The organism is Flavobacterium endoglycinae (assembly GCF_017352115.1).
Lineage (GTDB): Bacteria > Bacteroidota > Bacteroidia > Flavobacteriales > Flavobacteriaceae > Flavobacterium > Flavobacterium endoglycinae.
In genome coordinates, this window is record NZ_CP071448.1 from 403,700 (window position 1) to 461,370 (window position 57,671).

A 57,671-nucleotide genomic window follows, 5' to 3' on the forward strand; every position below is an offset into this window, starting at 1 on the left:
TTTTAGATTTTAGATTTTAGATTTTGAAATCGCTATATAAAAAAAGCGTTCGCTGTGCGAACGCTTTTTTTATTGATACTACAACTCAGTTTTAATTTTTAATTTTTAATTTTTAATTAAATAAATCAATTAATAAACGACGACAATAACGGACAATCGTATTTTTTGAAAATTGACGTTTTACTATAAACTGAATAAAAATCACGAAGTTCTTTTCCAGCTTTAAAAGCAGGTCTATTGTCATCGATAAAATCGGCGTAATATCCATAATAATTACATTCGAAAATCATTAAACTTGCCATTGCCTTTTCGTTGTTGTTTTTGGACATTTTTAAGGCTTTTTTATAATACAATTTCGCCATTTTCAAATTGTAATAATTTTCGTTTTGGTATTTCTTTTCATTGGCGGAGTTGTCACCGTAAATGTAATCTACATAAGAACTTCCAGAAGTCCAGTCGTATGCGCTCATCATCCAAGAGTTTCCTAAATACGAAACATTAAAGTAAGCATGCGCTAATTGCAGGTTACTAGATGCTGTATTTTGTTTTTTCAGCTGAATCAATTTGGCAATAAAATCTGTTTTATTGAAGTGATAATCGAATTTTCGCTCTTCCTGTTTTTGAAGAATTTTTGGCGTAAAAGGATTTTCATTCAAATAATTTTTATACTCATAATTCTTATCCCAAAAATCCTTCGGCATGCTGGCAAATGTTTCGTAAGCCAATTCCAGATTATTATTTCTGAAAGCAATGGTTCCTTTTAAATCTTTATAATAATTTACATCAGAAGCAATGGTTCCCGTACAAAGATATTTTTCAAAAGGTGTTTTATCATCTTTCTTCTGCAAAGCAATTAATCGATCTATATCTTCTGTAGTAGCATGACGATCAAAATAACCAATATAACTATAAAAATAAGGACTGTCGTAAACAGAATATCCACCTTCATTTTTAATATCAGATTTCATGTTTAAGAGACCTGCTAAAACAGTATCCCCTTTTTTGTAGAATTCGTCACTTGCAATTCGATATAAACTGTATAAGTTTTTAAACAATCCATTATCTTTTTCTGCCAAATTTTCAATTGAATTGAAATACGTATAAAGCTGATTTTGTACTTTTTCGTTCTTCAAATCATCTTGTTTTAAAGAAACTAAAGCCAATAACATGTTCTTCTGCATTTGTATTGATGAATTAGCATTTGAAGAAATCATAGCAGTATATTTCTTTCCTAAATCTATTTCATCATTCAAAAATAAAATTTGTGCAATTGCTGCACTCAAATAGTCTCTTTGCTCGCCAGAAGTTTTATCATGAATACTAATTAGAAAATCCCTTACTTGTCTTAAATAAAAAATGTCTTTGGTGTAATTTTCAGCTTTAGCTTTGGCATAATTATCATACCAACTCATACTATCAAATACAACAGAAGGCGTTCCATTATTTGTATATTGCGGTGTTAAAAGCCAGTCTTCTAACTTATTAATTTCTCTACCAATCAAAAAACTCAAATACAAACTATTTGGATTGAGTTCGTGTATTTTTTTTAGTGTTTCTAAATCTGGTGCTGGATTTCTAAGACTTTCGATCGTTAGAATAGCGCTTCTTTCTGCATCGTTTTGAGCCAACGCTAAAGTTTCATTTTTCAGTTTCCAGTTATAATGCTGTAAAACAGCAAATGATTTTTCTTCGCATGAAACGAATACTTTGCTTAAAAGATAGTTCTGCATTGGAAAATCAGTAATACACAAAGCTCTGTAATACAATGCCCAAGGTTTCAAAATGGTGTTTGATTCTTTAGTAAAATAAGTATCATACAATTTGATTACCTGGTTTTTATCTCCGGCATAAAAACTAAATCTTAAATATAAAAACGCATATCGCTGTTTCAAAAAATCATCTTTGGCAGAATTTATTTTTTTATCAAAACTTCCTAAATCAGGTAATGCATGGTTTTGATTTCCATATCCAATATTTCCCCATGATTCCCATTGTACTTCTTGGCTGCTGCTGTATTCTATTTTCTTAGCAAATACAATATAATTGAGATAAGCTTTGTTTTTTGACTTTAATAATGCCTGTATAAAAGTATTTTTAGGAAATGCTGTTTGTAATGTTTTATTTTCAAAAGCACTTTCAATCAGCTCAGAATTTGTTTCGTATAAAATAGTATAAACATCTTCAGGTTTAACAGTTTCTCCTAATTTTTTCTGCCATTCTTTACAATTTACATCCCAATCGATTGTAGAAATAGTATTGGTAGAATAATACAAGTCTGCCGAATAATAAAACGGCGTGAGTTTAAAAAAACCTGCTCTTTCTGCTTTAAACAATGCTAAACGAGAAGTTTCGGGTTCTACACTCCATCCGCATGCAGACGAAAGCTGAAAAACCAATAACAAAAACAAACTGCTAAAAACTTTCATAGTATTTGGATATATTTTCGGTTCCATAATCTTTAATGTATTTTTTATCAAAAGAGAAAAACGTTATTTTCGTCTGATCGTCAATTGAAATTTTATTTTTTATAATCGAAATCATTTTTTGCAATTCAGCATCAGAAATTTTCTCTATTCTGATTTCGTCTCCGTTTCGCAAATAGGTTCCGCCAACCAAAATATCATCTTGTAAAAGGTATTTATCATTGTCAATCTTCTTAAACTTATTCCTATTGTTGATTATATCTTCATAATCAGATAAAATTCCTTTAAACTCATTTCCCCTAAAGACAACTGCCCAGCTGTATAATGGCAAAGCAACATCCAGTTTTAGTTTATAATCACTATGGGTTAAATATTGTTCTAATTCTGTACTCGTTCCTATTGAATTTTTAGTCTGAAAATCATCTGGTTTTGTGATATTATAGCACATCAGCAATCCTTTATCAACTGGCGGAATTCCTGCTTTTGTGGCATATTTATACTGCCATAAACGAATCGTTGCCGCAATTTTAGCATTAGGAAACTGATTTTTGACTTTATCCAATAAATAAAAATAGTTCTTCTTTGATTTTTCTGTCCAGTCGCAGTCTATAAGGATCTCTTTAAAATCTAATTTTAATTTAGCCAATTCAGCAGATCGCACTGAATCATAATTTAATGATTTATAGTTTTCCTGATTATAATCACTTCTTGTATAAACAATATTTGATGCTTTTCTTTGAGCCTTACTCTCGAGCATTTTTTTACCAATATCCTGCACGCGTTTCGCAATTCTAATAGCAAGACTATCCAGTTGTTTTTTATTGGTATTCAAAACAACATCATTTGCGATAAAAATACTAGGTGTAACTTCCGGATTGCTTTCGTTTAGTTCTATATTTCTGATTGTGGCCACTGGAAGTGCTTCTTTGGAATATGGATTCCAGTTTACATCAAAAAAACGGAGATATAAATGTTTTACACCCATTTTATGAATCAAAGAATCATCTTCCTGCTGAAAGTACAAATCTGTTTTCCAGTAACAAAAAGACCGAACAATATCATGTTCTTTCACACAACCCATTCCGTTTAAGATAAGAAAGAGTAAAATAATAAGCATATTCTTCATAACGTGAAAATTCCTATAAAAGAAGATCAAAGTTAGCATTAATAATTTCCAGTTTCTGATTTATTTATGAACAACTTTTGCATTTGATTCATACCTTTGCAAAAATTTTTTTTATGTCAAATATATATTTAGGATATCACTTTACGATAGAGCCAAAAGAATTTGGATCAGAAATTTTAGTTGCTGAATTGGGCGAAAAAGCGTTTGAAAGTTTTACAGAGACTGAAAACGGAATTTCGGCTTTTGTGAAGAAAGATTTATGGGACGAAAATATTCTCGATGATATTTATATTTTGCAGTCTGAAGAGTTTAAAATTGAATATACAATTGAAGAAATCGATCAGGTGAACTGGAATGAAGAATGGGAAAAAAACTTTGAACCTATTGATGTAGATGGAAAATGCCATGTTCGCGCTCCTTTTCATGAAAAAACAGATGCTGAATTTGATATTGTAATCGAACCTAAAATGAGTTTTGGAACTGGTCATCACGAAACCACTCATATGATGATCCAGCATTTATTGGAAATGGACGTTAAAGGTTTAAAAACTCTTGATATGGGATGCGGAACTGCCATTTTAGCCATTTTAGCCGAAATGAAAGGCGCAGAACCTATTGATGCTATCGATATTGACAATTGGTGTTACCTCAACTCTATCGAAAATGCAGAACGCAATAATTGTAAACACATCAGCGTTTATGAAGGCGATGCAGCATTATTGGCAGGAAAAAAATACGATTTGATTATTGCCAACATCAACAGAAACATTTTGTTAAACGATATGCAGGCTTATGTAGATAGTTTAAACCCAAAAGGAATTATTCTATTCAGCGGTTTTTATGAAGAAGATATTCCTTTTATCGATGCTTCATGTACTGAAAAAGGCTTAACGTATGTTAAAAAGCTTCAGCGAAACAACTGGGTTTCATTAAAATACGTAAATTAGTATAAAGGAATTACAACAAACAAGTACAAAAACTTATAAAAAATGAGTACTAAAGAAAAAGTAAAAGAAAGAGTTCGCGAAAAGCAGGCTACAGTCTTCAATAACGAAATTGTTCTTTACAACGACGATGTAAATACTTTTGATCACGTTATTGACACACTTATGCGTGTTTGTGACCATACTCCTGAACAAGCAGAACAATGTTCCTTAATTGTACATTACAACGGAAAATGCACTGTAAAAACAGGTCCTATCGACAAATTAAAACCGCAATGTACACTTCTTTTAGAAGCTGGGCTTAGTGCCGAGATTGTTTAGTTTTTGAAAATATTGTAAAAAGCATTCTATTTTATTCTATATTTGACATAAATAGAATGCTTTTTTTATGGAAGAATACGGAAAGATATTAATTATCGCAATGCCGGTTTTTTTAGCCCTAATTATTATTGAAAAAATATACGGCATTTATAAAAAAAACGACACTGCTCCTTTAATCGACAGTGTATCGAGCATTAGTTCTGGAATAACCAATTCTGTTAAAGACGTTTTAGGTTTAAGCGTTACTTTTCTTTCCTATGAATGGATGGTTTCCAAAATTGCCATTTTTCATCAAGAGCCTAGCGTTATATCTTACATCATTGCTTTTTTTGTAATTGATTTTTACGGTTACTGGAGCCATAGATTTGCTCATCAAATTAACTTTTTCTGGAACAAACACGCGATACATCATAGCAGCGAAGAATTTAATCTGGCCTGCGCACTCCGCCAGCCTATTGCTAGTTTAGCCAATTTATTTACTTTTTTACTGATTCCGGCTGCTCTTCTAGGCGTTCCTGCTTCTGTTATTGCTATCACTCTTCCACTGCATTTGTTTTTACAATTTTGGTATCATACAAAACATATCAAAAAATTGGGATTTCTAGAACACATTATTGTTACGCCTTCTCATCATAGGGTTCATCATGCTATAAATCCCGAATATTTAGATAAGAACCATTCACAAATATTTATTTTTTGGGATAAATGGTTTGGTACTTTTCAAGAAGAATTAGACGATGTTCCTCCTGTGTTTGGAATCACTAGACCTGCTCATACATGGAATCCTGTAAAAATTAATTTTCAGCATTTGACTTTATTGATTAAAGATGCCTGGCGCGCCGAAAACTGGAAAGACAAACTCACAATCTGGTTTAAACCAACAGGATGGCGTCCAGCAGATTTCGATGAAAAATATCCAGTATACAAAATCGAAAATGTATTTGATTTTGAAAAATATGGTACCAATAATTCTAAAAAACTTATTTACTGGTCGGTTATTCAGATTTTGATAACGCTTTTATTTGTGAGTTATCTGTTTGATAATATTGCCACAATTGGTCTTCCAAATATATTTATCTATGGATTTTTTATTTTGATAACCATCTACAGCAATTCTGAACTTATGGATAAAAGCCGATATGCCATATTTTGGGAAGGTTTTAGATTAGTATCTGCAATTGGTATTATCACCTATTATGGTGACTGGTTTGGTTTAAACTCAATTTTTCATTTAAGTAATTATATCGTTTTAAGCTATTTAGTCTTGTCGTTTTTGATAAGCATTTACTTTGTAACAATTGATTTCAAAACCAATCAAAACCAAACCAATCAAAACCAAACCAATCAAAACCAAACCAATCAAAACCAAACCAACAATGAAAAAAAATCTTTTCTTTAAAATCTTTACAGCCTTTAGTTTTCTCTATCTGCTTCTTTTATTCTTAGGACACGAAAATTTTGATTATTATTTAAAACCCATATTAATACCTTTATTGACAATTGGTGTTTATTTTAATAAAAAATTTGCAACTCGAAAAATTCTTTTAGCCGCCCTATTTTTCTCTTGGATTGGCGATGTTATTTTACTCTTTGCTGATATTTCAGAAATCTATTTCATTATTGGGTTAGTTTCTTTTCTAATTGCTCATATCTTGTATTGTGTTCTTTTTAATCGTCAGATAAAAGAAAGAGTTCGAAAAAACATCTCTTTTTTTGTTGTAGGAAGCATTATCATTGCAGGCTATTTAATTGCAATGCTTTCTATTTTACTGCCTTCTTTAGGTGATTTAAAAATTCCAGTAATCGTCTACGCTTCGGTTATTTCAATAATGCTTTTGTTTGCTTACAACGGACTTTTGATCTGGCCGAAACCAGCAAATCAACTCGTATTTTTGGGTGCTTTGTTTTTTGTAATTTCAGACAGCATATTGGCTGTCAATAAATTTTACAATCCTCTCTGGAAAAGTTCATTTTTTATTATGCTGACTTATCTTGTGGCACAATATCTGATTGTAACAGGAATAATCAAACTAAACCGAAAAGAGAAAGACTAAATCAATTTTTACAAGTTTTAAACTGTAATAAAAATTACTTTAACTCTTGCTGTTTGCGATAAAAAAACCTTTTACATTTGTAAGACCAAAATAACCTTTCTACCATGAAAAAAATAATCGTATTCCTTGTTTTATTAGTTACGGTAACTTCTTGTATCAGCACAAAATCTACTTTAAAAAATGTTGATGATAATGCGCCTGATTTAATTTTAAGCAGAAATAACACGTTTGTAATTTCACAATTCAGCAAAGACAAAAAATACGGATACGATCCTGATTATCCCGTAAATATATTCTTCAGAAATACTAGAAATGAAGCCGAAAACGAAGTACGTTTTTTAAATGCATTAGCGGGTCCAAATGGTGAAAAAATTACTTTTAAACGCTTAGAAACCTGCTGCCCTTTTCCAACAAAAAGAAGCGACATGGGAGCTGGATTTTTAAATGTTTACGAATTAACTTGGGAAGGACAAAAAAAGCCAATAACGCTTTATTTAAATGTATATGAAAAAGGAATTTTAATGGTTCCGATGGGATTGAGTCTGAAAAAGGAATAAGAAAATATTTAAATATGTTGGAAATTACGCCATTTATATTAATTCTTGTACCGCTTGTATTGCAGTTAATAGTGGGGACTAAGTCTATTCAGCATAAAAATTCATTAAAGTTTGGCAGAATCTCTATTATTACTATAATTTCTCATATAATACTTTCTTATATCGCTTTCAAAATTTCCGATTATAATTTTACAAAGCAATACGAACAATATCCAAATCCAGCCAGATGCGGCATGCCTCTTTTAGGAATTACCATGGCCTGTTTCTTTTTACTATGTGTCCTTCTTATGGTTATTTTAATTCAATTTTTAATTAAAAAATGGAGGAAAGAAAAATTATAGTTAGAGAATCGTAAAACAATCCTTATTAAAAAAGAAAGAAAATAACTACATAATTAACTTTATGAAGTCATAAAATAATCTTAAATCTTCATCTGAAACTCATAAATCATAACTACCTTTGCATTGCAAAAAAATAATTTTATGAACTTACAACATATTCCACAAATCAAGCATACTGAAAGCGGGAATTTCTTTTTACTGGCGGGACCTTGCGCTATTGAAGGAGAAGAAATGGCGCTTCGAATTGCTGAGAAATTAGTTGGTATTACCGACAATCTTCAGATTCCTTATGTGTTCAAAGGATCTTTCAAAAAAGCTAACCGATCTAGAATTGATAGCTTTTCTGGAATTGGAGACGAAAAAGCCTTAAAAATTTTAAGAAAAGTTTCAGAAACCTTTCACATTCCAACCGTTACTGATATTCATACAAACGAAGATGCTGATATGGCTGCACAATACGTTGACGTACTGCAGATTCCTGCATTTTTAGTTCGTCAAACAGATTTAGTTGTTGCAGCAGCCAATACTGGAAAAACAGTTAATCTAAAAAAAGGACAATTCATGAGTCCAGAAAGCATGAAACACGCTGTTCAAAAAGTACTGGACTGTAACAATGAAAACGTTATGGTAACAGACCGCGGAACCATGTTTGGCTACCAGGATATGATCGTTGATTTTAGAGGAATTCCTACTATGCAGCAATATGCATCTACCGTTTTAGACGTTACACACTCATTACAGCAACCAAATCAAACCGCTGGTGTTACAGGCGGAAGACCTGATATGATTGAAACAGTGGCAAAAGCAGGTATTGCAGTTGGTGTAGATGGTATTTTTATCGAAACACACTTTGACCCTGCAAATGCAAAAAGTGATGGTGCTAATATGCTTCATTTAGATTATTTCGAAGGCTTAATGAATAAATTAGTTGCTATTAGAAAAACCGTTAACTCATTCTAATAATTATAATACTTAAGTTCTTTGAAAACAAAATTTTTATTTTTCTTACTGGCTTGTGTTTCTTTAAACACATTTGCTCAGGAAGAAATACCTGTACAAAAATATACTGCTCACAATAAAGGAAAATTCTTTATTATGTGGGGCGGTAACAGAGATAGCTACTCAAAATCTGATGTAAACTTCAGAGGTAAAGATTACAATTTCACGGTTGAAGATATGAAAGCTCATGACAAACCAAAAGGATGGCATGTGGATTATATTAATCCGGCGAATATGACTATTCCGCAAACCAATTTGAGATTGGGATATTTCTTTAGTGATCATTACAGCGTAACAATTGGTGTGGACCACATGAAATATGTAATGACACAAAACCAAATTGCAAACGTTACTGGAAACATCAATCTACCTGCAGACGATCCTGCTCATATTTACAATGGAAATTACAACCATACGCCTGTAGATATGTCTCAAGGTGGAGCTCAAGAAGGTGGTTATGACAATGGTGTTACACCTCCAAACGGTCCTGCTTTTTTAATGTACGAACATACAGATGGTTTAAACTATATTAATACTGAGGTTTCAAGATTCGATGATATTTCAAAAATATTTCGTCTTCCTAATATTGATAAAGTTCAGATTAACTTAACTGAAGGTCTTGGAGCTGGAATTTTATATCCTAAAACCAATACTACACTTTTAGGTAAGGAGCGCCATGACGATTTTCATACTTCTGGTTACGGAGTTTCTGCGAAAGCAGGTTTAAATGTTACTTTCTTTAAGCACTTCTATATTCAAGGTGAATTAAAAGGCGGTTATATCGACATGAAAGACATTAGAACAACGGTAAGCAACGAAGATAAAGCTTCTCAGCACTTTTATTTCTTTCAGAAAATTGTGGCTGTAGGCGGTATTTTTAGAATCTAAAAGTCTCAAAAATATATTCAAAAAAAATAGTTATCATTTATTTGGTAACTATTTTTTTTATTATTTACTTTGTAACTCAAAGTACTTTAAAAAACGCTTTATGAAAAAGAATAAATATCTATTTCCACTCATAACCTTTATACTAAGTTTTGGATGTGCCTGGTTTGTGGCCATAAAAGTTTTTCCTAACAATCCATTTACAGGAACAAAACCTGAAAAAACAGTTGCCAGCAAGTTTAAAGACGGTGATCTTATTTTTCAAACTTCTGAATCTAAGCAATGCGAAGCCGTTCGTATTGCAACCAATTCGAAGTTCTCACATTGTGGAATTATTTATAACCTCAACGGAAAGTGGTTTGTTTTTGAAGCTGTTCAACCCGTAAAACTAACTCCAGTGGAAGAATGGATTCAGCATGGGAAAGGAAATAAATATGTGGTTAAAAGATTAAAAGATGCTTCAGTTTTGACTCCCGTTGTTTTACAAAAAATGAAAGACTATAGTCAGCAGTTTGATGGTAAAGAATATGATGCCTATTTTGAATGGACAGATAACCGAATGTACTGTTCTGAATTAATTTGGAAAATCTATAAAAATGCTGGAATTGAGTTGTCTAAACTGCGTGAAATGAAAGAATTTAATTTGGAAGATCCTAGAGTACAAAAGATATTAAAGGAGCGTTATGGAAATGATATTCCACTGGAAGAAAAAGTGGTTACTCCTTCTGATATTTCGGATTCTAATTTATTAAAAACAGTAATCGATACCTACTAATATCCAGAGGATAAAAAAGCTTATTTTATCATAATTATGCCTTTTATGTCTCATTAAGCTTTTTAAATCAAAATACTTTTGCAGATAATTTAAAAAAATTTAATCATGGGACTTTTAGAAAAAAGAGCAGTAAAAGAATATCAAGATAACAAGTATAATGCATTGGTATCAGAAATAAATCAAATTGCAGGTTACGAAATTGAATTTGATGTAAAGTGGGACACACTTGCCGTAAATGATCATTCTCATTTATTTGAAGAAGGATTTACTAAGGTTTATTTCATGCCCGTAATAAATGCATTGAAAGAAATTACTAAGGACGATCTTGGAAAGGAAGCACTTAAAGAAACATTAAAGAAAATTATTGTGAAAAATGAAGAAGGTGTTTCTTATTATGAAAGTGCCTATTCATATTCAGAAAAGGTATTAACTATAGATCATGAACCTTTTACCAACATGGATAATGTTTCTGATCGATCTAATTTTTTAGTTGAATTTTTATCTTCTAAAATGTAAGATGGATTACAATAGAATGCAGCAATTTTCAGCCGCGGATAAATTTAATCTTCTTGAATATATATTAGAGAAATCGCCGGATACATTTTTACAAATTGTTACCGTTTCGGGAAGGAGTTATAATGTTAAAATTCTAAATATAAGTATCACAAAATACAACAAAGAGAATATTGCTTTATTTGGGTTATATACAGAGAAATGGATTTTCGATGATAATATTTTATATATTCCAATACACGCACTAGAATCAATTGTAATTTCAGGTGCACATGATATTGTAGATATTTTTTCACTAGGAACAGTTGTATCAAATGTATATGAGACTTCTGGCAAACTGGAAGTATTGAGAACATTTAAGGATTTTGGAGATCAAATACTCGAAAAATACAACATGCCAATGAGCATTACTGCTATGGATCTTCCTGAAGACGGCAAAATATTAAACAGGCTTATTAAACTTACGCATACTATACTGCATGCCGTTATGAATGTTCTAGGAGATAATGATGCTTTGGCTATTTGGAAAGAAAAAGTTAATGTTACAGGTGTTTCATTCAAAAATGATACTACTTTTAATATTGATATGAAAAACAATACATTGCTAACACTGCATTATCCATTTTTCGATATTAATTATAAAGAAATTAATCAAAATGAATTGACGAGTTCTATAAAAGAATATTTAGAACTTATATAACATAAATATTAAACAATAATTTATATAAAGCTGGTCTTTTACAATTCTGGCTTTTTATTCAGTTTTTAACTTTGAAATTCAAAGAACTTTTTAAAAATTATTTTATGAGAGATTTTCTAATTGAGAAATTGTATGAATGTTCTAAAAAACCCTATCAAAAATATTTCAAGAAAAATGAACCTTGGGATATCGACCAAGCTTCTTTATTACATTATCCGGAAGGAAGCCTGGGTTTTGGTCTTGGAAATTTTCTAAATAGAAATCATTTTGATATTCAGGAAAAACTGGAGGATCACGATATTATCCATGTTTTAACGAATACCGGAATTTCGGTTTATGAAGAAATCGGAATGCAATATTATCTCTTAGGAAATGGAAAGAAAAGCTTGTATTTGTTTTTGGTGATTGCCTCTGGAACTATTTTTTATCCGAAGAGGATGCATTATTTCATTCAGCAGTATAAAAGAGGAAAAAAGGCGCTTCCGTTTCATTATCTCGATTTTTCAAAAATGCTTTTTATACCTGTTCAAACTATTCAGCAAACTTTTAAAATTTAAAAATCATGAAAACAATTCATAAACCATTTCAAGAAAAACAATCTCTTGAATTAGCTTTAGGAACATTCGTAATCAGTACGATTCTGTTTATGCTTTATAGTATTTCAAACGAAAAATCGATTGTTTTAATTATTGCTTGGCCGTTTGCATTGTCGGCTATTATTGTTAATTCGATTATGCTTTTCCATTTAACCGAAAGATTTATACATCTTCCAAATTATCGAAAAGATATTGGTTTCAAGATTTTGATGGTTCTTTCGAATATACCTATCACCTTTTTGTATTATTTGGTTGTAATGAAATTTTAAATAAAAAAAACCGCGAATAAACTTCGCGGTTTTAAATATCTTTTATTCAGGATTTTAGTTTGCTGCTGGAAGCGTAATCCCGTTTTGATCTAACAAATACATCAAGGTTGTCATGGTTGCTGCTCCTAATTCCAGCTCTCTTTTATTGATAGCATCAAATTTATCATTTGCTGCATGGTGATAATCGAAATAACGTTGAGAATCTGGTTTTAAGCCCGCTTTTACAATCGCTTGAGACGTTAAATGACTAATATCTGAACCTGCGTGTCCAATTGTAAAACTGTGTACTAAATAAGGCTCAAAAAGATCTTTATATCCTTGGATTTTTTTCAAATTAACATCATCAGCTTCAATTGAAAATCCTCTTGGAGAAAATCCACCAGAATCGCTTTCTAAAGCAAAAATGTGGTTTTCTTTATTTTGTTTTGAGATTTCTTCATACTTCGCACCACCTTTTCCTCCGTTTTCTTCATTCATAAATAATACTACACGAATTGTATTTTTAGGCTTGTAATTTAAGTTTTTCAAAATACGGATTACTTCCATGCTCTGCACCACTCCTGCTCCATCATCGTGAGAACCATCAGCTAAATCCCAAGAATCCAAGTGACCACCCACTACCATAATGTTTTGTGGTGTTACAGTTCCTGTTAACTCTCCTACTACGTTATATGACAATGCATCAGGAAGCGTTTCGCAAGATTGTTTAAAATAAAATTTCAAAGCAGGATTTACTTTTAAAGATTTACTTAATAATTCAGCTCCGTTGGTACTGATTGCTGCTGTTGGGATATATTGCTCTTTTGGAAGATCGCCATAGCTTTGCGCTCCTGTATGAGGAAAATCATCTAAACGTAAATTCATTGAACGAACAATTGTTCCTACAGCTCCTAATTTAGCTGCTTCTTTTGCACCAGCATATCTTTGATCAACACACGCTCCGTAAGATGTAAAAGTTTCGATATTTTCAGGGTTCATTGGTCTGTTATAAAACACAATTTTTCCTTTTACTTTATCTGCTCCAAGCTCATTTAATTCTTTTATTCCCTGAACTTCGATTATTTCTGCTGTAAGTCCTGTTTTTGGTGTTGCAACAGAACCTCCTAATGCGCAAATAGGCACTGTAGTTTTTACTTTTCCGTCAAGAATGTAGGCTGTTTCTTTTTCCCCGCGAACCCAGTGAGGGACCATTACTTCTTGTAAATATACTTTATCTAAACCTAGGCTTTCTAATTGTCTCTTAGTGTACTCAACTGCTTCTACAGCACCTTTTGATCCAGATAAACGGCTTCCAATATCATTTGACAAATATTCAAGCCAAGAATAACATTTAGCTTCGGTTAAAGCTTTCTTATAAAATAATTTGATGTTTTTTTCATCATTTGACTGCGCAAACAATGTCAATCCGTTTAAAACTAAAGCAGTTAAAAGAATCGTTTTTTTCATAGTTTTTATAACATTTTGGGTTATGTTCCGTTTTACCGGCTTATTTCACAAAGAAACAAAAAATATAAAGAACTGTCAGAGTTTTTCCACAGGCTTTTCATAAAAAAAGCCCTTATTACAAATCCTTCAATTTGCAATAAGGGCTTTTAAAAATTCAATAAATAAAATTTACTTTATTTCTATAATCTTATTTTTTGTACCGATTCCGTTTTCATTAAAAGGCTCAATAGTAAAGTAATATTTCGTTCCTTTATCAAGACCTCTAAAATCATAACTACTGTCTCCGTAAACCATAATGCTATTGTATAATTTATCTGGTGAAATTCCGTAGTAAATATTATATCCAACAGCATCATTTTGCTTTTTCCAAGAAATCATGGCGTTGCGTGAATCTGCTTTATTTCGGTCAACTTTAAATGCTGCAACGGCTTTTGGTTTCGCGGCCAATCCATTACCAAAAACTCTAAAATCAGATACTGCAAATAATCCAGATGCGTTATGAAGATTTACCATTTTAATGTAACGTGCTTTTATTGATTTTGAAAGCTCTACATAATCATGTGGCGCATCTTTATCATTTTTAGATTTATCAACCACCAAAGTCCAGTTTTGGGCATCATCAGACATGAAAATTTGATATTGATAATAAATGTCCATTGCTTTATTATACTGTGCAGCTTTATGATCGGCATAGTTGATTTGAAGCGCATTGATTTCCATCTGTCTTCCTAAATCCATTTGAAGCCATTCACCAGGATTGCTAGTTTTTGCCGACCAATACGTTTGAATGTTCTCATCTGTTAGATTTTCTGGCCCGTAACAGAATTTCTCATACACTTTTTTTCCTCCGTGATCCATTCTGTGGGTTTCCACTTCCATACATTCTTCCGAAGAAGAAACGGTTACTGGTTTTTTATACGAAAGCAGCATCCATCCAGAAGAAGCCCCTTTTGTCTGGTCGCGCTGAGATGTTGGCAATACAATTGGAAAATCTCCATAAGCTGTAATAGAATACATTACATCATCTTTGTCGAATCCAGCAGGAAACATATCTATACGACGTTCAAAACGGTCTTTTATAGAAATTTTACATGTTCCTGTATTCCAATAGTTTCCATAATTATCTGCAAAAGTATTTCCATGCCCAGCTCCAATTACAAATCCACCCGGTTTATACGACATCGGATTGTGTTTTTGATAGGTAAATGGCCCTAATGGATTATCGCCAACATGAACTCCATTTGCATAGCCTTTAAATTCGGTTGCTGGCGCTCCGTATTGCATGTAATATTTCCCGTTATGTTTTGTCATCCAAGCTCCTTCAATGAAATTTCCCCACGGTGCAGGTTCCATATCGTTATTTGGTCCAAAACGTTCCCATCCGTGAGCTGAAGGATCTAAAATAGCCACTTCTTTAATTTGTCCGTAAGGTTTTTGAATATCTTCTACTTCTGTTGCTTTGTACAAAGTCGCATAATCGGCTTGATTTCCTTTTGGAAGCCAAGTTTTGTAATCAACTTCTACTCCAACAAGCGGTAATTTTCCACTTGAACCGTAGTACATATAGACTTTTTTGTCATCATCTTGAAAGATTGCTGGATCCCAAGTTGGCAGCATTGCTTTGTCTACGTGGCGAGTCCATCTTCCTGATTTTGGATCGGCTGTTTTCCAGATTGGGTGATCTCTTTTCCAAGTGGAACCCACATAAAATAAAGTATCATTTACTACCCAAGCCGCTGGAGCACATTGATCGTCATCGCCCGGTTCTCTCTGAAAACTTCCGTAAACGAAATTCCAATCTGACATATCTTTACTCCAAAAGAAACCAGCCTGATTCGTTGCAAACAGATAGTATTCCCCTTTATAAGTAATAATTACAGGATCGGCGCTAGAACGACGGGATTCAGGAATTCTGTTATGATTAAATGTAGTGTAATTGTACCCAATATTAATTGGATTACAATACGTTGTGGCTGGTCTGCTAGGATCAAACCATTCTGTTTTACTAGAACTTTGTGCTAAAATACTGCTTCCGAAAAGCATCGAAAACAATAGCATAGGTGTAAATTGCTTATATATTTTTTTCATGGTAAGAATGTTTGTAAAGTCTGAAAGTTTATTTTTTTGCTTTTAATCTTTCACTTAAAAGTTCAGGTTCGTTTGTGGTAATGTAATTGAATTTCTGATCGATAAGCCAATCCATAACTGCAGCATCATTAACTGTCCAAGCGTTCAAAAGAATTTTATTATCCTTTGCCTCTTTTATCCATTCTGGATGCTTTTGAAAAACGGAATAATGAAAATCTACGCCATTAATTTTATCTGCCTTTACTTCTTTTGGAGATTTATTTCCTTCTAAATATTGTAAAGATGTTTTGGGGTCAATCTCTCTAATTTTCTTTAGAATATCATAATCAAAACTGATGTAGCAGGTATTTTTATTGGCTTTTAATTTTGTAATGGTTTCGACTGCTGCTACACCGGTTTTTTGTCCTCTTTCTTTACTGATTTCTGAAGGTTTAATTTCGCAGACTAAAAGTGTGTGTTTGTTATTTCGCATTCCTTCTGAAATATACTCATACAGTGTTGGAAGTTTTTCTCCATTAGAAAGTTTAAACTTTATTAAATCTGCATAATTCGTTTCTTCAATTAGCAATTTGTTATAATGTGCATCGTGATTAATGACAAGCGAATCATCTGCCGTTCTCCAAACATCAAATTCTGAACCTGGTAGTTTTAAATCAATCGCATGTCGTAATGATGCAATTGAATTTTCAGGAAGATTATTCTTTTTCCATGCGCCGCGATGTGCTACAATTGCATTCTTTTGTGCCTTACAAGATGAAAAAGCAATAAGGCATACAGCACCTAATATTTTAAAAGTATTCATAATAATCTGTAGTTAAAAAATTACAAAAAAGGTTCATCTGTTTAAAAAAAAGCCCTCCATATGAAGGGCCTTTAACTAATCAATAAACCAACTATTTAGTTAACTCAAAACTAACTTTCTTATCGGCGTTTGAATTTCCTCCTACGAAGATATCGAACTGCCCAGGCTCTGCTACGAATTGTAAATCAGAGTTATAAAATTTTAAATCTTCAACAGTAATATCAAAACTTACCGTTTGTTTTTCACCTTTTTTAAGTGTTATTTTTTGGAAACCTTTTAGTTCTCTAACTGGTCTTGTTACAGAACCTACAACATCTCTAATATATAATTGAACTGTTTCTTTTCCGTCAAAATTTCCAGTATTTGTTACATCAACTGTTACTTTCAATTTTCCAGAAGCATTCATTTTATCAGAAGAAATTTTGAGGTTTGAATAATCAAAAGTGGTGTAACTTAAACCAAATCCGAATGGAAATAAAGGCTCGTTTCTTTCGTCAATATAGTTTGATCTGAATTTTTCGAATTTCCCTTCTGTGTTAGAAAGCGGTCTTCCGGTATTTTTGTGTGCGTAGTAAATTGGCAATTGACCAACACTTCTAGGGAAAGTTGAAGTTAATTTTCCTGAAGGATTTACATCTCCAAATAAAACATCAGCAATAGCATAACCTGCTTCTGTACCAGCAAACCAAACGTTTAAAATTGCAGGAACTGTTTTTTCTTCATCCGTAATTACCAATGGACGTCCGTCAAATAAAACTAAAACAACTGGTTTTCCTGTTTTTAATAAAGCGTTTAATAAATCTTTTTGTGCTTGAGGAATACTTAAGTTTGTACGGCTGCTTGATTCTCCACTCATTTCTGCAGATTCTCCTAAAGCAGCAACAATAACATCTGACTGCTCTGCTACTTTTAACGCTTCTGCTAATAAATCTTCTTTTGAACGAGCATCACGATGTAATGTTTTTCCAAACATTGTTGCATTCGTTTCAAAAGTTTCATCGTAATCTAAATTGCTTCCTTTAGCATACAAAACTTTAGTTCCTGCTCCTGCAACTTCTTTAATACCTCTTAATAATGAAACAGCATTTTCCATTCTGGTAGCTACACTCCAGGTTCCTGGCATGTTTTCTTTAGCATCAGCCAATGGTCCGATTAGACCAATTGTTCCTGATTTTTTAAGTGGTAAAAGCTGATTTTGGTTTTTTAATAATACTAAAGACTGTGCGGCAATTTCACGTGCCTCTTTACGGCTATCAATTGTGAAAATTTCAGTTTTAGCTCTTTTTTCGTCACAATATTTGTATGGATCTTGGAATAATCCTAAATCGTATTTTGCTTCTAAAATCAATCTAACAGCATTGTCGATTGTTTCGATTTTCACTTTTCCTTCATCTAAAGATTTTTTCAAAGTTCCTAAGAAACCTTCTCCAACCATATCCATTTCAACTCCTGCATTCATCGCTAGAGCAGAAACTTGCTGCAAGTCTCCCATTCCATGCTCGATCATTTCAGGAATACCAGTAAAGTCTGTTACCACAAATCCTTTGAAACCCCATTGTTTTCTTAAAACATCTGTCATTAGCCATTTGTTTCCAGTTGCAGGAATTCCATCAACTTCGTTAAAAGAAGCCATTACAGATCCTACACCAGCATCAACAGCCGCTTTGTAAGGAGGAAAATAATCGTTAAACATTCTTATGTGACTCATATCTACTGTGTTGTAATCACGTCCCGCTTCTGGAGCTCCATATAATGCGAAGTGCTTTACACAGGCTAAAATTGAGTTATTTTTAGAAAGATCGTGCTGCTGGTAACCATTTACCATTGCTTTTGCAATCTGGCTTCCTAAGTATGGATCTTCTCCTGAACCTTCAGAAACTCTTCCCCATCGTGGATCACGAGAAATATCAACCATTGGAGAGAATGTCCAGTTGATTCCGTCTGCACTTGCTTCTTTAGCAGCAATCTGCGCACTTCTTTCGATTAAGCCCATGTCCCAAGTACAAGACAATCCTAGTGGAATTGGGAATGTTGTTTCGTAACCGTGAATTACGTCCATTCCAAAAAGTAACGGAATTTTTAAACGGCTTTTTTCAACCGCAATTTTCTGTACTTCTTTGATTTTCTGAACTGATTTAATGTTGAACAAACCGCCCACTTTACCTTCAGCAATATTTTTTGCCACATTTGAGCTATTCGCCTGCCCTGTGGTAATATCACCAGATGTTGGCAGGTTTAATTGACCCAATTTCTCGTCTAAAGTCATTTTTGACATTAACTCCGCCACAAATTCAGACCTTGGTTTAATTTTCACTGTATTTTTAGAAGGCTTTTTTTGAGCGTAACCCAAAACAGCACATCCTAAAAAAAGTAAGACTAATTTGTTTTTCATTCTATTTTATTTATTTGTTTGTATTTGTTTTCTTCTGCTGAAACATCCAGTTGTAAATCTCTGGATTGTCATAGACTCTTGTCCAGCTGTCATGATCTGCATCATCAAAAATAGTCAGCTTCACATCTTTTGCATTGCATTTTTTCAATTCGTTATAAATTGTAATTGCGTAATTCACATTGACTACATTATCTTGTAATCCGTGAAAAATTCTGGTTGGAATATTGGCTATTTCACAAGCTTTTTCTAACTGAATTAAATCTACAAAACCAGCGACAGGTACGTTTGCGGCAAATAGATCAGGATGTGCAAAAGCCAAATTCCATGAAGCCCAGCCTCCTGAGCTCAAACCAGTAACATATATTCTTTCTGAATCAATTTTATTTTCTTTCTGAATTTTTACTATCAGCTGATAAATAGATTCTATATCCCAATTTTCATCTTCTTTGCACTGTGGAGCCAAAACATAAGCATCTAATTGATGCGTTTTTAAATATTTTAAAGGACCGTGAATTTTGATCTTTTCAATATCAGTTCCTTTTTCTCCATCCCCAGAAATAAAAACAATCATTGGTTTTTTCTCGTTTGTATTTGCAGGACGATGCAATGCATAACCCAACTCATATTTAGACATTATGACTGTATTAATTTTTCCTGTCGTTTCGGTTTGTGCCGATACAATCATAGAAAATAATAGAAATACAAATGCCATTTTATTTTTCATAGAAACTTAAATCCCGTATTTACCAGACTTAAATCCAAGTTTTGTTAAACCTTGTTTTACTTCTGGTGCGTTCATAAATAATTTCCACAACAAACCTGTTCTGTAGTTTTCAATCATTACCACTTCTGGGCCTTGATCGATTGCTAAGTATCGTTTTGCCACCCATTTATTTCCTAAACTTAAAGCATCATAAAAACCTGCATCTCCCCAAGTTTCCTGCTTATGATTGTCATATAAATTGCGAATTAAAGCCATTGATTCTTTTGGCGTATACACAATTGAACTGATTGCTGCTGTTGGCGAAATCACACCTTGATCATTGCTTGGCATGTGCGCATTGTATCCGATAGAGCCATCAGGGTTTCTAGAATAAGATGCTGTTAATCCCCAATAATCTGGTCCGTAACCTGCATTTTTATTCGGATTTTCAACACAAAACTGATAATTGATTTTGGTTTGATTTACGTTTAAATCCCAGTAGTTTGCATACTGATCACTCAATTGATTTGGATCTAAACCTACATAAGAATAATGTGCCCAGAATAACGGACCTCCAAATTCTTCTGCACCATTGTGCTTTAAAATAAGAGGGATATTATATTTTGTTTTTGAAGAAACTATGCCTCCGCTTCTCGCCCATCCTTCATGATACGCTTTTGCCTCAATACTGTGAGTTGGCGAAGACGCTGCCATTACATATGTGATAAGGCATTCGTTATATCCTTGTAGTGGAAAGTTCATCTCCCAAGCATAACTCGGAGACCAGTGCCAATATAAAACATTTTTTTGATTGGTATACCATTGCCATTCGACTCCTTTCCAAAGTGCATCAAATTTTTGAGCGACCGCTTTTTCTTTTTCAGAACCATCTTTAAGATATTCACGAACGGTAATCATTCCTGCAACCAAAAACGAGGTTTCAACTAAGTCTCCTCCATTATCTTTGGTTCCAAAAGGTTTTACTTTTCCTGTATTTCCATCAATCCAGTGTGACCATGCTCCATGAAAACGGTCTGCTTTACCTAAAAAGTCTGCAATTTTGTTAAGCCTTTCTACTCCTTGTTCTTTTGTAATATACCCTTGCGACATTCCTGAAACAAGTGCCATTAATCCAAATCCTGAGCCACCAGTTGTTACGATATTAGAATCGTTTTCAGGATAAATTCCATCTGGATGATAACGTTCTCTAGCTAAACCCGAATTTGGTTCTGCATAATCCCAGAAATATTTAAATGTTTGTTTTTGAACGGCATCTAAAAGCTGCTCATCGGTTAATGCAACAACGCCAGAAGTATTTTCTTCTTCATTTCCTTTCGACTTATCTACATTTGATCCACAACTAAAAAAAGTAAAAGCTAAAAATAAAACTGAAATTCTAATCATTATAAAAATTTAATATTGAATAAATAATCACTTCCTTCAAACTATCGAAGGAAGTGATTTTAAAGATTTAATTAGTAACCAGGGTTTTGAACTGTTACTCCTCCTGATTGCTGAACAACTGTAGCAGGAATTGGATACAACTCGTGTTTACCAACTATAAATGTTTTTCCATTAGGGAAAGCTGGGCTTACATCTGCTTTCATCGCAGCTTCCGCTTGTCCAGTTCTTACAAGATCGAACCATCTATCATGCTCAAAAGCAAATTCTAATCTTCTTTCTTTGTAAATTGCTTTTCTAACATCTGACTGACCTGTAGCTGGAGTGTCACCTAGACCAGCTCTGTGTCTAATCTGATTAATTAAAGGAATTGCTTCTGAAGTTTGTCCTAATTCATTTAGAGCCTCAGCTTTCATTAAAATTACCTCAGCATATCTTAAATATCTAAGATTTACATCTGTAAATTCTTGGTTATAAAATGCTGATGAATACGCTTTATAATTATACATTGGGTTAGAAACTGTAGATGCTACTTCTCTACCATCGTATAAAACTGATCCTCTAAAAATAATCGTTGCTGCTCTTCTTACATCTCCTGCTTCATAAGCATTAGCAAGCCCTTGAGATGGTGTATTGAAACCCCATCCCCATCCTCCAGCACCTCTAGGCGCTTGAGATACAGTATAGTTTCCGATTCCGTATCCTGGAGAAGAAGTTCCTCCAATTCCATTAATTTCAAAAATTGATTCTGCACCAAATTCTCCTTCTTTTTTATATTGTAAAGAATAGTCCGAAACTAAAGAATAACCTGTTACTTTATCACAATTGTCAATTACTTTTTGCCAATTTTTTTGATATAAATTAACCTTAGCCAATAAAGCATAAGCTGCTCCTTTAGATGCACGTGCAACGTCTGTTCCACTATATGATGATTTTAATGGTAATGCTTGTATAGCATCATTTAAATCTTGCTCGATAAAAGCATAGACCTCAGCTGGAGTTTTACGAGTTAACTGCATGATTCTATCGTCATCATTTCCTGGAACTGGTAAATGGTCTACAATTGGAACTCCACCATATCCTTTAACTAAAGTAAAGTACATAAATGCTCTTAAAAATTTCGCCTCTCCTTCTAATCTGGTTTTTAAAGCAGGAGTTACTTGTGTAAGCTTTGGAAACATCGCTAATGCTTGATTTGCTCTGTTGATACCTGCATAATTATAATTCCAAATACTACTGAAAGATGGTGTTGAAGAATTAAAAGTTAACGCATCTAAAACATCTTTATCAGTACCAGTATCTCCGGGATCTGAACCTTTATCGGCATCATCAGTCATAATACTGGTAACCCCGTTCCAAGCAAAAGAAGACATGTCCCAAGATAAAAATATATTATAAACTGCATCAACCATTGAGGTTGCACCTGCATCACTATCTACTAAAGCAGGATCGGCAGGAATATTTTGTGTTTGATCTACATCTAAAAATTCATCTGAACATCCAGATACAAACAAACCAGAAAGTATAAAAAGTGATATATATAATCGTTTCATGATATTAAAATTTTAAGTTTGCACCAACTACAAATGTCTTTAACGCTGGATAAGCATCTAACTCAACTCCTTGAGTACCTGTTACTAACTGACCATCTCCTAAAACTTCAGGTGAGAATCCTGAATATTTTTGAGTAATGAAAGGGTTCATAGCATTTACATAAATTCTACAGTAATTAATGAAACCTTCTTCTTTTAGAGGAAGCTTATATCCTAAAGTAATGTTATTGATTCTGAAGAAATCTCCAGATTCTAAATAATAGGTTGATGCAACTGGAACCTGATTAAATGGTGCTGGATTAGTACCTGTAGTGTTGGTTGGAGTCCACATATTGTTTAATAAAGAGGCTTCAACATTTTCTCCATAAAAACGCTGTGCTTTTTTTCCGTTATAAACTTTTGATCCACCTACTCCATATCCGTCAACAGAAAAGTCAATGTTTTTATAATTTAATCCCACAGTAACTCCATAATTAGAAGTCGGTAAAACTGAACCTACATATTTTCTGTCTTTAGTTTGGTCTAAAGCTCCTTGAGGCACTTTACTTCCGTTTGCTGTATAGTATAACATTTGTCCGTTTGCTGGATCAACGCCGGCATACTCATACATATAGAAACTTCCTAAAGGCTGTCCAACTGATGTATTATCAAGTATTTTTGTAACCTGACCATTTCCTAATGAACCACCATTTACTGTTGCAATTTGAACATTTTTTAAACTAGCTAGTTCATTTTTATTGTGAGAAAAATTTCCTCCTATCCAGTAACTTAAGTTATCTGTAATTTTGTCATCCCAACGTAAAGCGATTTCAAAACCTTTATTAGTTACTTCACCAACATGTGTTGGAGATTCTAATGTAATTCCTGATGTAGAATAAGGCTTAACATTCAAAATAGCATTGTTAGTATTTTTACTATAAATATCAAATGATCCTTTTAATCTACTATTAAACAATTCAACATCTAAACCTGCAGAAGCTTCTTCTACAATTTCCCATGATAAACTTGGGTCAATCTGAGAATTGATAGTTGTTCCTGAACCACCATTATAATCTACTCCAGATGTAAATGACTGGATATTTAATGGCACTTTTTGGTTTCCTAATTTACCCCAAGAACCTCTCAGTTTTAATAAATCTAAACCTTTGATATCAGATAAGAAACTTTCTTTTGTTACAATCCATCCAATACCCATTGATGGGAATGTACCCCAACGGTAATCACTTGAATAATTTGAAGAACCATCACGTCTTACAGTACCTGTTAATAAGTATCTGTCCATTAATTTGTATTGAAAACGAGCAAAATAAGATGCTAATCTAGATTGATTTTCGTTTACAGCTTTATAGGTAGTAACGCCTCCATTTTGTGCATAGGCAACACCATCAAGTCCCCAATAATTACTATTAGGATTTACATTCTTAATATCAGCAGTCGTTTTAGATCTTGTACCTAAAACGTTAGCTTCGATACCAGCAGTAACTTCTACATCGTGAATTTCTCCAAAAACCTTATTATATGTAAAATAATTAGATAAATTCCAATTGAAATAATCGTCTGTATTTCTTGTTAATGTGTTTGTATTCAAACTTTTTTTGTCGTAAGCAGATTCTACTCTACTTGGATCAGCTGCTAACCAAAGACCTAAATTGTCTACAAAATTATATTGCTTATACGTGTAATATTCTCCATTAAATTGAGATGTGAATTTCAATGACTTGATTATATCCCAATCTAATCGTAATCCACCTTGAAGCATAACCGTTTTTTGCTGCTCATTATTATAATCTAAAGCAACAACAGGATTACCAACTGAGTTAAAAGAATCACCTGTTTCACCAACAACACCATTCAAAATAAATGGTACTCCATATTTTCCGTCAGGGTAACGTACAGGAACTAAAGGTGATTGTCTGTAAGCTGATGTAAATGCAGACATCGGTTTTGGTGTGTTTTTTATAGAACTAACACTAAAATTTTGGCTAATTTTAAGTTTCTCAGAAATTTTGTACTCATTATTACTTCTAAAAGTAGTACGTCCATATTCAGTTCCTTTCAAAATTCCTTCTTCTTCGTAGTTTCCTACACTAAAAAAGTATTTAATATTTTCTCCCGATCCAGAAAGAGATACATTATTTTGAGTATACACTCCTGTTTTTGTTATCTCATCAAACCAATTTGTGTTATAAAGCTGATTTTGAGAAAATCTACCAGCAGGAAACTGGCTGATAAACGCTGCATTATTATACTGAATGTATTGGTCAGCATTGGCCATTTTTACCTTTTTTAGAGGTGATCTAAAACCAGCATAACTGTCAATATCTACTACAAGTTTTCCTTTCCCTGTTTTAGTAGTAATCATGATAACCCCATTAGCACCTCTCGTACCATAAATAGCAAGCGCAGAAGCATCTTTTAAAACTTCATATGAAGTAATATCATTTGCGTTGATATTATTAATATTATCAGTAGGCATACCATCAACAACGTATAATGGACTTCTTCCTCCTAATGCAGTACCAACCCCTCTAATAACAATTGAAGGTGTACTACCAGGGGCATCAGAAGTAGCTACTTGAACCCCAGCGGCTTTACCTTGAATAGCTTGAGAAGCGTTAATTACTTTCATTTTGGTAATTTCTTCAGATTTAATAGAACTTACAGCTGAAGTATTATCCACTTTTTTTCTTGTACCGTACCCAATAACTACAACTTCTTTTAATTCAGTATCACCTGATTCTTTTAAAGTAATGGTCATTGGTGCGGCAGTTGCCGGTACAGAAACTGGATCAAAACCTAACATAGAGACTTTTAATATGTCTCCAGGTTTTGCATTGATTGTAAAGTTTCCGTCGAAATCTGCGTCTGCAGTGGCTCTAGCATCAGATGAAGCGATTATCGCTCCTGGAATTCCCATTCCGCTACTGTCCACTACTTTTCCTTTAATTGCTTGTGCCTGTCCGGACACATATGCCGGAAGCATTATTAGCACAAATAAGCTAAAAATAAAATTTTTCATACAGTTTGTAATCGTTTAAGTTAGTAGAGCCAAATTAAGCAATTACAACGTTGTAGTACATCATTTACCACTACAGCATAGCTACATCATTATGTTAAAATATAATTACAAAAATTTGATAATCAAACAATTAAATGTTAAGAAAATTTCATTAACATAACGTTATGATGTAGTAATGATGTATTGGAATTATATAAAAAATGGTATCGAAAAATATAAGATCATCAAAAAACAAAATCAAATCTTACAGACTTAATAAAAACTTTGACAGGTTTTCTTCTTGATTAAGTCCTAATTTCTTTCTGAGACGATATCTGTGTAATTCTACACCTCGAAAAGAGATATTCATCATAGGGGCAATTTCCTTTGAAGAAAGATTCATTTTTAGATAAATACATAGTTTTATATCCTTTGGAGTTAGGTTTGGATATTTTTTAGAAAGGTTTACAATAAATTCGTTGTGAATTTGATTCAGATTCGTTTCAAATATTTCCCACTCATGTTTATTTACTTCATTTATCTTAATAGCTTTTTTGATTTCACTCTTCAGCTTACCAAAGTCTTTTTCAGAATCTAAAATATTTTGAATCTTATCAATCATCTCAGTTTGTTTGGCAATTGATAACGATTTACCCGCTACTTCTGATGATTTTGTTTGAAGTTCTAATTCTAAAATATGTTTTTCGTATTCCTGACTATTTAATTCATTTTCTTTTTTCAATTCCATTTCCAGAATCTCACGCTGATGCTTCAATTCTTCAGCTTGTAATTTCAATTTTTGAGTATAACGAAGTTTATTCCATTTATAATAGAAGAATAATACCGCTGCAATTACTAGAAGATAAAGCAGAATCATCCAAAATGAAAAATACCAAGGTTGTGCCACTTTAAAATCAAAACTTGACACTTTATCATAGTTTGCGCCATCATGTTTGTAAATCACAACAGAATGAGAACCGCTGCCTAAATTGTTTAGTACAATTGAACCATTTGTTATAGGAATGTAATTTTTATCTTTATTGATCTGATAAAATAAATTAGGTTTACTTGCTCCGTAAATTCCTGATATTACGTTTATTTTTAATTCGGTGTTGTGCTTAATTTTTCCTTCATCAGGCAGTAATTCATGGTTATTATAAGCTTCTACTTTTACCCCTCTATTTTGTCTGTTGATGTACCCAAGCTGAAGTGAAATAAAACCATCGTCAAGGTTCATTAAATAATGATTGTTGCTTCTAAAAATTCGCAGATTTTCATTAATTAATTTTCCTTTGTAATATTTCTCTTGAATAATATTCCAGATAAATTTTCCATCATGAGCATAGATATGATATAAAATTCCCTCTTGAAGAACTAAAAAATGATCTTTGTCGATAGCAATGACATCTGAAATGTTTTTGAAATTAGAATTGAACAATTCATTTTCTTCCAATTTATTTGAAAGCGAATTAAATGTGTACCAAACGTTATTTATGAGAAAAAGGATTTCGTCTCGAAACTCGAAAATTTTAACGCCAAAATCATTTTTAATTTTGCTTTGCTGCGTAATGTTTTCTATTTTCTTTGTCTTGTAATTATCATCAAGTAATACTCTGTACAATCCGCGATAATTATCGGCCGCCCAAATTTCGTTTTTCTTATTTTGAGCTACGTATTTAATGGGTTTTGTAAAATCATTAATTACTTTACTTTTTTTAAAATCTGAAGAATCGTCATAAACCAAAATACCGCTGTAAGTTGATTGAAAATAAGTATCATTAATAATGCTTTTTGAGAAATTCCATCCTCCGCTTACATTATTAATTTTGGTTAAGGCTCCGTTTTCATAGCAGAAAGTTCCGTCATTATGACCAATAATATATTTGTCATTTATTTTGGTAATATTCCAGCCTTGTCCCTGCGTATTGGGCATCATTTTAAAATTACCCGAATCGAATTCGAAAATTCCGTGATTTGATGCAATTAGATATCCTTTCTTCGTCGTTGCAACAGAATATACAGAACCTAAAATCCCAGAATTATCATAGAAAAACGAAATTGGTGAATTTACCTCGACATGGGCAATTCCGTTATCGAGTCCAAGCCATAAATCTTCTTCTTTATCAAAACCAATACTTAAAACCGAATTGTTCATTAAAACATTATTCCTATCAATATTTTTATAGGAATTTGTTTTAAAATCATAAATAAAAACGCCTTTATTTCCAGTTCCCACAACGAGTTTATTGTTTCTGATAAATTTGGCAACATTGATTCCGTTTGATTTTAAGGTTTCATTTAACGGATTATTCCATGCTTTTAAACCATTTTTTCCGACAATAAAAATCCCTCGTTTTTGTGTAAAAATGTACGTCTGTCCATCGTGCTTTTCGACAGCATGCACAACTGTATTTTTTAAATTATCCCACCCTTTCGGATTTGAAATTTTAGAACCGTTCATTTTAAACAATCCTTTATTTACAGAAGCTACATACAAATCCTGATCTACTACAAAACAGTACGAAATTAGAAATGGAAATTTTATTTTTTTTATATTTTTTCCATTATAAATGAAAACGTCGTTAAAGGATTGAAAGTAAAGTGATTCTTTGTATCGGAAAATCTTCCAGATTTCTTCGTTGTCTTTTTCGTCAAATAAGCGGAGGTTTTTAGTAATGGAAACATAGTTCATTTTACCATTTTCGCGTTTCCAATAGCCAAATTCTTTATACGAACCTGAATAAATGCGGTCGTCTTCAATTAATATGGATCGAATAATGGTTTTATTAGGAAGTGCGTATTTTTCCCAAACCACACCATCATACCGAAGCAGATAGTGGTTATTGGCAAAATACATAGCTTTATCTTTTCCCTGCGCGACATTCCAAATCTGGTTGTCACCTTGGTAATCTGATTTGTTGTAATTTTCAACGAAAGGAAGTAATTCTTGTGCTTGAATGTGAAAAGCAATGAAAAAGAAGAAAACTGATTTTAAAAGTATCGATTTCAAGATATTCGGATTTAAATCCAAAGATACTCACAAATATTGAATTTTCGGCTTTAAAAACATGATTGGATTTAGCTGAAAGAGATCATCAGTAATGTTAGAACACCAATTAAAAAGCATAAAGGAGCAAAATAACGAGTATCGTTTTGTCCGAATTTAGTATTTTTTATTTTTTTGAAAAAGCCAAGATATTTAAAATCGCCAATTGCTCGTACCATAAATATAGTGGCTAAAATCCAAAGTCCATATTTCTCAAGCCATAAAGGTAATTCGATAAAAATGATATTGACTTTTATTAAATAAAAAATACTGAAACCAAACAAACCAAAAGCAACAATCAGAGTAGATCGTATTCCAGGATTTCGAGGCGGAGTTTGAGCATCTGGAGTTGGATACACACCTTCAGTTCCCCACTTTCCTCCAAAAGCCCAGTAAAAATGGAGTAATGAAAGAAAAAGAAATACTAAAAACAAAAGTACTGCAATGATCGTTGCCATTGTTTGAGATGTTTTTAAAGCTTATCGGCTAATAAATGATATACTTGATTGGCAATTTCGTATTCTTCATCTGTTGGCACAACCAATACTTTTACAATAGAGTTTTCAGAATTGATTTCTCGTAATTCTTTAGAACGAATTTGATTTTTTGATGCATCTATTTCAATTCCAAAATAATCCATATCAGTACAAATCAAATTACGCATAAAAGAAGAATTTTCACCAATTCCTGCAGTAAAAACAATAGCATCTAAACCGTTTAAAGCTGCTGCATAAGCACCAATCGTTTTTCTGATTCTATACGCATTCATTTGCAAAGCCAGCTTACAATCTTTATTTCCCTTTTCTGCTTCTGCTTCAATATCACGTAAATCGCTGTAGCCCGTAAGTCCAAGCATACCACTTTGTTTTAGTAAAACAGCATTAACCTCATCTGGAGTATAGCCTAAATTTTTAATCATGTAAAAAACAACAGACTGATCGATATCTCCAGCACGAGTTCCCATAATCAAACCATTTGAAGGCGAAAATCCCATTGAGGTATCAATACATTTTCCGTCTTGAATAGCTGCCATACTACAGCCGTTTCCTAAGTGAATGGTAATTATTTTAGAATTGTTTTTTAAGTAACTAATCGCCTTTTCAGAAACATATTTATGACTCGTTCCGTGAAAACCGTAAACACGTACTTTATTTTCGGTTAAAAGATAATTTGGAATAGCATATTTATAAGCTACTTCAGGCATTGTTTGATGAAAAGCAGTATCAAAAACCGCAATTTGTTCTGCCGAGCTGAAGATTTCTTCTGCTACATTAATTCCTTCTAAATTGGCAGGATTATGCAAAGGTGCCAATTCAAAAAGCTGCTTAATTTTTTCTTTTACTTTATCATTAATTTTTACGGTATCACTAAAATCGCTTCCTCCATGTACGACACGATGTCCAACAGCTGCTATTTCTGAAGTTGATTTAATTACGCCTTTTTCAGCGTCTAAAAGCATATTGGCTACTTTCTGTAAACCTACTTTATGGTTCGGAATCGCAAGTGTTTCTTCGTGAGAAGCTGCTGTTGTTTTAAAGGTTACATTTGAAGTTTCTAAACCAATTCGGTCAATCATTCCAGAACAAATTACTTCGTTTTCCGGCATTACCATTAATTGATATTTTATTGAAGAACTTCCTGAGTTTATGATAAGTATTTTCATTTTTATTTAAAGGTACTAAGATGCTAAGTTTATAAGGTGCTGAGTTTTTAATAAACTCAAACTATTTTTTAATTTTTAATTCTCAATTTGTAATTGAATTTACATTCCCTGCGCTTGGATCGCTGTAATAACTACTGTGTTGATAATATCATCAACAGTACAGCCACGACTTAAGTCATTTACAGGTTTGTTCAAACCTTGTAACATCGGACCGATGGCTAAAGCTCCAGTTTCTCTTTGAACGGCTTTGTACGTATTATTTCCTGTATTTAAATCAGGGAAAATTAATACACTTGCTTGTCCTGCTACTTCAGAATCTGGCATTTTGCTTTTTCCTACGCTTAAATCTACCGCCGCATCGTACTGAATTGGACCTTCGATTTTTAAATCCGGTCTTTTTTCTTTTACGATTGCAGTCGCTGTTCTCACTTTATCTACTTCATCGCCTTTTCCAGATGATCCTGAAGAATAGGAAAGCATGGCAATTTTTGGTTCAATTCCGAAAGCTAAACTTGATTCAGCTGATGAAATGGCAATTTCTGCCAATTGTTCTGCTGTTGGATTTGGGTTAATAGCACAATCTCCAAAAACCGAAACTCGATCTTCTAAACACATAAAAAATACAGAAGATACTACAGATGAATTGGGTTTTGTTTTAATGAACTGAAGTGCCGGCAAAATCGTATGTTGTGTAGTGTGCGCAGCGCCAGAAACCATTCCGTCCGCGTGACCTTTGTACACCATCATAGTTCCGAAATATGAAACGTCTTCCATTAAATCCCTTGCCATAGTAATACTTACATTTTTGGCTTTTCTAAGCTCGTAATATGTATTCGCGTAATCTTCATAAAGCTCCGATTCTTTCGGATTGATGATATTTACTTTTGAAAAATCCAATGTAATTCCAAGTTCAAGAACTTTACTTTCAATTTGTTTTTTATCTCCAATAATCGAAATATCAACTACATCCATATCCAATAATCTTGAGGCCGCAGTAATAATTCTATCATCATTCCCTTCTGGAAGAACGATATGTTTTCGATGCTGTTTCGCTCTTTTAACCATGTTGTATTGAAACATTTTTGGTGTCATACCTTCTGCTTCAAAAGTGATTAATCTTTCCGATAAAGCGTCGTTATTAACGTATTTTTCAAAAGTGGTTATTGAAGTTTCAATTTTATGGGTGTTGTTGGCATAAATCTCAGATTTTATCGAGCCAATTTTATTAGTTATGTGATACGTTCCGCCGTCAACCGTGATAATGGGCACAATGGCAGAAAGTCCTTCGATAAGTTTCAAAATACTTTCTTCTGGAACAATATTTCCTGTTAAGATAATTCCCGAAATAGTTGGGTAATTTACTGATTCATTGGCTTGTAAAGCTCCTAAAATGATATCCGAACGATCGCCTGGTGTAATTACCAAGGCATTATCATGAAGGTGAACCAAATAATTATGAAGCTGCATGGCTCCAACGCTGTAATGACCGATTTCGTTATTGAGATAATTTTCTCCAAACAAAACTTTTGCATCCAATACATTTACAATTTCCTGCATGGTTGGATTATTCAAAGTGGATATTAACGGAATTGTATTTATCAGAACATGTGAAGGCAATGTTTTCTGCAGACTATTGGTAACCAATTCAATGTTTTCAGGTTGTACTTTATTGGCAAAAACCGATAGTACTTCAACTTCTTTTAATTTGAAAGAGTCGTATACCAAATATAAACTGTCTAATAATTCTTCAAGCGTTTTACCAACACCTGAGCCTACAATAATAGTTGGAATACCGAGATTTTTGGCGATTAAAACATTTAGATCTAATTCAATAGAAGTTCCTTCTCCGGTAAAACTCGTTCCTTCTACTAAAACAAAATCAAAACGCTCTTCGAGTTTTTTATATTTTTCGATTATCGTGTCTAAGACCTCTCCTATTTTTCCTTTATTCTTTTTCTTAATCAGCTTGCTTTTGGTTATTGCATACGCATCTTCAAATGCTATATCAAGGTTAAAATACGACAAAACAGTTTCGATATGATTGTCTACCTCACCATCTACAAAATCTTCGATTATAGGCCTGAAATAACCTACTTTGGCCGTTTTGCCAATTAAAATACTCATTAACCCGAGTGTTATAATTGATTTACCACTATTTTGGTCACTAGTGGCTATATATATTGCTTTACTCATAATTATTTATATTTATTCTAAATAACAAATTTATACAAAATCAAAATTCCTTATAGACAAACAAAAGTTAAAACCAGCGTCGTTTTTTGAAATATATGATTAGGGCTATTACCAACAAAAACATGATACCCATAACTACAAAATATCCGTTTTGGGTTTTAAGTTCAGGCATATTTTCAAAGTTCATTCCGTATACTCCTACTATAAAAGTAAGTGGAATAAATATTGCTGAGATAATCGTCAGCGTTTTCATGATTTCGTTCATTTTTCGGCTTTGTTCCGAAAAATAAAAGTTTGATGCGCTTTCTAATGCGCTCATGTCCGATTCAATCTGTTCTAAAAGTTCCAAACTTTTTTGATGAAGTCTGATAAAAAAATTAAATGTTTCTTTTTGAATTAAGTCGTTTTCATCTTCATCATCTTTTTTCGTTTTAAGATAATACAATGAATCACGGAGCGGAACAATAGAACGTTTTAAAAAACTTAAGTTATCACGGTGATTTTCAATTTTTTCTAAAACAATTGGTTTGGCATCCATTTTAGTCAAATTGATTAATTCTTCGATTTTATCTTCTTCATCTTCCAGCGTAATATAGAAATTTTCCATTACGGCGTCTAAAAGCAGATATAACAAATAATCCACTTTTTTGGTTCTCACAATTCCTGCATGCGTACGGATACGTTCACGGATATGGGTAAAGAAATCGCTTCGTTTTTCCTGAAAAGAAATCAAGATTCCATCTTTCAGAATAAAGCTGATTTGTTCTACACTAATGTTATCTGAATATTCGGAAGGAAGCAGTGATTTTATATTAAAAAACAGTACATCCTGCTGTTCTTCTAATTTTGTTCTTTTGGTTGTATTTAAAATATCAGCCAATAAAAAATCATCCAGTTTAAAATGCGATCCTATGGTTTTAATGAGATTAATATCGTTTAGACCGTGAATATTGAGCCAATTGTTTTTGGTGTAATCAAAACAAGAATTTAAAGCTAGAATGGTAAACTTATCATATTCGACAACATCTGCATCGTTATACACAAAAAGCTGCATCTCGGATTCATGTTCTTTGTGAGCGCCAGTATACTCTAATGTAATGTGTTGCAGCTTGCGTCCTTTTTTGTATTTGATCTTTCTCATTGATGAAAATTTACAATAGTAATATTACGAAAAAGAATCTGAATGGTAAATGACAATTGTCAGTTTGTGGAAAAGCTCCAAACAAAAAAACCGAGTCATTTCTGATTCGGTTTATTTTGGTATATGTGAACAATATCTATTTTTAATTTCTAAAAGCTTACCATACTTCTTTGCAAATGCTTGTTTCAAATTGTTAGTTTCCGGACTTGAAAGTGGGTTTCGAGAACTAACTATAAATGCTAATCTTTTCTCTTTAGGAATTTTAATTATAGACGATTCAAAAACTGATATTGTATTTTCAATTTGACTTAAAGCTTTCTTTACATCTTTTCCTTTTAATTCTACAAAATAAAATTCATTGTTAGAATGTCTAATAAAACCAAAATCACATTTTTGAAGTTCCTGAGAAGAAATCAGACAATTATCAATTTCAATCCTAGTAAAATCTTCATTTGTATTGATTTCAAATTTCATATTATTTTCAGAAGCTACTTTACTTTTTGAACAACAACCTTGATTTGCTTTAATTAATTCATCAAAATTATTGTGCATATCGTAACTCTGTTAATTTATCAAATTCTTCTGAAATTATATCTGAAACTGCATCAATTGCATTTGTATCTATACTGCGGAATTCTTCATTTTTGATTGAATATACTTTTCCATCGTTTCGTACTTCATACACAGAAATATCATCATAATCGATCCATTTATTTTCTGATACAATTGAATTTATTTCTTCTTTTAAATCTGGATGTTCATCAAAAGTATTTTTTGCTAGAATCAAAGTATCTAAAGACGATAGAATATATGGACTATGAGTTGTCATTATAATCTTATGTTTTGTATTACTTACCTTCAAAATAAGATGATCAATCAGTTTTTTTTGTTTTATTGGAAATAGATTCAGTTCTGGTTCTTCAACTATTAATCCTTTATTATAATTAAAATCAACATCATTTATTTTTATTTCATAATCTATAACAAGCAATAAAGGAATTAAAGACTGAATACCACTAGAAGCCTCACTTAATAAAACTTTTGCATTATTAACTAAAACTTCATCTATTCCTTTATCATAAGAATAATCTAAATTAAAACTCTGATAGCTCGCTTCTCTTATTTCATCTCTAGCGACTTCATACTTAGCAGCAAAATCCTTGTAGCATTCAGGTAAAGCAACGTTATTAGCTAATAGACCAGAAAGAGAATTTCCTACCAAAGAAAATAAAATTCTTTCTGCCGGAACATAAGTCGAATTTCTATTCTTTAAATAATGATTTATTGAAAACTTAAAAAAATTTTCTTTGTTAAAATCTATTAATTTTGAAAAAAAAGAATCATTCGTTAATTTATCTAATTTAGTTTTAACAGCTTTAAGGTTATTATTCTTTAAATCTTCATCTTTTAAAACAATATCATCACCTACTAATTCACATAATATTACATCTTCATCAATATACTTAATCTCGCTTGAATTTATATCAAAATTTATATTGTATCTTTTTAATTCAGTTTTAATATTTATCTTAATTGATTCAGTTAGTGATAATATTACAAAACTATCCCTAAATATAGAAATCAACTTAGCCAAAACACTTTTCCCAGTGGAAGTATCCCCAATAAACACAACATATTTAGTCAAATTTATTTCTGCCTCTTTTATCGGTCCAAAATTTTTAACTATTAACTTTTCCATCTTTTATTTTCTAATTACAATGTAAATATAGCAAAAAAACCGAGCCATTTCTGACTCGGTTTTATATTGAATTGTAGAGACGCACAGCTGTGCGTCTCTACGAGTAAATTATTTTACTTCTTCAAAATTAACATTCCACTTATATCAATACTTTACGAGGCTATGGTACAAATATGGTACAAAATAAACTTAATTTATTTCTAGAAAGTTGGCAATGAGTAGAAAAAACAAAAGTACTAAATAAAAAGATTTTTACGCGTTTCTGAATTATATTAGACCAAAACTCTATTATTTTTAGAAGGTTATTTTATAATACTCCAAAACAATTTAAATATCCATAGAAAAACATATAAATTTTAATCAATTACCCGCTCAGTTCGAAGAGTTATGATTTCCGCTTTAGATCAAGCACAGATTTATATCGACTACCAGGTGTTAAAGGTGGAGCCGGAGACTCCACAAAAACCCTTGTAAACAATTACATTACAAAGGTTTATTTTTTCAGGTGCCATTTTAGGTGCTGAAATTGGTCTGATAAACTCCGCAAATAAAACCAGAATCACATTTGATTTAGGTAAAAATAGTTGTGTTACTATCCTTGATTTACTAATACAAAAGCAATTTTTTATTCAATTTTAGTTTGAATTCAATTTGAATTTGGTTTATAGAAAAGCTAAAAGTCTTTAAAAAAAAACTACCAAAACTTTACTCCCCTGCCTTTTTTAAAATGACTTTTCCTTTTTAACTTTTTATACGTATACAGGGGTATCATATCACACCTAGACATTTCTTATTCTCAAAATATAAGTTGAATTGTATTTACGGTTTTCCGTATAAGAAATAAAAAATAAAATGCAATATTTGAAATCATGAACCAGAGTAGATTAAAACTTAAAAGCTAACTAACTAACTAACTAACTAACTAACTAACTAACTAACTAACTAACTAACTAACTAACTAACCTATCTAATATTATGGAAAATAAAGCTACAGAGACGGTAAATTATTTTGACCATACACTCCTTCAAGACAAACACTATTTCAGTGGATTCTTAAATTTAGCAGAAAACAATATTGATACAGTTTTTCGAGCTTTTGCAGAAAGATATAAAAAAAAGCAAGAGTCTATAAATAAAAAAAAACAATTGGATATAATCGGTTTAATAAATGAATCTTTTTCCGATATTATTCCCGATGCAGAGTATAACGCTCGTTTTGATTTCATAAAACTTTATTTCCCTGTTACTGGTTTCATCGAAAAACAGAATAATAGTCGTGAGTATTTTAGAGAAAAATTAATTGCACTTGTAAAAGCTATAAATAATCTAAGAAACTTTTACAGCCACTATTACCATAAAAAAATCAATTTTGAATTAGAATTTTCTGGGTTCTTTGATTTTTTAGACCATATATTCCTTGATACCGTTTCAGAAGTTAAGAAACACAAAATGAAAGATGATAAAACAAGGCATTTGCTAAGCAAGAATTTATCGTCAAATTTAGGCCTCCTTTATAATCAAAAGAAAGAACAGTTACAACAATGGAAAAAAGAAGGAAAGAAGGTTAATCTAGATGAATTATCCATAAAAAATAGCGTACTAAACGATTCTTTTTTTCATCTCATATATAAAAAAGATCAGATCAACCTTGCATATAGTGCTAATTTTAATGGTATTGCTGAAAACGAAATCACGATTTCACAAAGTGGATTACTCTTTCTGTTAAGCATGTTTTTGACAAAAAAAGAGAGTGAGGATTTACGAGCAAAGGTTAAAGGATTTAAAGCGAAATTTATTAAATCAGATGATCTAAATAACAGCATTAAGTTTATGGCAACGCACTGGGTATTTTCGTACCTAGCTTTCAAAGGTAATAAACACAGATTAGTGAGTCAATTTCAACAAGAAAATCTACTGATTCAAATAATCGATGAATTAAGCAAAGTCCCGAATGAAGTTTACGTAACGCTTGATAAAGAAAAGCAAAATAGTTTCATTGAAGATATAAATGAATATCTTAAAACGGGAAATGAAGACCTAAGTCTTGAAGAATCTACGGTTGTTCATTCAGTTATCAGAAAACGATATGAGAATAAATTCAACTATTTTGCCCTGCGATATTTGGATGAATTTGCAGGCTTCCCAACACTTCGGTTCCAAATTCACTTAGGAAATTTTGTGCATGATCGCAGAACGAAAGATATTTCGGGTACTGTTTATAAGGCTGAAAGAGTTGTGAAAGAAAAAATAACTCTATTCAGTAGATTAACAGAGGTTTCTAATTTAAAATCTCATTATATTATAAATAAAAAAAATACAGATGATGAAACTGGTTGGGAGATCTTTCCAAATCCATCATATAATTTAGCAGCGAATAACATCCCGATTTTTATCAATCTACAAAAAAGTAAAGTTGAAGAAGCAGGAAAACTTTATGGTAAACTGATTGAGGTGAAACGTAAACAAGAAAAAATAGATCATGAAAAAGGAAAGCAAAAACAAGTAAGAAAAAGTAATAAATTAAACAAAGAACAAATCGCCCAACTTATTGATCCCAATATTATTGATAAAGAAAAAAATATTTATGTTGGCGCACCTCTTGCTATGCTTTCTTTAAATGAACTGCCAGCACTTCTTTACGAATTGCTGTTCAAAAATGTATCAGCTGAAGTTCTTGAAGACAGAATGGTGGCTAAGTTAGTTGAACGATTTAAAACAATCCAAGATTATGAACCGTCCCAAAATTTGTCTACTTCTTTTATAACAAAGAAACTGAGAAAAAGTTCACAACAGGAGAGAAACGATACTGAAAAAATAGTCAGAGCTGCAAATAGAGAGATTGAAATTACAAACCAAAAACTAGCTATAATTTCTCAGAATAGAAAAGACACAAAGAATCGAGATCATAAACGAAAATACGTTTTTACAACTCGAGAATTGGGAATTGAAGCCACCTGGTTTGCTAATGACATAAAAAGATTTATGCCAAAAGAATATCGAGAACAGCTGAAGGGATATCAGTTTGCCCAAATTCAACATTCGCTATCTAAATTTGATCAAAATCCTAATGAAGTGGTAGATATTATATCTTCAATCTGGAATTTTAAAGAAAATCAATCCGATTTTAGCGAATGGATGAAAGTTACATTGTTGAAATTTAAGAGTTTTGATAAAGCATATGAAGAATGGCTTAAGAGAAGAGATGGATATTTTAAAACGATTGCTGATAATCTATTGAGTTACGAATCTGATCCCAAAAGATTAAAGCAATTTATTAAGCAGCAACATATATTTGAAATTTTCAAAGAATGGCTTTATAAAATTGAATCTACACAGGAACAAATTCAAAGACTTTTATTGAGTCCTTTGGTTTTCGCAAGAGGAATTTTTGATGACAAACCAACATTTATAAAGAATGTACACGTTAATGAAAGTCCTGAATTATATGCAGATTGGTATCGATACACGTATGAATCTTCACATCAATTTCAAACATTTTATGACTTAGAACGCGATTATAAAGAGTGGTTTGATTCTGAGAGACTATTGGATAAGGAAGTGCTTAAAAATGAAAAAGAATTAAATCCAGATGAACAGTTTGCTAAAGTTAAATTAAAGCAGGATTTAAGAATTAAGCGGATCAAAACGCAAGATTTATTTCTTAAACTGATTGCCGAAAAACTTTATAACAATGTATTCAATACTAATGTAACTTTAGAACTTAAAGACTTTTATCTAACTCAAAATGAACGTTTAGAAAAGGAAAAAGAGGCTTTAAAACAAAATAATAGAAAGGAAGGGGATACTTCCCAAAACATAATTAAAGATAGCTTTATCTGGAGTAAAACCATATCTTTTAATTATAGAAATGTACATGAACCAGCAGTTAAATTAAAAGACTTAGGGAAATTTAAAAATTACCTTAAGGATTCAAAGGTTCAAAAACTCCTAGAATATGATATCGAAAAAATTTGGACGAAACAGATGCTCGATGATGAATTATTCCTTAAAGCCAATTCATATGAAACAATTAGACGTGAAAATCTTTTAAAATTAATTCAAGATTTTGAAAGGAAAATTTTAGGTTCAAGAGGATTTAATGGTCATAACCATCCGTCTGATTTTGAACAAAAAGGTAATCCACATTTTAAATGTTATGTAGGAAATGGCATTTTAAAAGCTGTTGATTCATCATATATAGAAGATGTTGACTGGTTATTGGGATTAGATGAAGTTACTATAAAAGAAATTACTACAGAGACAATTAAAGAGAAGCCAGAACTAGTTCAACTTAGCTATTTATTGATTTTAATTCGTAACAAATTTTCTCACAATCAACTCATTGATAAGAAATATATGGAGTATTTGACAACGTTAATTGAGGTCAATGATGAATGGACTTATAGTCAGACTATACTTGAGTTTGTCGAATTTGCAATAAAAAAATTATTAATTAATTTAAATGCAAAAATCGATCATTGAAATATCTATTTTATATTATCGAATCGTTTATTTTTAGACAAAAATAAAGTGTAACCTCTAAAATAATGAGCTGACAAAATAACTGTTGTTTCAGTTCTTAATTTGAAAGGTAAAAACAACATTCCTAAAAAACTCCATTGCCTACGCTCCGTTGTTTCAGTTCTTAATTTGAAGGGTAATAACAACTAAGTTTTTGTTTTACTGAAGAAATTGAATGTTGTTTCAGCTCTTAGTTTGAAGAGTAAAAACAAGCTATTTGTTTTTTAGCTGATTCGGTTAAAAGTTGCTTAGTCTCTTAATTTGAAGAGTAAACGCAACAACATTCTGTTTTAGGTTCTGATAATTATTGTTGTTTCAGTTCTTAATTTGAAGGGCAAACAAAACAACACTGGATGTTAGTGTTGCGAATATTCCGTTGTTATGACTGCTCTTAAATTGAAGAGTAAAAACAACATTTGCTTAAGAAGTCGTAAAAGTCTTGCTGTTATTTTAGTTCTTTATTTGAAGGGTAAAAACAACAATTGGGTCTATGTACGTTGTTAGGTCTTTGTTGTATCTAATTTTATTTTGAAGGTTAAAGACAACAACAGTTTGGTTTAGCTTTATCGTTTCGGTTTTAATAGCTCTTAATTTGAAGATTGAACACAACTTGATTCAGTAATACTGAATGTTTTTTCTAGCTGTATCAGCTCTTAATTTGAAGGGTATAAACAACTAGTTTTACAATTTATCTAGGTCTGCGATGGTTGTTTCAGTTCTTAATTTGAAGAGTAAGAACAACTATAATTATTTAAGTTTTTGGTTATAACGAGTTGTTCCTGCTCTTAATTGAAGTTTAAACACAACTTAATTGTAGTTTAATTTCGTTTTGATAAGTTGCCTCTCCTCTTAATTTGAAGAGTAAAAGCAACCGATATATAAGAACATGTGCGTATTCACTTAGGTTGTATCATCTCTTAATTTGAAGGGTAAACACAACGGCAATGACTTAAAGACGCATCCATGTTTTGTTGTTTCTGCTCCTAATTTGAAGGGTAAACACAAAATAATTTTACTTTTTAGCTATTAGTCTTTGGTTGTTCCTGCTCTTAATTTGAAGAGCCAAACACAACAATAAATTTGTTTTCTCCTAGTAGTTAACTATAACAAAGAAACAATTAACATGTAAATAAAAGTAAGAAATGGTTGTAACGGTTAGGTTGAAGAATAAACACAACTTTGTCAATGCATTGAAAAAATCTATCAGCTGTATAAGCTATTTTTTCAAAGGATATAAACAATTGATTACCATTATATATGCTTTCAAAATATCATGGGTCGAATCTAATTTACTTTATTTAAATCAAAATAAAATTTTTCAAGAATTATCTTTTATGTTTTATATATCAGAAGATATCAATGAAATCTCTTTCTTTATGATTGATATTAAAACCAAAAAAAACAATAGATTTACTGATCTAAAGGCAGGCAAGTTTAGAATATCAAAAGCTTGTTATTAAATGGCAAAAGTTAATTATTATGGCTACAAAAGCACACAACTTTGAATTAACTATTGATAGTTTGGCAAAAATTGAACCCATACTTCCCAAGCTAAAAAATTCTGTTGTATCAACACAAATAATTAGATGGTTAGAGAATTTTAATTCTGAAGATGTTGAATTAGCCAAAGATCTATTAATGGTTTTTGAATATATTCCTTTTAATGAATTTATGTATCGATTGAATGATCAGCTGAAAAAAAATCTTGATGATATCCCTCGTGGTGAAAAAATTCTAATCGTTCCATTTGGAAAATTTGGAAAAAGCGCAACATTAGTTACATATCCACTTAAAAACACACCTGAATATGCAAAAAGACTTGATGATTGCACCTTTCTTCAAATGAGGCGAACGCATTTGGATTGAATGGTGAACAATTTCAATTATACTAATTGAAAAAACAGTAAAAACACCTAATTGTAAATCATATAATTACAATATATTTAACCCTATATTTCAAAGAAAAAACAAAAACTGTTAGGCAGTTTTTTTAACATCAGCATTCTTATGTTTTATTAGTAAGGCAATAATTAAAACAAACAATTATGAGAATTGGAATAATAGGAATTGGAAGCTTTACCCTGGAATTGGCTATTAGATCGGCAGAGGCCGGATACTCAGTTACGATACACAATCCAAGAGGCAACAGTCTTATAAAGGATGTCATTGGAAAAATAGGTTCAAATGTGAAGTCAGGCTCCCTTGATGAGGCGGCACAGTCGGAACTGATTTTATTATTTATCCCAAAAGATGATCTAGAAAATATAATCAAAAACCTTCCTGATATGTCTGGAAAGGTAATCCTGCATACCAGCGGACTGATTTTTGATCCGCAATCTCTGTTGTCAGGTATTGCGAATGCCATGACATATAAAATTACTGCATCCCTTCTTCCAGAGGCAAAGGTTGTAAAATTATTCAATCCTGTGCAGATCAATGCAAACCATAGGCCGTACCAGGACAAAGGTAAAGAAGAAATATTTTTTATAGCAGACCATTCAGATTCAAGAAACTGCGTAAGGAGTTTTTTAAAAGCATTATCCTATACTCCAATGGATCTCTCAGGAAAACTCCATCTCAACTATTCACAGATAAACCAGAAAGTGCATTTCAACCCGTTTTCGTCCAGCCCATTTAAAAACACGCTTAATTAGTCGACAGAGTTCAGCGCTTCTGCCATTTGAAAAATAAAGAACATTTCCAAATAAAAGCAGCATCGAGCCTTTTTTGTATCTGCCTTTTAAAATTTACAGCTGCCACCAACCTAAAAAAACATATATGAAAAAAGAATACTTCATTTTTTATGTAATACTCTCTCTGCTTGTTTTAAAATCTAATGCTCAAGAGCAGTCCAATCCTGATAAAAAAGTTCCGGTTATAATTCCATACTTAGGAGAAAAACTAATAATCAAACCAAGTACCATTGAGCAACTGAAAAAAACAGCTTTGATCTACAGATATGAGATGGATGCGCTTCTTATTGATTTAAATACAAGAGACAGCACAAGCGACAGAAAAAACTACGACAACGCATTAGAATTCAAAAAACTAATTTCCGGCAAGAATATAAATTTAGTCACTATATTCAATAAGAGAGTGGCACTAAAAGAGCAGGTATTCTACAACAACAAAATGCTTAATATATTATTTGCAGATGAAGTGGCTTCATACGCCACAACTTCAAGCGATTTATCACTTAATAGATATTATGCCGGACTGGATTCTGATGACGGTTCCCTTTCATTTTCCATGAATTACAATTCCAGAGAAGACAATAAGCTGAAGCCTTTAAGATGGCTGCTGAGTGCAGGCTTCAAAGCAACTTCTGATGAAAAATTTGCCACAATATTTAAGAATGGAAAGTTTGAAAACAACGATTTAGCAGTTACCGGAAAAGTAACATTGATTGGAAATGGCACAATTGTGTTCAGTTCCTCAGAACGTTCAAAAGAAAAAAAAGATACAGACCAAAAGAAAGACTCACTTGAAAAGTTCGTATATGAACCGAAAACTACACCTAAACCGGTATACAAAAGAACTGAAATCATAAGAAACTTCAGGAGAGAGCTCCTTGTACACTATGAAGAAAAAATAAGACAATATGCAGAAAATGATTATTCCAAAGATCTCGACAGCCTGAATCTGCTCTTTAATAAAGACTACAATCAGAAAGAAGACATTAAGAAAAAAACAGAAGAATTCATCGAATCAAAATATGTAGATTATTATGGCAAAATTGCAGATGAAGAAATCAGCTACATGAAAAAAAACAAACTTTACCGCAGACTTAGCAGCTTTTGGTTCACTTTTGATTTTAACGCTCCGATTGGCGAAAAGACATATACTACTACAGCGACAAAAGAAAGTCCAGCCACTTCAGAGATCAAATTCTACCAGCTTAAGGCAAACCTGACCAGTACTATATTTTGGAAATTTTCAGGCAGGCAATCTCTATATGCCACCGGACGCCTATCTGCTTTTAATAATAATAATATTATAGCAGATGAAATAAAAACGAGCACTTTTCAGACCATCTACACCCAGTCCCCCAACCAGCAGGCAATTGTAACTGAAGACAAGGATGTTTATGTACTGCCTTCAGGATACCAGAATTTCGTTACTGGAAGCGCAAAGATGGAAGTTGTTTACTTCGTTCTAGACTGGATCGGAATCAGCCCGGCTGCAGAAAAGAACTTTGGCCAATACTATCATCCCATTAATTTGAAAATCGGGATACCATTAAGCTTAAAAGATAAAGATGGAAAAGCCAGCGTGAATCTTGAGCCCCAATACAAAAGAGTCAATAATACGGACCTATACGGCATAAGCGCAAGTTTCTTTCTCGGCAAATTTTTAAACTAATATATTTCATTATTTTTAATCAGATTTTCTAACAACCAAAACAATAAACCATGACAATGTACAGAATATCGGGAGTCTGGAAAGATTCCAATAACATCATTACACATTATGCATTTCACAGCGTAGGCGAAAATTCAAATTCAAGAGCCATAAAGAAATCCAAAACGCAGGCGATAGCATTGCTGGAAACCGCTGGCAACAGTGCCACCACCTGGGTCTGGAGTTATACTTTAGCGAGATGGACAGTAGGGGAAACCGTTCAGGTTGTCAATGGCGCAAGCGGAAAATACCTAAGATCAAATCCCGATAACAAGCTGACCGATAATTTAGCCCATCTGATAGATTTTGACTGGATTGCGCCTTGATACAATGCTAAAAAATCCTTTTAGCAGCAATTCATATTAATCCCTAAAAAACATGCAAAAATACCTTGGAATATTAAGTTCTGATTCACTGAACAAAGACGGAACAGTCATTACATTTGAAGCCCTTGAAAGTGGCATTGCGGAATCGGCTCTTAAAGGCATGCCTTCACTGGTTGACCATGATTTCCACAGGCCTCTGGGCTGGATATTCCCTTTCGGGATATTGATTGAGCCAAAAATAAGCAAAACCGTCGGAAGCTTCAATATTTGCGAGAGTTCTGAAGACACTGCCTTAATCCATCCCAAGATACAGAACTACTGGCAATATGTCAATTACAGCTCCTGCAAAGACCATATTGATGAATTTAAAATGCTTCTGGGCGAAAACTTTTCTGCCGAAGGGCAATTTATTCACAAGGGGGCTGTCTCTTACAGCTTGCAGGGTATAACCTCAAAAATATTTCCAAAGCTTTTTTCCAATACAGACAAATCCGGGCTAGTCTACCTGGATGAGTTGCTGGCTGATTTTGAATATGCCGGCATGGGGATTTTCAAAAGCCGAAGCGGTGATTTCTGCCTGTTCTGCCATCAGTTTTTCAGCAGGAACCTTTCCCTTTTAAACAACTTCAACACCTATTTCATTGACGAATTCATGCGTCTGCATTCCAATAAGGAGATAAAGCTCAGAATTGCCATTGATCCTGACCTTATCGGATTATCCAAAAGCCTTAGCGGTTTTCTGGAGCACGACTGGTGGTGGGGTCCGAAATTCAATGATGACATATCCAGCCTTCCCAATGAGGTGACCAGATACCAATCCAGTGAAGAGCAGAAGCTCTACAACTGCATTCTGGGCACTGAATTCTGGTGGAAAACTGATGATGGTGAAAAAACCTTAGAAATAGAAGAAATCCGCGAGAGGCCTTCTTACGGACTCGGCAAAGATGTATATGGATGCCGATATATCCACTCCATTTACGACAATGAAAAAAAAGAATTCAATCATTTTGACGGAGCAGTCAGAGTTTACAGCGAGGATCAGATTTTAGACCGCTGGGAAATCAACATCAATAAAGCAGGAAAAAACACTGATTATACAAAACTTTTCAGGATAGATGGAAAACTGGAACTTTCCGATTGGAAAAAATTGTGCATCCTTTATTACAAAGGAAATCCGCTCCTGTTTGAATATTTCGGGGCAAAGGAGGAATATGACAATCTACAGAACCCGGCCGAAAGCCTAGACGGGACAGCAAAATATCTGCCTGGCAGAATTGAAGTTCAGGATGGCATAAGACTATTTGCTTCCTACCATCATAAGGAGCATGAATACGGCACTTTCGAGAGAAAGATTATCCATCCCGATAGAATAACAAGCAAGAATGGCGATTCGGTCAACGTATTAGAATATGATATAATTGAAATCGAAAAATGCCTAAAAAGAAAAGGTGGCAAAATAGATTATCCTGATGATACCAGCTTTATAAAGCCTTTCGACTTTTACACCAACTATCCTATCATAGTGCATGGTTCAGAGAATACGCCAATTTTAGTGCAGGATACTTTAGAAGCCTTTAAAAGCATCTTTAAAATCCAAAACAAGTCCATGAACAAAACCATTGCCTTCAGCATCGGATGGGAAATGCAGGATTTTGAGATGAGGCTTTCCGTATTTGGAAAATCATCTGAAATTGCCAACTGGCTTGAATCCTTTGATGCCATCCCTGCCGATTACGAGAATTTCAGAACATGGCTTGCTGGGCAGCGTAAATGGATTTACAGCAATTATAAATATCAGGAAAAGGATTATTCGCATCTGCTGAAAGACGACGGGATATTCTATATCAACCGAAAAATCATAGATCATGAAATGATTTCTTTTCCAGACGAAAATGATCAAAATCTTTTTGAGATAAGCACTAGCGCAGATCAAAACCTACAGAAATTTATTGAAGACGGATCTGTATTACCTTCATATGCAGGAATCATAAAAAAAGCATCATGCTCCAGAACAGGATTGAACTATCTGACTTCTTCCACCTCAAAATATCTCGATGATGACGTCAAGATGAACATTGAAAAAATTGAACTGGCCACTTTCTTCTGGACCGATCAGCAAAACTTTTAAAAAATATGCAAAACACCCCCACCTGGTTCAAAGTTTTGAACCACTTTTACGAAAATGGCTATTTTCACAATGGCCTTACAATCCCTTTTCTTCTGGGCACGTCATTGGTGCTCGATACTGAAAATGTAAATTTATCGGTGGAGGACTTCGTCCTTCAGGCAGCAGATGGTTCTCTGCCTAAAAAAATATCCGTGCAGCGCTGCCCTGCAATCGGCGAATATGTTTTTGGCATTATTGACAATGAAACCATAAATTATCCCTTCGGTAAGGCTATAGCAAAGGAGTATGAAAATATCTGCATCACCGACAATTCCTTTTCAGAGATCCCAGACATCGCAGGTTTGAAAAATTTGCTTTCCGATAGGTATCAAAAAATGTTGGATGACGCTCTTTTTTCCAAGAATCTGGGGAAATGGGGAGACTACACTGAAAAGGACCTACTAAGAATAAAAGAAACAGCAGTCTGAAAAACACAAGAAATAAAATGACCAAACAGGATCTAGAAATAATTGACAATCTTTTAAAAAGGACAGACGAACTGCCCGAAATATTGCACCTGAGAGCTGCTGAACCAGGGTATGAGTTTACCGAACAGGACAAGGCGCTACTGCTGGAGACCTATCAGAAATTGGATGACATCCTTAAAGAAGCCGCCGCTTTTATAAACGTAAAATTTCCTGGAAGGCAGGATTACATCCATGGATGGAATAAAATTGACTTCGACGCCAAAATCGGCGATTTTAAAATTGCAACCACTGACCGAGAATATATCAAACAGGCTTGGAGAAGCGGAATCTTTGATCTGAAGGGACTTCTGAAATCTTTGCGTAATGAAACTGTACTTCTAATCGGCTCTGAAAGCGAAACTCAAAAAAAACGTATTCTTTCAAAAAGCCTGCCTTACATAGAAGTGCTTTCATGGATAGCAGGCATCATCGGTACAGCAATCGCTTTATATGCCGTTTTCAAGTAGAACATGTAGAAACAGAAAAGCTGACTTATATTAAAAAAAAGGCGCTACAAAGCACCTTCATCTACAAATGAATAATAGGTTTCGGGAGTAATGATTAGATGATCCAAAAGTGTTATATCCATAATTCTGCCCGCTTCTTTTACTTTTCTGGTTATCTGCATGTCAGCTTCAGAAGGCTTTACCTGTCCTGAGGGATGATTGTGGATAATAATCAGCGATACGGCATTTGCCTTAATAGCTGCTGCAAAAATCATCCTAATATCAACAGAAGTGCCGGCAATACCTCCTGAGGATACTTCGTACATCCCCAATACCTTATTGGACTGGTTCAAAAGCAGGATTTTAAACTCTTCGAAAAATTCGATTGTATTGGGATTCCAGCATTGGAGCGCCAGCTGGTAAACTGATTTAGAACAGCTGATATAAGGTCTTTGTGAGGCTTTCACTTTTGTCTTGTAGACCAATTGTATTTCTATCACCTGATTCCAGTTCTGAAGTGTTTTTGACGTTTCCATGATTTCTTAAGTTTAAAGATTAATAATGGAACCTCAGCCGGGAATGAGAAAGCGAGCGAAAAAAGCAACGCAATAAAGCAGGCTTTTCCGCCCGCATTTATGGGGGAATTTTTTTCTGCGAACCGCCTTTCCTTCCCGAACTTTGTTTCAAAATTAAGCCTGAACCCTGAAACAATATCACCTTCAAGTGTCTGCGCCGCGGAATTCCACAAAAAAGCCGAAAACTAAATTTCGGCTCTTTCTTCTTTTTTGTTTTTTATGCGCTTTTTAATCTGATAGAGGTTCTGATGCAGCAGCTTTAAAATCTGCTTATGGTGCGGGGAGACCCTATTTTTGTCTCCCCTGCACTGCAGAACTTCAAGCGAGGGAAGCGCCACCTCTATGGTCTCCACTGGCTTGTTCTCAAATCTAGCCGACAGGATAAGGGAGTTTCTCTTTTTGTAGTATTCATTGGTAAATACGCAGTGGCGGAGCATATCGCCCTGTTCAAGAAAATCATTCACGCTTTCCATCACGCAGATAGAAAGATTCTCGCGCGTGAACTCCAATCCGAAAAACTGCTTCTTCTGCTCTTCATAGCCAACCTGCGCCTGCTGTATTTCTTGGCGTAGCTCTTTTATATGCTGACGTCTTTGGATTATGCGTTTTCTCTCCACAAGCCTGTCGTGCACCTCTTCCAAATTCTCAGGGCATACCAAACCGGCATTATTCAAATCCTTTTTGAACCATCTGAGCAGGGAAATGTAATCTTCCCAAAGTGAAAAGTCCTTTACCTTGTAAGCGTTCTTGGCGCAGGTTTTGACTGCCTGCCAGTTCTCCCTAATATTCTGTGAGTACGAAACTAAATAATAGGCAAGAAAATCGGTCTGTCCTGTCTTTAGAAGCGTCTCAGCGTGCGAATCTTTTAAAAGGGCAGTAAAAAGAATTTGCGGAGCGATACTGTGAAAACTTCCTTTGAATCCGTTTCTTTTCAAAACGGAAATCGCTTTTGAAGACGGATAGACTTTATAAGGATTGATACGGAATTTGGGAGAACCCTCAAAACTTTTCGGGCGGATTTCCAAAGGGGAATAGTATTTCCATGCATCATAGGCTTTTGAAAAAACATTGGTACCGAGAGAAAGCGTGCGCACCTCCCCTTTCGCGTTTATCCAATGCTGCATTACTTCTTTGTGGAAATACGCCGGCATGCAGTTCTTTTTCATATTCTTGTGCGAACAGATGATGCGCACCACCTGAAATCCACCGCATACATCCAACACAGCAAAATATTCTATTTCTTTGAAATGCACCTGATTGTACTGGTGCATTTTCAGCTTTCCATTACACGCACTGCAGTTGATGTACTTTTGGCACGATGCTTTCTGTGCATCAGGCTTCCAGGAGTGTGCACAGTCAAGGCAGTGGAATTTCCCTCTTGAAAGCACGCCCCATTTAATGAAAATATTTTTCTCTGCCCAGACCTGCATTTTTTGCGTCACAGGTGCAAGTGTCTCGCTCAGAGCCGTAATCTGCTTTTCGATGATGGTTTTCGGTATCATAGGTCAAAGAGTGTCAAGGTTTTCGATTCGGCTTTGGGAGCAATAACTGCCGCTTTTACTACGGCAGTATTCTGCGGAACTTCTACAACTGAAGTAAATAAATCAGCCTTTGCAGGCGGACTAGCCACTACCGTGCAATTAACGGGCTGTGGCTGTCCGATGCTGTCATCGGTGTAGTATTTGACCGCCATGTCAAATATTTCCTGATTGTCAAAGGCGCACAGTCCTGTTTTTTTCACCTCGCCGAATATGTAATTGCAGCAGCTTTCCAAGTTTTTGGATTCCTTGGCGAAGTCCTTTGCAAAGACAGCATCGGCAAGTACGGTCTGATTGAGATAGTTTTCTATAGCGTTCTTGAAGTTTTCTGAAGCTTTCATAAGGGAAGATTTAAGACGAAACAAAAAGATTATTCAAAAGAGGTTCTGTAAATGTCATAGCAGTACTCCTCAAAGCAGAGCCAGCACATAAAGGTGTAGTGAGGCAGACCGTATCGGTCTTTTACCGCTTCCCCGAGGGAATCTTCCATTTCTTTTCTGATGTCCTCCAAATCATCCAAATGTTCGATGTAGAATTTTTTACAGTCGGCATGATAGATAAATTCTGAAATCATACCGCTGATGCATCCGATTCTCTGCATGTCTTCAAGGAATGCTTTGAGCTGCTGTTTTTTTGTTCCGTCATAAGACTGCATTTCCAAAAGGACTATCTTTTGGAATGCATCGTGAACATCATACTCGGCATATACTGATTTTTTCAAGGCTTTCATAACTCATTTCTTTAGGCTTGTACATTTGATTTGGATTAGAAAGGCAAATCGTCTGGCTGTTCCTTTTTGTTCTTTTCTGCAGGAGCTGACTGCGTCTGCAGGGCTTGCGCATCTGAGACAAACACCAGTATTTTGATGCTGCTTGTGTGAAAAGTGAGGCTTGCCACGGCTTTTCCCTCCGAATTGAGATAGGCGTTCACTCCTACAGGTCCGTAGAGTTCCACCATTGCGCCTTTTTTGAGCCACTGCGCAACACCCGAGCTGAGCCAATAGGAACAGTCTATGTAGGTGACTATTTTTGTTGTTTCCGTACTTCCTTTGGCTTTGTAAGTATCGTTGACTGCTATAGAGAAGTTTACCACCTCCCTGTCTTTGGCTGTTTTGGCAACAACCGCATCCCTTGTCAAACGTCCTGTGATTTCCATGATTTCTAAATTTTAAGTGATTACTTGTTTAAAAATTCTTTTCCCCTGCCTTTCCCAAAAAATTGTTTTCAAAAGAAAAAACGGAAAAAAAGAAAGCGGCAATAAAGCGGGCATCAAGGATACCGAGGGCTATAAGTCCCGAAGGGCGGCAGCGCCGTTATGCGCCTGCAGGATCCGGTGCACGCTAACTTGGCTGCCTTTTTATCCGTTTCGAATGGAAACAGCCCTAGTAATCTCTTCATTTGGAAAGCTTACCCTATCAATAAATAGAAAACAAGAGATAAAAGCACAGGGAAAACACGAAAAAGCTAAAATAAATCTTACTTTAGCGGTATTGAAAATCTATTCCCCAACCACTAGAAAAAAAAACTGTGAAAGAGCTGGTAAAAGAAAAACTTCAGATAATAGAAGACGTATGGAATGAGTTTATCTGGGACAATAAGTTCTGCAGAAACCAGATCAACTTTTCACCAGATGCAGAGAGCAATTATTTCGGTGATATCCTTGGATATTTCCAAGATACATTTGATATTATATATGAGAAAAAAAACAGTGCAGTGCATGCTGAGAATTTTGCCTCGCACATCAGTTTTCTTCAGGCCATATACGTCCAGCAGGACTTCATCGAAGAGATGCTGATTCTTTTTAAAACCGGTAAGGTCAAAGGAGATTTGAAAGAGGACCCGAATTATGCCTTAAACAGAGAAATCCGCAATGAGCTTGTGGGGCATCCCTTCAGGAAAATAGGAGACAGAGTACTGTCCACCACTGTATTTGGATATGAGCGTTCTCCCGATACGATAGCCTATTTAAGATACCACTCTGATAATGATTTCAAGTGCGAAATAATAAAAGTAAAAATTGAAAATATCCTTGAAAGGCATACCGCTTTTCTTGAATTCTACTTCGATCTTATTATTAAAAACCTAAAATTAACAGCAGGCAGATACCGGGATGAGCTGGAAGAGGTTAAAAAAAAAATTGAAGAGGTTTCTTTCCAGTCACTTATTAAAATACTATTGCAGAAAATGAAACCTTTTCTGGAAAATACAACCCTTTATGATGAAAAGTCTATTCTGGAAATATATGAAAAAAGAGACCAGCATGAAAGATATGCAGCTGTTTATGACTCCTTCCTAAGGGATTTAAAAAAACGGATTATCCAGCTGCAGGAATACAGCACTTCGGTATTCAGCCCAGCAGTGTTTTCCGATGACCATATTGAACTGCCTCTTTTTGACGATGAAGGCAACTTCATCCCTATGCCTAAAAATGTTGTCGTTAAAGCTGCCAAAGCAAATGAAAGCTGTCATTATGAACTGAGCAAGCTTTCAGAAAAAAATCACAGAAACCCAATGAGTTTTGAGCATTTCAGCAGCTGCATAAAAGCAAAATGTAGCGACACCACAGTGTCTGATGAGCTTGATAGGATGAACGATTATCTGTATAATGATTTGGAATACTTCTGCTCCTATAAATTAATCAAAAGAATTTTAAAGCAGGATTGAAAAAAATAAATGGAACTCCTTTTAACAATACAATACCAAACGCATTAAGACGCATACCCCTTTTAATTGAATGATATATGGATTTAAATGATATTAAAAATTACATTGAAAATAAGATTGAAGAAAACTTAAATCTAGATTACAAAGCTTCAGGATCACTCCAAAAATCAGATGCGAAAACGAATGAAATTTCCAAAGATGTTTCCGCTTTTGCCAATTCGGACGGCGGTATTATAGTATATGGAATCAAAGAGCATCAAATCAACAGGCATCTGCCAGACAGTATAGATCCTGTTGACCGCAAATTAATTTCCAAAGAATGGCTCGAACAAATTATTCAAAGCAAGATACGTCCCAGAATTGATGGAATCATAATACATTCGATTACTGTTGACGAAAATTCAGATCAGGTAGTATATGCCGTTGAGATACCAAAATCCAACACTGCACACCAAGCACATGATAAAAGATACTACAAAAGGTTCAACTTTAACTCCGAACCGATGTATGATTACGAAATCAGGGATGTACTAAACAGAACTAAGGCTCCTATTATTGATATAGAATTAGAAATAATTAAAACTACCCGAGAAATCAAAAAACCATTTGGTCTTCCCGAGTTCACTTTTGGGCAAAATGGGAAAGCTGTTAAAGCGCCTGAGCCAGTTAAAGAGTATAAAACACAATATACGTTGAGAGTCTATGCTAGAAATACTGGAAAAATATTAGCCAATTATTTAAATGCATATCTTAAAATTCCGGAGATACACTTAACAGACGATTATGAAAACCAAAACGGAATTACCAATTTATTTATGGAAAATACAATACGAGATATTGTAGATTCTAAATGGGTAGCCGATATCGGTGGCGGATACAGCATTCCGAAATACGGACCTTCAAGATATGACCCGATACTTCCAACAAGATCGTTAATGCTAAAAGATATTAAAATACAGGACTCGGTATTTGACTCTGATATAGATCTGGAATGGGTTGTCTACTGTGATAATGCAGAACCGCGAAATGGTTCACATAAAATATCGAACATTAAAATATTTAATGAATAAAAAGAAGCAACAAACAGTTCGTGCTCTAGGAGTTAATCCTATTTAAAAACATTTTTTAGAAGTTTAAATAAATTTTAATTTTCTAAAAAACTAATATAAAATAACCTGACTGCAATAAAACTGTGCAGCCAAATTAAACTTAAGCTACCTTCTCTGGTTATATACTATTTACTTTAAAACCTTTAAAATTCAGATCATTGAAAATGCGGCTTTCATTAATGAAAATATCAATATCTAGTAAATTTAAAAATCGTCGAGTTTCCATTATGTAAAGGCGCAAGGTAAGTTTCCAGCCTGTTTTTTAATGTATCATAAATATAGTCCTGCATAGGTATATCATGATAAATATTATCATCGTAGCTTGAATTTGACGCTACCACCTTAAATATTTCTCCGTTAAAATCCAACGTTAAATCCCTTAGAGAAAATATCTCACGCAAATATAAAGGAGATTTTTCAGAGGAATTAAAGATATCTATCTGCTGTTTCTTATTCTCTCCCTGATTCTTCAAATAAATAAATTCTACACCCGGAGGATTGTTTCTATCTTCAGCATTCATTGCAATATTTACAATAAGCCAGTCAAAGTAGGAAAAAAAAGAAATCTGTCTCTGAATAGCTGGAAAATACTCAGTAATAAAATCATCATAAAGTCTTGGCAGATTTTTAAAAATTGCTCTTAATGCATTTTCTACCTTTGGTTCATCGTAAACCTCCCAAAAAAAGTAGGCTCTTTTTGCTGGATACACTTTTACAGGATACTGCCTGTTGACAGTCATTTCGTTTATATTCTGCAAATGAATTATCAGTTCCCAAATATATTCCAGATTAAATTCAGCGGAATATATTCTGATCTTAGCCTGCAGATTCTGATTTTCTTTGATTCTTTTGCGGACTTTTTTGATAAGTTTTTTAATATCGCGAGGAAAAAGATGCCACCTAAAAAAATCGATATCAAACTCTTCATCTGTCAAATCGTTCGCATTCTCGAGAAACTCCTCACAGACAAACGGTATAAAGACATTTAGAGCAAATTTTATATCTTCTATTTTATAACTGTCCGATTTTTCTATACCTGTAAATTCATAATTTTTATCCAAGAATGCCACGATATATTCATTGGCCACATATTTATTTATTGGAAGAAGCATACGGGAATCTACAATCTTTTTAAGGTTCTGAATAATATAGCCATATGCATATTTTTCAGGGGTATATTTAATCGGATTAGTTTTATTATGCCTTATATAATTAATAGCATCTTTTAATCTCTCTGTTGCTTTTGGATTAATCTCTTTTATCTGGATATCGTTGGTTGTATAGCTTATAGGGTAAAAAGAATAACTTAATACATAATCTGAATAAACGGAATATGCAATTCCAATCTTCCAGCAGTCGGGGTAAAAAATTTCTTTAATTATAATAAAATCTTTTTCAAGTAAATTATTATAATAGTCCAGAAAAAAATGAATTTCCTTAAAATAGTCCCTGTCAATTCCTAGAGCAGGATTCGTTAATTTTTTTAGTTTTTCATGCTCAGACTTCATATCATCGAGCTGCGCAGAAACACTGTCAAAATTAATAAGTCTGGTTTTATAATCGTTGATTATATCCAGCCAATAAGGAATATACGAAGCATCCGATTTCATTATAACATTCGTTTTTGGAATATCAATATTTACAGAATTGGCTTTAATTTTATCTTTTATAGAATACAGGAATTTTCTGCTGATATGAATCCAATATGCTTTCTCCTCAGCTGCATCGACAACAATTAAAAGCACCGGCAAAATATTGTGCTCGCAATAGGCTAAAAATTGTAATTCACATTGATGCTTTGGTTTTTCAGTCTTACTTTCAGGCAAAAACTTTATCTGTACTTCCAGTTTGCCCAAAGGCTGCTGTTTTCCGTTGACTATTTCAATATATCCATCTATATTCGGGACTTTGTCTAAAACGCTAATTATTGGTTTTAATCTGCTTTTATCCAAAATATGCACTAATGTGGCCACAGCATCCATTTCCGGAGTACTTGTTTTTGGATAGGGAGCCGAATCTGCATTTATAATATTGCTGTGCATCTTTTACAAATTTTATCTGGTTATTGACATCGATGATCTATTTTGAATTTTCTGCGTCGCAAATTACTTAAAAAGACAAACATCTTTACAATAGTTATAAAACAAATAGAGAATTTCAGTATTAAAATCTAAGACTTCAATAACTTAGCATATGGAAAATCAGCAAAAAACTATTTTTTTATTACCAGATGTGCCATGGCCGGATCATTCAGCAGTCTTTCCATTTCTGAATTAATAATATCCTGGACATCCTGTTTAATCTGCAGATAATTCCGCTGAATCATATACTCATCAATTTTGCGGACCGATGGGATTTCTTTAAAACTTTCTTCTTCTTTTCCCAAAGAATCATGATCATTAATAATTTCGCTGTGAAAAGTTTTGAGTTCAATTTTACAGTCGGGATTATCGGCTACCATGCCCACAAATTCTCCCGAACTGAGTGCTGCAATTTTAGAAGGAGGAACTGCAGATTCCAACTGTTTGGAACGGCTCACTGATGTGTCACTGCTGTTGATTGAAAGGCTTTCCCTGTCCTGCAGAATTTTGCCAAAACGCTCCGATAACTGCTTGGAGGTATCACCTGTTACCTGCCCTGAAATGATGTTTCCTGTAATATTCATAATTACATCTGCCTGCTCTCTTCCGTAGTCCTTTCGAAGCTGGCTGAAATCCTGAATGCCCAAACACGTGGCCACTTTATTGCTTCTAGCCGTCGCTATAAGGCTGTCCATATTATTGAGATAAATAGTCGGAAATTCATCAAATATCAGGCTGGATTTGAGCCTGTCTTTTTTATTTACCAGCTTTACCAGCCTGTTTACATACAGAGATAAAACTGCTCCGTAGATCTGTATCTTCTGCGGATTGTTTCCCATGCAGACAATCTTGGGTTCGTCTGGATTATTAATGTCTAAAGTGAAATCATTACCTGACAGCACGTAATACAATTGAGGAGAAGACAGACGTGCCATAGCAATTTTAGCTGTGCCAATCTGACCCTCCAGCTGGTCATTTGCCTCCTGTAGGTAAGCACTTATAAAAGGATTAATCAGCACCTCAATTTCCTTTTCTGTCCTAAGTAATGTAAAAAGATTATCGTAATCTGCCTGCATAAGTTCAATAACATGCGGCAGGGTGCAGAATTCCCCATCATTATACTTCCTCAGATACCAGATTACAGCCGATAAAAAATTAATAGGCGACTCCACAAAAAAGTCTCCCTGCTTTTTAATCCATTCTCTATTGAGCCCCATCAAAATAGTTCGGGCCGATTCCGATGCGTCTGTTATATCTTCCATTCCTTTTGGATCTAAAGGATTGCATCTGTGCATAATTTTATCAAAATTTATAAAGTAGCATTTGGGAATTATTTTATAGGCCCCTTTATTTTTTTCAAAAGTATTGTAGACAATTTTGGAGAGATCATCATATTTGAAATCATAGACAAACATGCTGAATCCTTTCTGTATATGCTGGGTTATAACATGCCTGATGACAAAATAGGATTTTCCAGAACCGGGACTTCCTAAAACCAGCAATCCCCGAAATGGGTTGATAATATTAATCCAACTTTTTCGGATCTTATTTTTCAAATAATAGCGGGCAGGAAGGTTAATGGAGTATTCATTTTCCAAAAGCCTTTCTTCCTGAGGAAAAGTTTCATTCTCTTTATTAAAAACGTCTCCATTCTGAAATTTTGTTTTTATTATTCTGGATAATAAAGTTCCTCCTGAAAGCATCATTAAAAACCCCAGAGATGTTACACTAATATAGATTCCTGCTTTG

Annotated in this window: 46 protein-coding genes (1 of these 46 cut by a window edge); 22 read left to right on the plus strand and 24 right to left on the minus strand. The window is 33.6% G+C overall.

Annotation, left to right across the window (positions count from 1 at the left end):
• Positions 1-125 precede the first annotated feature (125 nt).
• Together J0383_RS01715 and J0383_RS01720 are read right to left on the minus strand one after the other, a co-directional pair.
• A complete protein-coding gene (locus J0383_RS01715) occupies positions 126-2,453 on the minus strand; it encodes a hypothetical protein (protein ID WP_207296731.1) in 2,328 nt (775 codons plus the stop codon).
• A complete protein-coding gene (locus J0383_RS01720) occupies positions 2,413-3,549 on the minus strand; it encodes a hypothetical protein (RefSeq protein WP_207296732.1) in 1,137 nt (378 codons plus the stop codon). The genes J0383_RS01715 and J0383_RS01720 overlap by 41 nt, the downstream gene beginning before the upstream one ends.
• A gap of 113 nt (positions 3,550-3,662) precedes the next feature.
• Here J0383_RS01720 and prmA point away from each other — a divergent pair, with 113 nt between their 5' ends.
• The 12 genes from prmA to J0383_RS01780 all read left to right on the plus strand — a co-directional run bounded on the left by prmA (position 3,663) and on the right by J0383_RS01780 (position 12,503).
• On the plus strand, positions 3,663-4,496 hold the full coding sequence (prmA, locus tag J0383_RS01725) for a 50S ribosomal protein L11 methyltransferase (protein WP_207296733.1): 834 nt from the start codon (positions 3,663-3,665) through the stop codon (positions 4,494-4,496).
• Positions 4,497-4,538: 42 nt separating this feature from the next.
• Positions 4,539-4,814 carry an ATP-dependent Clp protease adaptor ClpS gene (locus J0383_RS01730; protein WP_207296734.1) on the plus strand — a complete coding sequence of 92 codons (276 nt, stop codon included), beginning with the start codon at positions 4,539-4,541 and terminating at the stop codon, positions 4,812-4,814.
• Between the two features lie 67 nt (positions 4,815-4,881).
• Positions 4,882-6,213, plus strand: a complete 1,332-nt coding sequence (locus J0383_RS01735; protein ID WP_207296735.1) for a sterol desaturase family protein — start codon at positions 4,882-4,884, stop codon at positions 6,211-6,213.
• Complete coding sequence (locus J0383_RS01740; RefSeq protein ID WP_207296736.1) at positions 6,191-6,868, plus strand: lysoplasmalogenase; 678 nt, start codon at positions 6,191-6,193, stop codon at positions 6,866-6,868. The genes J0383_RS01735 and J0383_RS01740 overlap by 23 nt, the downstream gene beginning before the upstream one ends.
• Before the next feature lie 104 nt (positions 6,869-6,972).
• Positions 6,973-7,425 (plus strand): lipoprotein, encoded by a 453-nt coding sequence (locus J0383_RS01745; RefSeq protein ID WP_207296737.1) that lies wholly within the window; start codon positions 6,973-6,975, stop codon positions 7,423-7,425.
• A gap of 482 nt (positions 7,426-7,907) precedes the next feature.
• Positions 7,908-8,726, plus strand: coding sequence for a 3-deoxy-8-phosphooctulonate synthase (kdsA, locus tag J0383_RS01750; protein WP_207296738.1), 819 nt, complete (start codon positions 7,908-7,910; stop codon positions 8,724-8,726).
• Between the two features lie 21 nt (positions 8,727-8,747).
• On the plus strand, positions 8,748-9,653 hold the full coding sequence (locus J0383_RS01755) for a hypothetical protein (RefSeq protein ID WP_207296739.1): 906 nt from the start codon (positions 8,748-8,750) through the stop codon (positions 9,651-9,653).
• A 100-nt stretch (positions 9,654-9,753) separates the two neighbouring features.
• Complete coding sequence (locus tag J0383_RS01760; RefSeq protein WP_207296740.1) at positions 9,754-10,425, plus strand: YiiX family permuted papain-like enzyme; 672 nt, start codon at positions 9,754-9,756, stop codon at positions 10,423-10,425.
• 105 nt (positions 10,426-10,530) lie between these two features.
• On the plus strand, positions 10,531-10,941 hold the full coding sequence (locus J0383_RS01765; protein WP_207296741.1) for a hypothetical protein: 411 nt from the start codon (positions 10,531-10,533) through the stop codon (positions 10,939-10,941).
• 1 nt (position 10,942) lies between these two features.
• On the plus strand, positions 10,943-11,638 hold the full coding sequence (locus tag J0383_RS01770; protein ID WP_207296742.1) for a hypothetical protein: 696 nt from the start codon (positions 10,943-10,945) through the stop codon (positions 11,636-11,638).
• 104 nt (positions 11,639-11,742) lie between these two features.
• Positions 11,743-12,195, plus strand: coding sequence for a hypothetical protein (locus J0383_RS01775; protein ID WP_207296743.1), 453 nt, complete (start codon positions 11,743-11,745; stop codon positions 12,193-12,195).
• Positions 12,196-12,200: 5 nt separating this feature from the next.
• The gene (locus J0383_RS01780; RefSeq protein WP_207296744.1) at positions 12,201-12,503 is read left to right on the plus strand and encodes a hypothetical protein; all 303 of its coding nucleotides are present in this window, start codon (positions 12,201-12,203) and stop codon (positions 12,501-12,503) included.
• 54 nt (positions 12,504-12,557) lie between these two features.
• On the opposite strand, the gene J0383_RS01785 is transcribed toward J0383_RS01780, so the two are convergent.
• The 15 genes from J0383_RS01785 to J0383_RS01855 all read right to left on the minus strand — a co-directional run bounded on the left by J0383_RS01785 (position 12,558) and on the right by J0383_RS01855 (position 35,628).
• Complete coding sequence (locus J0383_RS01785; RefSeq protein WP_207296745.1) at positions 12,558-13,949, minus strand: M20/M25/M40 family metallo-hydrolase; 1,392 nt, start codon at positions 13,947-13,949, stop codon at positions 12,558-12,560.
• 168 nt (positions 13,950-14,117) lie between these two features.
• Positions 14,118-16,037 (minus strand): discoidin domain-containing protein, encoded by a 1,920-nt coding sequence (locus tag J0383_RS01790; protein ID WP_207296746.1) that lies wholly within the window; start codon positions 16,035-16,037, stop codon positions 14,118-14,120.
• Between the two features lie 28 nt (positions 16,038-16,065).
• Positions 16,066-16,839, minus strand: coding sequence for a glycerophosphodiester phosphodiesterase family protein (locus tag J0383_RS01795; protein WP_207296747.1), 774 nt, complete (start codon positions 16,837-16,839; stop codon positions 16,066-16,068).
• Positions 16,840-16,930: 91 nt separating this feature from the next.
• On the minus strand, positions 16,931-19,231 hold the full coding sequence (bglX, locus tag J0383_RS01800; protein WP_207296748.1) for a beta-glucosidase BglX: 2,301 nt from the start codon (positions 19,229-19,231) through the stop codon (positions 16,931-16,933).
• Positions 19,232-19,241: 10 nt separating this feature from the next.
• Complete coding sequence (locus J0383_RS01805; RefSeq protein ID WP_207296749.1) at positions 19,242-19,955, minus strand: carboxylesterase family protein; 714 nt, start codon at positions 19,953-19,955, stop codon at positions 19,242-19,244.
• A gap of 6 nt (positions 19,956-19,961) precedes the next feature.
• Positions 19,962-21,338 (minus strand): glucoamylase family protein, encoded by a 1,377-nt coding sequence (locus tag J0383_RS01810; protein WP_207296750.1) that lies wholly within the window; start codon positions 21,336-21,338, stop codon positions 19,962-19,964.
• 71 nt (positions 21,339-21,409) lie between these two features.
• A complete protein-coding gene (locus tag J0383_RS01815; protein WP_207296751.1) occupies positions 21,410-22,888 on the minus strand; it encodes a RagB/SusD family nutrient uptake outer membrane protein in 1,479 nt (492 codons plus the stop codon).
• A gap of 4 nt (positions 22,889-22,892) precedes the next feature.
• A complete protein-coding gene (locus J0383_RS01820) occupies positions 22,893-25,907 on the minus strand; it encodes a SusC/RagA family TonB-linked outer membrane protein (RefSeq protein ID WP_207296752.1) in 3,015 nt (1,004 codons plus the stop codon).
• A gap of 244 nt (positions 25,908-26,151) precedes the next feature.
• A complete protein-coding gene (locus J0383_RS01825) occupies positions 26,152-28,896 on the minus strand; it encodes a helix-turn-helix and ligand-binding sensor domain-containing protein (protein ID WP_207296753.1) in 2,745 nt (914 codons plus the stop codon).
• 68 nt (positions 28,897-28,964) lie between these two features.
• Positions 28,965-29,390, minus strand: coding sequence for a DUF3995 domain-containing protein (locus J0383_RS01830; protein ID WP_207296754.1), 426 nt, complete (start codon positions 29,388-29,390; stop codon positions 28,965-28,967).
• Between the two features lie 14 nt (positions 29,391-29,404).
• Positions 29,405-30,595, minus strand: coding sequence for an acetate/propionate family kinase (locus tag J0383_RS01835; RefSeq protein ID WP_207296755.1), 1,191 nt, complete (start codon positions 30,593-30,595; stop codon positions 29,405-29,407).
• A 99-nt stretch (positions 30,596-30,694) separates the two neighbouring features.
• Positions 30,695-32,788, minus strand: a complete 2,094-nt coding sequence (gene pta / locus J0383_RS01840) for a phosphate acetyltransferase (RefSeq protein WP_207296756.1) — start codon at positions 32,786-32,788, stop codon at positions 30,695-30,697.
• A gap of 67 nt (positions 32,789-32,855) precedes the next feature.
• On the minus strand, positions 32,856-33,929 hold the full coding sequence (gene corA / locus J0383_RS01845; RefSeq protein ID WP_207296757.1) for a magnesium/cobalt transporter CorA: 1,074 nt from the start codon (positions 33,927-33,929) through the stop codon (positions 32,856-32,858).
• Positions 33,930-34,040: 111 nt separating this feature from the next.
• On the minus strand, positions 34,041-34,481 hold the full coding sequence (locus J0383_RS01850) for a hypothetical protein (protein WP_207296758.1): 441 nt from the start codon (positions 34,479-34,481) through the stop codon (positions 34,041-34,043).
• On the minus strand, positions 34,471-35,628 hold the full coding sequence (locus tag J0383_RS01855; protein WP_207296759.1) for an AAA family ATPase: 1,158 nt from the start codon (positions 35,626-35,628) through the stop codon (positions 34,471-34,473). The genes J0383_RS01850 and J0383_RS01855 overlap by 11 nt, the downstream gene beginning before the upstream one ends.
• Positions 35,629-36,603: 975 nt before the next feature.
• Between J0383_RS01855 and cas13b the strand changes: the two genes are divergently transcribed.
• The 8 genes from cas13b to J0383_RS01895 all read left to right on the plus strand — a co-directional run bounded on the left by cas13b (position 36,604) and on the right by J0383_RS01895 (position 47,977).
• The gene (gene cas13b / locus J0383_RS01860) at positions 36,604-40,110 is read left to right on the plus strand and encodes a type VI-B CRISPR-associated RNA-guided ribonuclease Cas13b (protein ID WP_207296760.1); all 3,507 of its coding nucleotides are present in this window, start codon (positions 36,604-36,606) and stop codon (positions 40,108-40,110) included.
• Positions 40,111-41,628: 1,518 nt separating this feature from the next.
• Positions 41,629-42,015: a hypothetical protein gene (locus J0383_RS01865; RefSeq protein ID WP_207296761.1), complete on the plus strand. Its 387-nt coding sequence runs from the start codon at positions 41,629-41,631 to the stop codon at positions 42,013-42,015.
• A 179-nt stretch (positions 42,016-42,194) separates the two neighbouring features.
• Positions 42,195-42,803: an NAD(P)-binding domain-containing protein gene (locus J0383_RS01870; RefSeq protein ID WP_207296763.1), complete on the plus strand. Its 609-nt coding sequence runs from the start codon at positions 42,195-42,197 to the stop codon at positions 42,801-42,803.
• Positions 42,804-42,927: 124 nt separating this feature from the next.
• On the plus strand, positions 42,928-44,511 hold the full coding sequence (locus J0383_RS01875) for a hypothetical protein (RefSeq protein ID WP_207296764.1): 1,584 nt from the start codon (positions 42,928-42,930) through the stop codon (positions 44,509-44,511).
• A gap of 50 nt (positions 44,512-44,561) precedes the next feature.
• The gene (locus J0383_RS01880) at positions 44,562-44,876 is read left to right on the plus strand and encodes a DUF3892 domain-containing protein (RefSeq protein WP_207296765.1); all 315 of its coding nucleotides are present in this window, start codon (positions 44,562-44,564) and stop codon (positions 44,874-44,876) included.
• A gap of 52 nt (positions 44,877-44,928) precedes the next feature.
• A complete protein-coding gene (locus J0383_RS01885) occupies positions 44,929-47,004 on the plus strand; it encodes a hypothetical protein (RefSeq protein ID WP_207296766.1) in 2,076 nt (691 codons plus the stop codon).
• A 5-nt stretch (positions 47,005-47,009) separates the two neighbouring features.
• A complete protein-coding gene (locus J0383_RS01890) occupies positions 47,010-47,471 on the plus strand; it encodes a hypothetical protein (RefSeq protein ID WP_207296767.1) in 462 nt (153 codons plus the stop codon).
• Between the two features lie 17 nt (positions 47,472-47,488).
• Complete coding sequence (locus J0383_RS01895; protein ID WP_207296768.1) at positions 47,489-47,977, plus strand: hypothetical protein; 489 nt, start codon at positions 47,489-47,491, stop codon at positions 47,975-47,977.
• A 44-nt stretch (positions 47,978-48,021) separates the two neighbouring features.
• Here the strand turns inward: J0383_RS01895 and J0383_RS01900 are convergent, their stop codons facing one another.
• From J0383_RS01900 to J0383_RS01920, 5 genes are all read right to left on the minus strand, one after another.
• Positions 48,022-48,492, minus strand: coding sequence for a JAB domain-containing protein (locus J0383_RS01900; protein ID WP_207296769.1), 471 nt, complete (start codon positions 48,490-48,492; stop codon positions 48,022-48,024).
• Between the two features lie 224 nt (positions 48,493-48,716).
• Positions 48,717-50,033: a PcfJ domain-containing protein gene (locus J0383_RS01905; RefSeq protein WP_207296770.1), complete on the minus strand. Its 1,317-nt coding sequence runs from the start codon at positions 50,031-50,033 to the stop codon at positions 48,717-48,719.
• Positions 50,030-50,410, minus strand: coding sequence for a Cas9 inhibitor AcrIIA9 family protein (locus J0383_RS01910; protein ID WP_207296771.1), 381 nt, complete (start codon positions 50,408-50,410; stop codon positions 50,030-50,032). Before J0383_RS01910 ends, J0383_RS01905 begins: the two co-directional genes overlap by 4 nt.
• A 29-nt stretch (positions 50,411-50,439) precedes the next feature.
• Positions 50,440-50,724: a DUF7222 domain-containing protein gene (locus tag J0383_RS01915; protein WP_239023340.1), complete on the minus strand. Its 285-nt coding sequence runs from the start codon at positions 50,722-50,724 to the stop codon at positions 50,440-50,442.
• A 110-nt stretch (positions 50,725-50,834) separates the two neighbouring features.
• Positions 50,835-51,224 (minus strand): single-stranded DNA-binding protein, encoded by a 390-nt coding sequence (locus tag J0383_RS01920; RefSeq protein WP_207296773.1) that lies wholly within the window; start codon positions 51,222-51,224, stop codon positions 50,835-50,837.
• 371 nt (positions 51,225-51,595) lie between these two features.
• Between J0383_RS01920 and J0383_RS01925 the strand changes: the two genes are divergently transcribed.
• Positions 51,596-52,732 (plus strand): hypothetical protein, encoded by a 1,137-nt coding sequence (locus J0383_RS01925; RefSeq protein ID WP_207296774.1) that lies wholly within the window; start codon positions 51,596-51,598, stop codon positions 52,730-52,732.
• 77 nt (positions 52,733-52,809) lie between these two features.
• Positions 52,810-53,802 (plus strand): AlbA family DNA-binding domain-containing protein, encoded by a 993-nt coding sequence (locus J0383_RS01930; RefSeq protein WP_207296775.1) that lies wholly within the window; start codon positions 52,810-52,812, stop codon positions 53,800-53,802.
• Positions 53,803-54,029: 227 nt separating this feature from the next.
• On the opposite strand, the gene J0383_RS01935 is transcribed toward J0383_RS01930, so the two are convergent.
• Both J0383_RS01935 and mobC read right to left on the minus strand, forming a co-directional pair.
• Entirely contained in the window at positions 54,030-55,883 is a 1,854-nt protein-coding gene (locus J0383_RS01935; protein ID WP_207296776.1) for a DUF4365 domain-containing protein, read from the minus strand.
• A 170-nt stretch (positions 55,884-56,053) separates the two neighbouring features.
• Positions 56,054-57,671, minus strand: partial view of a conjugal transfer protein MobC gene (gene mobC / locus J0383_RS01940; protein ID WP_207298635.1) — the 3' portion only. It continues 359 nt past the right edge of the window; only the last 1,618 of its 1,977 coding nucleotides appear in the window; its start codon lies beyond the right edge, outside the window; the stop codon is at positions 56,054-56,056.

What these genes read in the sequence shown, in the direction of transcription:
- J0383_RS01805 (WP_207296749.1), bottom strand. Translation starts at nt 19,955, where the DNA reads ATGAAAAATAAAATGGCATTTGTATTTCTATTATTTTCTATGATTGTA.
- J0383_RS01815 (WP_207296751.1), bottom strand. Translation starts at nt 22,888, where the DNA reads ATGAAACGATTATATATATCACTTTTTATACTTTCTGGTTTGTTTGTA.
- J0383_RS01745 (WP_207296737.1), top strand. Translation starts at nt 6,973, where the DNA reads ATGAAAAAAATAATCGTATTCCTTGTTTTATTAGTTACGGTAACTTCT.
- J0383_RS01910 (WP_207296771.1), bottom strand. Translation starts at nt 50,410, where the DNA reads ATGAAAGCTTCAGAAAACTTCAAGAACGCTATAGAAAACTATCTCAAT.
- J0383_RS01770 (WP_207296742.1), top strand. Translation starts at nt 10,943, where the DNA reads ATGGATTACAATAGAATGCAGCAATTTTCAGCCGCGGATAAATTTAAT.
- J0383_RS01810 (WP_207296750.1), bottom strand. Translation starts at nt 21,338, where the DNA reads ATGATTAGAATTTCAGTTTTATTTTTAGCTTTTACTTTTTTTAGTTGT.
- J0383_RS01890 (WP_207296767.1), top strand. Translation starts at nt 47,010, where the DNA reads ATGCAAAACACCCCCACCTGGTTCAAAGTTTTGAACCACTTTTACGAA.
- J0383_RS01775 (WP_207296743.1), top strand. Translation starts at nt 11,743, where the DNA reads ATGAGAGATTTTCTAATTGAGAAATTGTATGAATGTTCTAAAAAACCC.
- J0383_RS01795 (WP_207296747.1), bottom strand. Translation starts at nt 16,839, where the DNA reads ATGAATACTTTTAAAATATTAGGTGCTGTATGCCTTATTGCTTTTTCA.
- J0383_RS01835 (WP_207296755.1), bottom strand. Translation starts at nt 30,595, where the DNA reads ATGAAAATACTTATCATAAACTCAGGAAGTTCTTCAATAAAATATCAA.
- J0383_RS01930 (WP_207296775.1), top strand. Translation starts at nt 52,810, where the DNA reads ATGGATTTAAATGATATTAAAAATTACATTGAAAATAAGATTGAAGAA.
- J0383_RS01935 (WP_207296776.1), bottom strand. Translation starts at nt 55,883, where the DNA reads ATGCACAGCAATATTATAAATGCAGATTCGGCTCCCTATCCAAAAACA.
- J0383_RS01895 (WP_207296768.1), top strand. Translation starts at nt 47,489, where the DNA reads ATGACCAAACAGGATCTAGAAATAATTGACAATCTTTTAAAAAGGACA.
- J0383_RS01760 (WP_207296740.1), top strand. Translation starts at nt 9,754, where the DNA reads ATGAAAAAGAATAAATATCTATTTCCACTCATAACCTTTATACTAAGT.
- J0383_RS01850 (WP_207296758.1), bottom strand. Translation starts at nt 34,481, where the DNA reads ATGCACAATAATTTTGATGAATTAATTAAAGCAAATCAAGGTTGTTGT.
- J0383_RS01820 (WP_207296752.1), bottom strand. Translation starts at nt 25,907, where the DNA reads ATGAAAAATTTTATTTTTAGCTTATTTGTGCTAATAATGCTTCCGGCA.
- cas13b (WP_207296760.1), top strand. Translation starts at nt 36,604, where the DNA reads ATGGAAAATAAAGCTACAGAGACGGTAAATTATTTTGACCATACACTC.
- J0383_RS01900 (WP_207296769.1), bottom strand. Translation starts at nt 48,492, where the DNA reads ATGGAAACGTCAAAAACACTTCAGAACTGGAATCAGGTGATAGAAATA.
- J0383_RS01875 (WP_207296764.1), top strand. Translation starts at nt 42,928, where the DNA reads ATGAAAAAAGAATACTTCATTTTTTATGTAATACTCTCTCTGCTTGTT.
- J0383_RS01905 (WP_207296770.1), bottom strand. Translation starts at nt 50,033, where the DNA reads ATGATACCGAAAACCATCATCGAAAAGCAGATTACGGCTCTGAGCGAG.
- J0383_RS01730 (WP_207296734.1), top strand. Translation starts at nt 4,539, where the DNA reads ATGAGTACTAAAGAAAAAGTAAAAGAAAGAGTTCGCGAAAAGCAGGCT.
- J0383_RS01780 (WP_207296744.1), top strand. Translation starts at nt 12,201, where the DNA reads ATGAAAACAATTCATAAACCATTTCAAGAAAAACAATCTCTTGAATTA.
- J0383_RS01885 (WP_207296766.1), top strand. Translation starts at nt 44,929, where the DNA reads ATGCAAAAATACCTTGGAATATTAAGTTCTGATTCACTGAACAAAGAC.
- pta (WP_207296756.1), bottom strand. Translation starts at nt 32,788, where the DNA reads ATGAGTAAAGCAATATATATAGCCACTAGTGACCAAAATAGTGGTAAA.
- J0383_RS01720 (WP_207296732.1), bottom strand. Translation starts at nt 3,549, where the DNA reads ATGAAGAATATGCTTATTATTTTACTCTTTCTTATCTTAAACGGAATG.
- J0383_RS01865 (WP_207296761.1), top strand. Translation starts at nt 41,629, where the DNA reads ATGGCTACAAAAGCACACAACTTTGAATTAACTATTGATAGTTTGGCA.
- J0383_RS01920 (WP_207296773.1), bottom strand. Translation starts at nt 51,224, where the DNA reads ATGGAAATCACAGGACGTTTGACAAGGGATGCGGTTGTTGCCAAAACA.
- J0383_RS01765 (WP_207296741.1), top strand. Translation starts at nt 10,531, where the DNA reads ATGGGACTTTTAGAAAAAAGAGCAGTAAAAGAATATCAAGATAACAAG.
- J0383_RS01855 (WP_207296759.1), bottom strand. Translation starts at nt 35,628, where the DNA reads ATGGAAAAGTTAATAGTTAAAAATTTTGGACCGATAAAAGAGGCAGAA.
- J0383_RS01870 (WP_207296763.1), top strand. Translation starts at nt 42,195, where the DNA reads ATGAGAATTGGAATAATAGGAATTGGAAGCTTTACCCTGGAATTGGCT.
- J0383_RS01830 (WP_207296754.1), bottom strand. Translation starts at nt 29,390, where the DNA reads ATGGCAACGATCATTGCAGTACTTTTGTTTTTAGTATTTCTTTTTCTT.
- J0383_RS01740 (WP_207296736.1), top strand. Translation starts at nt 6,191, where the DNA reads ATGAAAAAAAATCTTTTCTTTAAAATCTTTACAGCCTTTAGTTTTCTC.
- J0383_RS01880 (WP_207296765.1), top strand. Translation starts at nt 44,562, where the DNA reads ATGACAATGTACAGAATATCGGGAGTCTGGAAAGATTCCAATAACATC.
- J0383_RS01735 (WP_207296735.1), top strand. Translation starts at nt 4,882, where the DNA reads ATGGAAGAATACGGAAAGATATTAATTATCGCAATGCCGGTTTTTTTA.
- prmA (WP_207296733.1), top strand. Translation starts at nt 3,663, where the DNA reads ATGTCAAATATATATTTAGGATATCACTTTACGATAGAGCCAAAAGAA.
- corA (WP_207296757.1), bottom strand. Translation starts at nt 33,929, where the DNA reads ATGAGAAAGATCAAATACAAAAAAGGACGCAAGCTGCAACACATTACA.
- J0383_RS01785 (WP_207296745.1), bottom strand. Translation starts at nt 13,949, where the DNA reads ATGAAAAAAACGATTCTTTTAACTGCTTTAGTTTTAAACGGATTGACA.
- J0383_RS01915 (WP_239023340.1), bottom strand. Translation starts at nt 50,724, where the DNA reads ATGCAGTCTTATGACGGAACAAAAAAACAGCAGCTCAAAGCATTCCTT.
- bglX (WP_207296748.1), bottom strand. Translation starts at nt 19,231, where the DNA reads ATGAAAAACAAATTAGTCTTACTTTTTTTAGGATGTGCTGTTTTGGGT.
- J0383_RS01790 (WP_207296746.1), bottom strand. Translation starts at nt 16,037, where the DNA reads ATGAAAAAAATATATAAGCAATTTACACCTATGCTATTGTTTTCGATG.
- J0383_RS01715 (WP_207296731.1), bottom strand. Translation starts at nt 2,453, where the DNA reads ATGGAACCGAAAATATATCCAAATACTATGAAAGTTTTTAGCAGTTTG.
- kdsA (WP_207296738.1), top strand. Translation starts at nt 7,908, where the DNA reads ATGAACTTACAACATATTCCACAAATCAAGCATACTGAAAGCGGGAAT.